The following is a 55,989-nucleotide window of genomic DNA, read 5'->3' as shown; positions in this document are numbered from 1 at the left end:
GTCCGTCGTGAAGCTTCGGCAACCCGGCGCCGTCGCCAGTGATCGCGGGCATTTCTGGCCGGTAACGTTCGTCGAGATCGAGAACGTCCGCGAGATCCTCGCGGCCGAAAAGGCGTTCAAGGAAGCGGCCGGCGATGTCGCGAAGCAGACAGAGCAGAAACAACGCCAGCAGAACGCCGAAGCGAAACGGTTGCCGGAATTCGACGGGATCGTCGATCTCGGTTTCACGAAGGACGGCAAACCGCGCTTCGAACTCGGCAATCTCGATTTTGCGCAGTCGCTCGAACATTATGGCAGCGCGGCAGAAGGCCAGCAGGCTGCGATCGAAGGTGGAGCGCCTGTCGATCGGGCCGGTCGCGGTATGGGAACGTCGCGCACCGGAGGGCTTGCGTTACTCGACACCATGCGCGCCACCAGCGAGGCTGACAAGGCGCAAACCACCACGGATCAGGTAACCCAGCGCGCATCCGGCGCCGGCAATGTGCTGGACGCGATCATGCTCACGATCGGATACCGTGTCGACGTGGGCGTCCAGCCGCGCAACGAGTCTCCCGGCCATCGATTTGTCTGGCGCAGCTTGATGAACCGGCTCGTCGCCTATGCCGATCCGAACGATGGATCCGATGGACCGATCGATCAAAAGCGACTCGAACGTGCGATCGCCGAACTCAAGTTCGGCAAGGAAGAACGCATCCGGCTGGACTCAGGGATGGTGCGCACGCCGAGTAAGATGATCGCCCTCGACAGGAACAGGGATCCGACCAAGGCCGAGGCGGTCGCAAACGAGGACATAATGGTGTGGACCGGCGATCCGCTAGGGCTGGAGTGCGGCGGTGCGGACGAGAGAACCAGCGAGATCGAGGTCGATCCGACCCGCGACCTGCCTCTTACCGTCGTCTACGATCTGCCGAAGGACCTCACTCCGAATGCGAAGGGGGATCGCGAATCCTACACGCCGCCACGGCTGGAATTCGGTCGCGGCTATCGCATCGGCCTGCGCTCCGTCTATCTCGGCGGCGTGACCCTGCCGCTCGAGCAGGCCGCGGCGCGCTACGAAAAGGCCAAGGACGGCACTCTCACCTTGCCGCCGCTCGGATCGAACGGCCATCGATTCCTGCGCGAGGAGGAGATTGATCCGCCGGTCCTGGCGCTATCCGAGCAGGTGTACAAGACATCCCGTCATCCAGATCAGCCTTGGGACACTGCCGAATGGGCGATCGTGCGCACCGGATCGGATCCGCGCTTGAAGCCTGAAAAAAGCACGGCGCGCGTCGTGGTCCCGCCGTCGGTGCCGATGGAATATGCGGTGCTGCACCGGATCAAGACCTGGCACCGGACGATCGGAAGCGAGAATGTTCATGGACTGCGGCTGGTTGACGGGCTGGTGAACGTCAATATCGATCCGTATTGGGGCGGCTTTCCGTCTCTGGATGAGACGCGCCGCGAGCTGCGCTATCAGCCGAGGCCCGAGCAACGCCAGAAGGAGCCGGAAAAGGTTTATGACGCCGTCTTCCAGGTGAAGGCGACCTCCGATGAAGAGCTCGTCCGGCGCAGGCAGCCCTACTACCCGGACCCAGCCGCACGCCAACTCGCCATCGAGGTGGTGACGCGGCGCCCCGACGCCGAGCGCAAGGAAAAGCCGCTGATCGTTGCGCTCGACGCGCCCGAACACGAGGTTCGTTACCCAGATTATGTGCCGGTGCTGATCGAGGTCATCGCAATCAAGGCCGATGCGAACCGCACGCGCATCGCAGAGTCCGACCCCGAGGCCGATGTCGGCGTGCTCCAGCCGGGTGGAAACTTCGTCAAGCAATCGTGGCGCAGCTGGCGGCAGTCATCCGGCACGGTGCGGGTGCGGCGGGTGAGGATCCACCTGCGCCCGGGGGAAGACTACGATGTGCGGATGTGGTGTCCGCCGCGCAGCCTTGATATCGCGCACTGGTTCCAGGCGGGTCATAACTTCGCTCACTATCAGCATATGCTCGGAACGATCCAGGGTAGGCTCTCGGCCGAAACCGACCTGGGCGCACGCGCGCTGCGGGCTATCGGTGTGCAGGACGCCCAGAAAGATGATTTGACGATCATTGGCGGTATGCTTGGCTTCATGGGCGATGCCGACGCCGCCGCCTTCGTCGAAGCGCTGGAGACGCGCCAGAAGGGCAAGCCGCTGCCGCCGCATGAGGGGGTCGTCGTTCCCGACGGGATGGACGCTCGTCTGTTTCGCTTGATCGCCGATCACATCGCCAGCAGGGGCCACGAGGTGGCGGTGCCCGGATTTGCGAAGCAGCGCAGGATGCGTGTGACACATGCGATCCAGCAGCCGAGCTTTGCGCCCTGCTTTGTCGGACTTGGGGCAATGTCGCCGGCCTGCATCACGTCGGAGGAGGGCGACAAATCGATCGCGATCGTCCGCAGGGAGTTCGACGAAACGTCAGGCGCAGGCACACCGCCTCCGGCAGTATCCGGCTCGCCAACCCCCGCCGGTGATGACAAGACCCGACCGGGCTGGCTGCTCAACCATCCGGATCCCACGACATGGGCGACGCTGCCGCATGGCGGTCACGACCCCGGCGCTGCCGATGCCGTATTCGGGGGCCGCGTCGCAATCGATCTCGACACGTCTTCCCAGCTCACCATGTGGGCGTGGATGGCGACCGTCGTCGATGACGTCAAGCGCAAGCGAGACCGTAACAAACCGCCTCCGCAGCCTTCACCGCCGCCCCAGGCGGGGATGCCGTCGCCCGATGAGCCGTTTAACATCTATGGCTTCCATGTCGACGGCAACGGCAAGGTGAGCTTCCCTAGGCAACGAATTGAGCTGCTGCGCACTCGCGATCTCTCCGATGAGATCCAAGCACAGAAGATTGACGATCTCGTGGAGAAGCCCGAAATCCTCGATCTTGGTTTTACGCCGGCTGGCGCCGTGCGAGAGTATGAGCGCCGCCACCGTTTCACCACCGCGCACGCGGCGAAGCTCGACTTGCAGCTCGAAGCCCGCTCGCGCTTTGAGCACATGCTGTTGCGGGAAACCGCGCCGAAGGAGCCGGCACTGAAGGCGGTCGATCCGATCACCCGGCTCGGTGCAAAGTCGGAGATCTGGCTCCCGGCGACCCGGGCGCCCGATCCGATCGACCGCAAGAGCCTGCTGCCTGCGTTCGTGTGGACGGAAAGATTCGATGGCACCGACATCGAACGTCGTACCAAGGTGCGCATCCGCTTGAAGCGGCCGTGGTTCTCCTCCGGCGAGGGCGAAATGCTTGCCATCGCCTTGTGGCCGCCGGAAATTGTCGATCCACTCCGCCGCGATGAGATCGCCCGCGACATCGCGCGCGACTTGGTGAAGAGCCAGGGTGGCGTCACTGCCTACAAGGAATACAAGAACTTCGAGGACAACGATCTGGGACAGGGCGGCCAGTTCATCACCCGCTGGGCCACTGATGCAATCCGGTACGGGCCGGTGCAAACCGGCTATTTCATGCCGCTTGAGGCGTTCCGCGACGTGCTTCCCGATGGTAATGCCGAACTCGTGGCGCGCGTGCAGATGCCGATTCCGCGTGGCGACAACGACGACGATGGCACGGCAGCGTTGCAGATTTCCTCGCCGGTGCTGCAGAACACGATGCTGGTGAGCCTCGTGGCCTATGAACCGTTGTTCGATATGGCCGACGAGAGCTGGTATGTCGATGCAGAGATCAGCCCGCTCGCGCTTGCCAATCCGTTCCTACGGCTCGGCCTGGTTCGTTATCAGAAGCACGCCCCGCCGGAGTGGCAGGTATCCGAACCGATCGTCGAGATGATCCAGTTGCTGCCGCGTCGGCATGTCGTCATTACGGCGGAGCCGCGTTCGGCCGGCAGTTATCCGATACGCGCGGACGTCTACGGTCCGGCCCATGACCTGGTGGCACTGGCGCCTGAAGATGAGAGCGATGCTGGCACCAAGGCCGACGCCATGCATCGGCCGGTGCTAAAGGCGCGCGTGCTGCGCCACCCGGAAGGTATCGATTTTGCTGGCGGCGCGCGCGACAGCATGGTGCCGGAGATCATTGCGACCGATTCCGACGACAATCTACTGAAATGGAGCAGCGCGGATAATCTCGCGAAATTCCAGCCGCGGCGCGGAGAAGAAGGGCTGCGGTGGAGCTTTAGATTTGTGCTCAAGGATGACCCGCGCAAGACGCCGCACTTCGTCTTCCTCGAAGAGGTCGAATGGATGCTACCGACCGATCCTGACGCCGAGGCGGTGCGGCAGGGACGCGATCCCGCCGACTCCATCGTGGCCGAGACCGGCCCGCGCTTCGCGCTCAAACTGCGTATCAAGGGTTAGGCGGCTGGACGTGTCACTTTCAACAACGGATTCAACAATGCCGGACCAGGAGAAAGCCGATGCCACGTCCTCTTAGCCGTCGGCAGGCACTGACCATCGGCGCAGGCGCGTTGTCTGCGATATCGGCTGCGAGGCCATTCTCTCCCGCCCTGGCGCAGCCAGGAGACGCGGCCGCCGTGATGGCGGATTTCACCGGCGGTGCGACACCGACCCCGGACACGCGCGTTGTGATCGAGTTGCCAAAGGACGTCGCGACCGGCAACGCGGTTGCGTTGACGGTTCGGGTTGAGAGCCCCATGACCGAGGCCTCGCACGTATCGGAATTGCTGATCGTCGCCAGGGACAATCGCAGCGCCAAGGTCGGCAGATATACCTTCTTTCTCCCTAACGGCATTCCGCAAGTGACTACCCGCATTCGCCTGGAAAGGGCTGCAACTCCGACCCCGGCCCAAACTGTTAGCGTGACCGCGGTCGCGAAGGTTCGGCAAGGTGGCGTCGAAAGCTTCCTGTCGAGCGACCGCCAGGCCAGCGTTACGGGCGGAGCATGCGAATGCTGATGCTGGCGAACCTTCACGAGCCCAATTCAGGGAATTGAGATCATGGCCGGACAGACGCGGTTCAGTTTGAATAAGCAGGAAGTCAAACGCGATGAGCTCGTCGAGGTAACGGCCCTCATGGTGCCGCAGTTCGAGAGCGTTACCGGTGCTGGAGGTTTCGAAATGCGGCGCAGGATGCCTAAGAAATTCGAGTGCAAAGTCGGTGGCCAAATGGCGTTTTCGACCGAGTTCGGCCCATCGTCAACGACAAGCGCCTACGTGCAATTCAAGATTAAGGTGAGGGAATCCACCGTGGTTATCGCGACATGGACGAATTTCGACGACAGCGCCGTTTTCGGCGGGAGCGCCGAAATCCGCGTGGTTTGAGACTCATCCGGCGAGGGCTAGCAACTGGAGAAAGGAATGCAAATGATGATTGGAAGAATTGGAGAGAGCCGTGATGATGTAGATGCGCAAGGCGTCAAAGAAACGAACGCGCTAAAATGGGTATTGGCCGCTAGCGCAAGCATGTTGCTCGTATTTTGCAACACAGTTGCGCTTTCTCAGGGCTTCAATCCCGTTAGGTGTCAACTCGCGGAAGGTGGGAAACGAATTCAGATTATTGGTTCGAACCCGTCGAACGCACCACTCACGTGCACCTCAGCGAAATGCGAAGCTCCGGCTCAGGGCGGATCAATCCGAGCGTGCGAAATCGAAACTACAGTGACTCTACAGCCAGGGGAGACAAACGTTGAGCTCGCAAATTGCTTCAATGACAACAATGCCGCACATACGCCTGTTTCGGAAAGTCATAGTTGCCATTGAGCGATCGTTCGGCACAGGAAGTTAGCGCAGGCCGTGAATTTATAGTTTCTGTCTTTCAATTCCGCTGCAACGAGGCTGTCATGTATGACCGTAATAAAGCCCTAGCCTATGCCCGCAAGTATTGGACTAAGTCATGCTCCGATGGATATGTCGGTATCGGGACTGCTCCTCACTATCGTAAGGTGCCGGGAGGAACCGTCTTCGTGCGCCCGCCCGATGATGAAGAGCAAGCCCGCCTGCCTGGCGGAACAGTAATCGGCGACCTCGACGATTGTGCCCACTTTCTCTCGTGTTGCCTCGGTCAGGAGCCTAACGAAGGCGGCGGCGGGCTGCCGATACAACGAGATTTCCCCGCGGCGATTTACGGAGTGATTAGCGCGCGTAGATTATTTAAGACATTGTCTGACGATGGCTTGATCGACGTCATTCTCGAAAAGGAAAGCCACGACAAATGTGCGGGGAAGCTCTCGCAACTCGCTGCGGGAGATTTGATCTTCTATTGGGATCCTGCGAAGGGAGCATACGGTCATTCCGCGCTATACCTTGCTGATGCGAAAAAAAGGATCGCGTGTCACACTTACTGCCGATGCGACCAAACCGACGAGGCGGGCCAGGAATGGGATAGCGTTGGCATCGACAACGTCAGCTACTCGCTTGTTCGCATACGTGACGCGGCTCCGCTCATCGTATGAAGTCCGAGTTCGGGCAATGCGGTTCGATCGAACCGGATGGGGCGGGCTGTATTCCGTCCGCGATTACAGCAGGCGTGCTTAATGGGCGCTAGTTAATGATCTCGATCGTTATTCAGTCACTGTCGAATTTATGCTCGTAGCGGCGAGAAGGCGGCGAAGGCATCGCAGACCTCAGACAACCTATGCTGCCGTTCTAAAGGCACTCATTCCGCGTATCATAGCGGAGTATCGGCCGATCTAACGAGGCAAGATTTTAACTCTCAATCAGAGGAGAATTAGATGTCCACTATTACCTTCGTCAAGAAGACGCCTGCGGGCCCGCTCGGTAATTTTAACTGGGAATACAAGTGCAAATGCGCCGATGGCACCAACAAGGCGAATGTCGTCGTAACTGCGGCTAACGAAAACGAGGCGAAGAGACTCGCACAACAAGAATGCGACGACACTTGCGGCGAAACCTAGAGCAAGAGTTAGGACGGGCTTACCTAGCGCGAGATAATAGAGTCGTCCGAAGCGTCTCAGCGAACACTCATGGCATCTCCCAACGATTAACGCATCGAGGGCAAGGTAAAATGACTTACGTTTGTAATGAACCTCATACGATCTACACCAACGGCGGAAATAAGACTAAAGATATAACAGTCAAAGTCGACGACCATTGTGGAGGGAAAACAACGATATCCGTGCATAATTCGGAAGGTGCTCCTATCTTCACGAAAACGTTGTCTTCTCCTGGCGACGTGGCTTTGACTGTCGAGCCCGGTAACGAGGTGCATGTGGCCTGCATAGGAGGCGATGTTTTGAACCCTCATAACGATTGCAGCGTCTCCTATATCGAGTCGCTCGATTAAACCTCACGCATATCCGACGGCAGACTAGACAATCGGTAGAGCGGCCGCATAGCGCGCATCGCGCCGGCGGCAGACATTCAAGTCCAGAGCTTCGGCCTTTCCGACCAAAGCAGAAATGCCGAGGAGATCGACACTACCAATAAAGCTTTGGAACGGGTCAATCGGCCGGCTAATGAGGACCCCTGCAATTATGGAGTCAGTGCTCGGACTTACAAGGGGTCATACCAAAGTATCAGCGGCTAGTTTCGGGAAGTCTGTTCTGACAAAAGAGCACTTAGCCGTCGATCTCGGATTGTAGCGGGCTGTCAACGTGTCAACCGTGTCAACCCAGTTTTTCAGCTTTGCCGCTGGAGAAACTCGGGGGCGCGTTTGTGCCGTGTGCGGCGGGGGGCCCCGGAAGGACCCGTAAGCTCGAGCCGGACGAATCGATCGGAGGGTGTCAGCTAATGATCCGGAAGCGGACGCTCAATACGGGTTCTGACTTAGTCTGCTCAGGGTCCAAAGGGCGACATTTACCTGCGAGATGGTTGAGCCAAGTCAAATTGCTCTTCGCCTCGTGCGACTACCTCATCTAGGAAGTTGGAGGGTCGGACCATGCTACCGTTTACTCCCGAGCAATTTCTATCCGTATTCGTGAACTACAACACTGCTATTTGGCCAGTACAGGTGGGGGCCCATCTGCTGGGTTGCTTGGCAATTGTCCTTTTGTTTTGGAAAGCGTCACACGCAGATCGCCCTTACCGCGAGCATCTTGGCAATCATGTGGCTCTGGACCGGGATCGCCTATCACGGGGTTTTCTTTTCGACCATCAACAAGGCGGCCCACCTCTTCGGCACGTTGTTCGCTATGCAAGGCGCTTATCTGCTGTATTCGGGTGTGTATCATGACCGCCTCCGTTTTGGCCTTGGATCCGGACCGACGGCTTGGGTCGGCGTGACGCTCGTTGCCTACGCGGCAATTCTCTATCCATTGATCGGCATGTCGACCGGGCACGTTTTCCCCGAGATGCCTGTGTTTGGTGTAACGCCATGCTCGGTGACCATTTTTACGTTTGGAATGCTTCTGTTGACCACACACCCAATATCTCGCGGGCTTCTGGTCATTCCATTCATCTGGTCCCTGATCGGCGGCGGCGCCGCAGTTTTACTGCACGTGCCTCAAGATTGGCTACTGTTGGTCAGTGGTTTCATCGCTGTCCAGCTCATCATCGTGCGAGACCGAGTGGTCCATCGCTTGGCGGGGAACGTCAGTACCTGACTTCATCTCCTTTGCTGAAGTGCACTCGCTAACGCCGCCCGGACATGTCCGAGTTGGGTCACATGCGGGCGTCGCGGCGATCTTCGCCCTCGGTCCGCTCGCACCCCGCAAGCCGACGTTAGCGCGTGCAAACAGGGAAGCAGCTAAGGGCCCATGAGCCTACGTCGCTCCAATCCAGCGCGACACTTGTCAGGCCTCTTAGCGACCGTAGGGGAAGCAGCGGTGGCGATCGAGTGTAACACCGAAATGCGCTCCCAGCGCAGCGATGGCCGCGTCCTGCTCAGGATAAGGATCGGCATTTGATGCGGCAACGATGATGATCCGGAACCTGCCGCGATCCTTGCCGCCCGGTGGCAGCATCGCTGTAGCCAGTGCATTGCCCTCCCTGTCGCGCAACGTGAGGAAAACCGGCATCTCTCGCCGTACATAGGCCTCGAGGCCGATGTCGCGCTCGATCGCGTTGGGCCGCTCGGGACGCCAGGACTGGACTGCCTTCTCCCGCTCGTTGCGGAAATATTTCTCGACTGTGTGGTTCATCAGGCGCGACTCATGCGCCGCTTCACCTTCCGTCTCGATACGGAACCAAGTCTTACCCTTCGGGGCGTCGCAAACATACTGCATTTCGCTTGTCCTGCGATCGTCGCGATTCTAGGACGTCTGGCCTGCGAAGCCAACATGCGATTCGCTCTCGTGTACAACGTTCCACGATCGTATAATTGGAAGTTCGGCTGCAACACCGCGCGACTATCCTGAGAGGCGATGGTAAAGCTCCGATCTGATGAACCTTCGCAAAGCGGTCCGATAGGTCCAGCCTAGCAAATCTGTTCACTGAAACTTCCGCTGTGGTCACAAGCTGCTAATTGCGTTCAGCGCTGCTTTGGTCCGGTTGACGCATCCGAGCAGACTTCCGAACACGTGTTCGGTGTGTTCGGTAAGTTCGGTCAGATTTGACGAAATCGGGCTAGCGGATTTATGGGGCGCGCTTGGGCCGTGCGGGGTGGGGGCCTCGGAAGGACCCTTTGATCGGTGTTCCTCCTGACGTAAAGATTTGAAATTGCCAGGACTGGTCCGCATAAGCGCTGTGCCAAAGCACGAACTCACTCGCCGAGCAATGTACGACCTAGTCTGGTCGCAGCCGATGACCAAAGTCGCTGAAGGATTTGGAATATCTGATGTTGCCTTGAAAAAGATCTGCGAAAAGCATCGCGTGCCGACGCCGGCGCGCGCTATTGGGCGAAGAAATCGGCAGACAAACAAGCCAGGCAGATTCCGTTCCACGGCACGGCCGATCCCCAACACGAGCACATCACCATCTTTGGCTCAGAACACAATTTGGCGCCCGAGGTTCGAGAGGTCCTGGAGCGGGAACGCCAGCGCCAAAAGGCCACCCCAAAGATGAAGCTGCCTCTAGACTCCGTTGCGCAGATGCCTCCGATCCAGGATGTTCATCCATCAGTCGCAGCAACCGCAAAGGCTTTGCGGAAAGCCAAACCTGACCGCGAGAATGTCGTAAGCGCCAGTGGGCTTGGCAATTGCGGAATCGAAGTAAGCATAGCAAGTGTTGAGCGTGTGATCACGATTCTTGATGCGCTCGCGCGTGGGCTAGAGGCACGTGGATTGACTATGGAGTTGCCCGGGGGGCACATGCGGGTCGCAGTCGCGCCGGACGACTTGACGTTTTCCCTGATTGAGCGGATCGAAAGGCGCGCTCACGTGCCGACGGTGGAGGAGCTCGCGCTGGAAGAGCGGCAGAAACGGAATCGGGAACGCAACAAACGCGCAAATCTCTGGACACCAAGCGTGCCTATCCCGAATTCGATTTTGTCAGATCCGGCGAACTGAGCCTTCAAATCGAGAACAAGTATGTCGGACTGCGCCGCAACTGGGCCGATGGACGCCGGCAACGACTCGAAAATCTCATCAACTCCATCGTCGGCGGGATCGTGGCCTATTTAGCTGGGATCAAAGCCAGGCGCGAAGAATTTGAACGCCGTGAGCGCCGATGGGAGCGGGAACGACGTCTTGCAGAACTGGCGCGAGCGCGCGAGGAGCGGGAGAAAGAGCGCGGCTCGTTTTTCAAGCGACTCGTTGCGATTTTAGCAGAGGTCAACGAGCTCAGACCGTTTGTCGCGAGGTTGCGCGGCGACTTGAGGAAGCATTCCTCCGGCGAACTGGCCCGAATGTTGGAGTGGGCCGAGGCGCGCTTATTGCGATTGGAGGACAAACTAACGGCTGAGGGGATCGGGGCGGCCCTTCGGGAGCGGGAACTGTTTCCGAGTCCTGATCCGCTGCGGACGCCGGCGGAGGACGAGGATTGACCACGACGTCACAAAACACCTCTTAATCGAAGATGCTGTAGGGGAGCAGAGGACCTTCGCCACCTGTGTGGCTATCGCTGCATTGCCTTTTCGCTAGTCTGCGAGGCCTTATCGATAGTTTCCGGCAAACCCTCGCAGAGTGCAACCTCTTGGAAACTCAGCCTCTCCCTTAAGAAATCCAACCCTTGAGACAATTGCGATAGTTTTTCTCGTAACGTAGAGAGAACTCAAGTTGGCCGACCGCGTCGGAAAGAAGCTTAGTTCTATATATATTAGACCGAAACCGTCACACCCTCGCCGGCATACCGCAAAGCCCTGTAAGTCAGATGCTTAGAGTATGCCGAGGGTTCTGCAAAACCCTCGGCATACTCTCGCATTTTGTCGACGGATTACACTGGAACCACGTCGTCGAGTGGATCAGAAGTCTTCACTTCGGCGCGTGGGCGATCGTCCCTGAGCTTGACGTTGATATAGAAACGCAGCCGCTTGGAGTCATCACGTTCAAAATGCCGTTTCATGTCGCGACCGAACTTCGTCTCGAACACCGGCGATTTTGAATTTGCGCGGCACCACTCCATAAATGCCTCATACATTGCCCGTGCCTGCACCTTGGAACCATCAACCCTTTCGAGGCAGTCCTCTGCAAATTGCATCACGATATCCATTTCCCTGCGATATTCTGCGGTTGCGGCGGCGACGCCCGGAGCGACGTAGAGCCCGTTCTGGAGGAAATCCACTGCTCCTTCGCACAGCCAATTGAGGATGCCGGAGGCATCCTTGAGCATTTCGCCGACCAGCTCCTCCGGATCCCGCATATCCTTTTCAGCGATCTGCACCGGCCATTTCAGCAGCAGCATCCGGCGCCAGATGCCGTTAGATGTATCGGAGATCTTCGGGAGGCCGTTGCCGCTCATGTGCGGCTTCGCTCGCGGCATAAAGTCGATAAAGCCCTTGAACAGCGTTCGAACGGGGATTTCCTCACTGCCGGTCAGCTTTTTGATCAATTCGGATTGCAGCGGTTTGCCTTCGGGCAGTTCCAATACACGTACCATCCGCTTGCCGAAGAGGCGGATGAGGTCCGGTGAGGCGCCGCCGGCGCTACGTTCGCCTTGTCCGATGATTGATTCAGTTGGCAACCCGACGGCAAAACTCTTCCCCAACAACCTCATGAGCATCTCGAGATAAACGCTCTTTCCGTTTGCGCCCTCGCCGTAATGGAACATGAACCGTTGCAACGGCACGCCCAAAATGCTGATGCCGGAGTATTGCTGCAAGGTGCGACGAGCCTCCGGATCCGGCATCATCTTCTCGATCCAGCTCTCAAAGAATGGAGCACGGGCGGACGCGTCGTAATTCACGGGAACAAGCGCCGTGATGTAATCGGACTTCCGGTGTCCTTTTCGGGCAATGATGCGGCAAACCATGCGGCTTGAATGCTCGTCCGGGCATTCAAGGTCATTTTCTTGAACAAACGTCAGCGTATGACTCAGCGTTGCAAGCGAGAGTGCGCTCGCATTAAACTCTTCTGCAGGTTTACGCCATCGCGGCGCACCGCACTCCAACATAGCTTTGAGGCGCGAGGCATTCTTAGAGATGACGCCAAACCTCTTATGAGCTACTTTTCGTGCCGCAAACGAACGTCGGGCGACTTTTCCCGACTTCACAGCTTCGCGCAGAGCCTTGGCTGATGTCTCATCGGGATCCGGCGTGCGGCTGAGTTCGGATGCAGCCTTTGCAGCCTCGTCGATAGCCTTCTGTTCGGCTTCGGAAGGCCTAAGGAAATCAGCCTCCAATTGGATAAAGTCTCCAACTGCTTGGGCCATCATCCACGCGTAAGCCTCCCCGTTATCGATGTCCCAATGTCGTCCCGACCAAGCCAACTTGTCGCCGCCGGCGATGCCAGCGGCTTGCATGATCAACAATTCGTCTGGAAAATAAGCTTCGACACGTTTGGCGTTGTCGGTGTCCGACTGATCAAGCATCGAACAGGCCGCGAGGGTCTCCTGATCGGGCACCTTCCAAATGGGGGGCGCCGGGGGACCCGGAGGCGCAGAGGCGTAGGCGCTGATATTAGTAGAACCGTCGCCCACGTTTGGCGGCACCGACATCAGCCACTCGGGTGGATCTTCAATCGGAGCGTCCTGAAAACATTCTTCGGCGGTCCAATCATTCGACAGATAGAAGTCCCCCTCGGTAGGGAAGGGTGGTTCATGACCAAAGTCGTGAATTGCATCGGATGTGATCCAGTCGGCGATTTGACGGCTCACCTCGTCGAGTTGGTGTTCGCTCATCTGTTTGGTTGAAGTAGACATAGTTCCCCTCGGTATTTTGATCGGTTCCAGCGAGGTTGAGCTCAGCGGGGACGTCGTTTTCACGGCGCGGGTCGCCCACCGTCGCGGCTTGCTGCCCTTGATTTTGATGTAGCAATTCGTCAGGCGGCAGCCGTATCGGAGGTGGACGCCCGGCGCCGGGAGTTCATCCACACATTCAGATCGAGCGCCAAATAGCGGACCGACCGGCCGATTTTAATGGCGGGTGGGCCGTCGCCCGAGACGAACAGTTTCGCCAGAGTGCTTTCGCCGAGTTTCAAATAGGCCGCCGCTTGCTTGCGGGTCAGCCAAGTATCCGGCGCCTTGCTCCAGCGCCGGACTGATCTTTGGATGTCATAATCGCTCCGTTTCAGAGACATCAGGATCCGTCCCGAATATTCGGAGCGTATAGCTGAGGGAAATCGCTGCGGAGGGACACTAAGCTCTAATGTCCCGGGACACTAAGCATTCGCCAATGTCCTAAGTCGGTCGTAGTAGCGCCAAACCTGCTTCTTAACGGCTTCGAACTCGCGAACCTCCGTATCGCCCTCGTCGTGCCATCGTTCTAGGAGCAGTTCGGCGATATCGGCATCCGAGAGTCCGCGCTTGTCTTTAGCTAAGCTCAATCCATTGTGGGTCATTTTGGCGAGCGATGCTTCAACCTTAAGCGTAAGTTTCCGTTTCGCGCGTGTTTTCGGTGCTGTCTTTGATAGCGGCTCGCGGATTGTTTGGATCGTCCAACGCTTTAAAATCTCATCGCGCCGGAACATGACGTCTCTCGCAACCCGGTAGAAGCCAAACGCGCCCTCCGGATACTTAGCGTCTGGGACCTTCGTATTCGATGGCTCACTGTGATCCAGCAATGCTTCAGCGCGGAAGGCATCCTGTGAATGAATCAAAACTACAGGCCATTGTGAGCGGCTCCAGAACGGAACGAAATTCATGCTGCTCCAGAACGATTCATGCATAGGTCCCATCGGCGCAGCATCGACGGAAGCATGTGCAATGATTTCGCCCTCCAAAAGCGCAAGTTCGAGTTCTCGGAGTCCGCCAAAATAGGCGTAATCGTCAAATTCGGGCGGTTCCCAGAAATAGTCCTTTGGCAATGAAGCGCGTTCTGCCGAAGCTACCCAAATGATCGCGTCGTCAATTGACCACCAGGGAGCAGCAAAGTCAGGCATTGGAGAATTCAGGATCATGAGAACGTTGGTCGAGTGAAACTATGTCGGCGACCGTTTGGCTATCTCCCATCGCAGCAACCAACTGGGCACCGATGTGGTTTGACGCTCGCCGTAGTGGGTCGTTGTCTAAATGGGCGTAGCGGGCTGTTGTGGCCGGCTGAGAATGTCCCAGCAATTTCCCGATAATTGGGAGCCCAAAACCAGCGCCGGCACCATAGCTCGCATGGGTGTGACGAAGGTCATGAATTCTCACCCCCGCCAAGCCTGACCGCCTACTCACAAGCTGCCAGGGCTTGTTGAGATCGTGGCGTGGCTGACCGGCGATATCGCTGGCGATCACGTAATCATCAACCCGCGGCAGTTTTTCAAGAATAGCGATGGCCGGAGCGTTGAGGATAATCGCCTTCTGCCCTGTCTTGCTGTCCGGCAACAGGAGCAGCCCGCGTTGAAGGTCGATATACTCCCATTTGAGTTCAAGAATCTCCCGAAGCCGAGCGCCGGTGAGAATCAGAAGCCGCAGGGCGGCGGCGACATGCGGTCCGATTTTCGTACGGCCATTTTTCGGGATGTGCTTCGCGTTGGGTTGGTCTTTGTCCACAGACCAGGGAATGCCCACCGTTTCAGCTTCACGAATGCCATCCCCCAGGCGGCCGAGTTCCGCAGCGCTCAGGAACCGTTCGCGGCGCTGCTCGCGGAAGGCTTGGACGTGACTGGCGGGATTGTGCCCCTTGGCGACGAGGCCGCAGACGGCAGCGTACCGAAAGACGGATCCGACGAACTCGACGACCCGATTCGCGGTCATCGGCGTCTCCTTGCCGATCTTCCGGTGCATCTTCGAAACGTCGGCGCTGTCGAGCGCATCCAGCTTGCGGGTGCCGAGGAGTGGACCGGCGTGCTTACGCAGATAGATGCGGTAGTTGACGACCGTGCGCGGCTTCAGTTTCGTCTCGGCCTCCTCGCTGGTCGCAGCAATTGCGATCTCCACCCACCGCCAATTGAGTGCACCGCATAGCCCGCCGGTGACCGCGCCTCAGGAAGAATCCATCGATCGAACCTTAATGTTTCGCTGCCTTATCAGCTGGATAGCTTTTTTTGAAACGGTGCAACAACATTTCCTGACGTCATGTGCAATGTTGTGTAATCGTTTCTCTTATGTTGAACCTAGAGGAACCCAAGCTCATGACCCGCGAAGCCACAATTGGAAGGCATCTTGCCGCTCTGCGCGAACAGGCCGGCCTCAAACAAAATGAACTTGCGAAACGGCTGGAATGGAGCGCGGCGGTCCTATCCCGCGTGGAGGCGGGAGAGCGACCGCTCACTGACGACGAGCTAAGCATCGTTCTCAATGGCATTGGCACCAAAGAAGCCGAGCAGCTGAAGGAAGTGCTCGATCGACAATGGCATCTTTTGCCAGAGCCGCCGTTGGGTGATCCTGACTCGGATCTCTTGTGGACTGCGGAACAAACCGCGCAACGAATTCATGCTCTCGCCGAACAACCCGACGTAAAGCAAATCTTCGAACGCAGGCTCGTTCGATACGAAGGCGAGATAGCGAGTGCCGCGCAAAACGTCCTGAACAAGCGCTATCGAGCGGCGTTCATCGGTACGATCGCGGTGGGAAAGTCAACGGCCATTTGCCGTGCCGAAGGACTGGAGCTGCCAAGCGCGAAAGGAATGCCGAAAGCGGTGCTCGAAACAGGCGCCGGCGGCATTACGATTTGCGAAGTTTATTTACGCAAGGGCCCCGGCTATGGGCTCATTGTTGAGCCGTCTAGCGAAGAAGAAATTCGCCGGCATGTAGCGGATTTTGCCAACTTCCTTCTGAACCCGGCTCAACCGGGCGACAGCGACGATGATGAAGGTGGCCCTACTCCCGGAATATCGCGGGAAGTCGAGCGCGCCCTTCGCAATATGACCAAGCTGAGGCGCAAGCGCGCGGAGCGCAAGCCGGAGGGAACCGTGATCCCCGGCATCGATTACGCTCGCGAGCTGGCGGCGATGATTCCAGACGTAAAGGCGCTCACCGTCGAATTGCTGGCACGGATGGAAATGCATAAGCGCGATCGGCGCGACATGTGGCATTCGGCCGACTTGGGGAAGGCTCCGCTCGAGTGGCTCCAAGAGCAATTCGAGAATGTGAATAACGGCCGCCATGATGAATTCACTTTGCCGAAGCGAATTGAGCTTGTCGTGCCAACGCCGGTTCTCGGGGATGATTCAATTTCAGTTACGTTGGTCGATACGCAGGGCATCGACGACATCGCCGCACGCGCGGATCTGGAGCAACATTTTGACGACACGCACACGGTCGTAATCCTCTGTTCCGTTTTCAATGAAGCGCCGGCGACGCCGGTGAGGAACTTGCTCGCGCGCGCAAAAGAGGGTGGGGTGCGAACCCTAGAATCTCATGCGGCAATCCTAGTTCTTCCGAGGCCCGGTGAAGCGTTGAACATGAAGGATAACGGCTATCCGGCTCAGAGCGCGGAAGAGGGTTGTGATCTGAAAGCGGAAGAAGTGAGCCTAAAACTGCACCCGCTCGGATTGACCAAACTGCCGCTTGCCTTTTTCAATGCAGCGGACGATGCGCCTGAGGTCCTTCGTTCGTTCATTATGTCTCGCATATCGTCGGTTCGGAATTCTCACCGCGATGCTTTGAAGGAAATTATCGAGGGCGCAAACAATTTGCTTGTCAATTACGAGAAAGAGCAAGCCGAAGAGACGATGCGGGAAGCGGCTCGCAGGTTGACCGTATGGCTCGATAAAAACGCAGCGATATCACGATCCGCCGCGACTGGACGAGTGCATGAGAGCCTCGTGGCGGCAACCGGCACGGCACATTGGAAAACCGTTTACGCCAGTGTCGCGCGCCGTGGCGAATGGCCGAACTTGAATTATGCGCATCAACTTAGTCATGGTGCACGGCGTGTTGCGACCCAACTTATTGGACCGAAATTGCTCGCGTTCAAAACGATTGCCGATAATGTTTTGGAGGACGATGATCTCGGGGATGCTCACGGCCTCGCTCGCCAGACCGTTCGCGTGTTGGAAGATAGTTTTGATGCCATCGTGCGAACGGCTCAGCTAGTTGGCGAGAGCGTTCACACTGATGAGCTAAGCCAGGACTTCGATTTCTGGAAGAGCTGTAGCAACGTTTCCGGAAGAGGCTATCGGAATAAAATCAACCAAGAAAATCGTCGGTGGTTCGAGACTGATCATTCTGGCGAAGCCGAGACGCGCCTCGCCGAAACAGTAGAGCAAAAATGGAACGAGGCGATCGCTTCCGTCCGTGAATTACTTCCGCAATGAACCTAGCTCCTACCGCAAGCGCGGCGCGCTTGCGGCCAGCTTGGAGCGAGGCTGCGCGGCCGGTTCAAATCCTATCCCCGCAACCAAGTTCGGACCTTACCGGTCCCGATCCGAAAATGGCCCGCTTCACGCGGGCCATTTTTGTTTTGGCCGCGCTCCGGTGGAAACGTCGGTCGCACCTTGCGCAAGAGTGGGGGAACGGCTCACTCCGGATAGCTCAGGATCATCTTCAGCAACTTCGGAAACCGCGCGTTGATGTCCTCCTCGCGCAGGACATTGCGGTGCTGGACGCCTTGCTTTGACGTCCGGATCAGACCGGCCTCGCGCAGGATGCGAAAATGGTTCGACAGGGTCGACTTCGCCATGTCAGGGCAGGGCGCCGCCTCGGTGCACGACATGCAATCACTCTGTGCGGCCAGGCTTTTGACGATCCGCAGCCGCATAGGGTCCGCGAGCGCTCCCAGCACCCCAGTCAGTGAAATCTCGCTCCGCGATGGGTGAACGAACTGCACCATGCACAAAATATAGCACCTCCCTTGAACTCATTCAATAGTTCACTAGTATTGAACTATTGAATATCGGCGTCGCGCCGGATGATGGAGAATGTGATGACCAAGAGACTCGAAGGAAAAGTTGCGCTCGTGACCGGCGCATCCAAAGGCATCGGTGCCGAAATCGCCGCGCGGCTCGCAGCCGAGGGTGCGGCGGTCGCCGTCAACTACAGCGCCAGCAAACAGGCCGCCGACAGCGTGGTCGCCGCCATTGTCGCTAAGGGTGGCAAAGCCGTCGCGGTCCACGGCAATCTGGCCGATGCCAAGGACGTGAAAAGTGTAGTCGCGGAAACCGTGAAGGCGCTCGGTGCGATCGACATCCTCGTCAACAACGCGGGCGTTTACGAGTTCGCGCCGCTCGAGGCCATCACGCCGGAGCATTTCCACAAGCAGTTCGATCTCAATGTGCTGGGCCTCCTCCTGGTCTCAGGAGAGGCGGCGCGGCACTTCAACGCCAATGGCGGAAGCATCATCAACATCAGCTCCGCGGCGTCGACTCTCGCGCCGCCGAACGGCGCCGTCTACTCCGCCACCAAAGCATCGGTGGATGCGATCTCCGCCGTGCTGGCCAAGGAACTGGCGCCGCGCAAGATCCGCGTCAACGCCGTCAATCCCGGCATGATCGTCACCGAGGGGGTCGTGTCCGCCGGCCTGCACGAGGGCGACATGCGAAAATGGATCGAATCCACCACTCCGCTTGGCCGAGTCGGCAAGGTCGAGGAGATCGCTGCCGCGGTGGCCTTCTTCGCTTCGGACGACGCATCTTACGTCACGGGCGAGACGCTTCACGTCGCCGGCGGCCTTCGCTGAATTTGTTGGTTTACAGAAGGAAATGGCACGCCTTGCGCGCGCCATTTTTTGTTTTGGGGCGTCCTCGATCATGCATGTCCTGCTTTGGCTGAGCTTGGGTTCGTTCGGACCATGCCGAAGCGCGTCCCGTCGCCGTCGGTGGAGCTGCCAAGCGTAAGCGCGATCGGGCCAGAGCATGCCGTCCGGGAAGGAACCCAGGATGGCGCCGGGCGTCAACACAGACCACCGCCCCGTCCGGTGCTCACTTGTTGGCTTGCCGTCGTTCGGAAGGAGAGGGCCAATGCAGTTCGAGGATTTCGAGGCCGCCGATATTCGGGCGGACGAAGCACGGATCTTCATCCGTCGCGCCGGTTCGGGGCCGGCCGTTCTCCTGTTGCACGGCTTTCCGCAGACGCATCTGATGTGGCGAGACGTTGCGCCGTTGCTTGCGCAAGACTTCACGGTGGTCTGCGCCGATCTTCGCGGCTATGGCCGCAGCGATTGTCCTCCCTCCAGTCCGGACCATGCGCCATATGCAAAACGAGCAATGGCAAACGACATGGTGTCCGTCATGACGAAACTCGGCTTCGACCGTTTCTCGGTCGCGGGCCATGATCGCGGCGGCCGTGTCGCCTATCGGCTCGCGCTTGATCACCGCGAACGCGTGCAGCGGCTTGCCGTCCTGGACGTCGTTCCTATTGCCGACGCCTGGGAGCGCGCCGACAAGAACCTGGCGGTCGGCTATTGGCCGTGGTCGTTGCTTGCGCAGCCTGAACCTCTTCCCGAGCGGTTATTGTCGGCAGCCCCCGACGCCATCATCGACAATGCGCTGCATGGCTGGGGGTCTTCGGCCGGCAGCTTCAGTCCGGCGGTGCGAGCAGCCTATATCGACGCGTTGAGCGATGAGGCGCATGTTCACGCGATCTACGAGGAATATCGTGCGGCCGCGACACTCGATCACTGGCACGATGTGGCGGACCGTCGTTCCGGCCGCCGAATTGACTGCCCTGTGCGCGTGCTCTGGAGCGGTCGCGGCCCCCTCAACGCGTGGTATGCGAGCGAGGGCGGGCCCTTGGGGCTCTGGCGGACCTGGGCCGATAACGTGGACGGAAAGCCGCTTGATGGCGGACACTTCTTTCCGGAGGAGCTTCCGCAGCAGACTGCGTACGAGCTGAACCGGTTTTTCGGAGGCGGTAGCTAGGACCAGCGGCTTGGCCGTACTGCTTCCTTCGACAGCGCGGTCTTGGCGAGCGCTGCCCGTTGGGGCGAGCGGCGATCGAAGCCAACAAATACGTCCGCGCTAGCGCGGACGTATTGCGTTCTTGCGTACTACAGAATGCGTCAGGATCTGTGCGGGCAGACCATCGTCAGATTGAGCAGCGTCGGCTTGTCCGAACCCTTCTTGTACTCCCACTCCAGCCGGATCTCGTGCCGGTGCGCGAAAGCGTCGCTGGCTTCGTGGGTGATGATCTTCGTCTTCATCGGGATCGGCGGTTCGGAGTTGAAGCATTTCCGGACGCAGGCATCGAGCAGATCGCATCGCGTCAGCGGAATGACGCCCGGCTCATCCCTGGACAGGGGGACTGTGTTCGGCTGGGTGCTGAGGTCGACGCGGGCTCGGCCCTTTTCCTTGTGCCAGTACTTGGCGCTGCCCTGCGGCCAGTTCGATGCCGGGTTCAGAATCAAATGGTACTGGCCGTATTCCAAGGTCGGCAGGTCGATGTCCTCGGACTCCTTGAGCTTCGCGACGCTCTTCTTCATGTTCGCCAAAGGATAGTAATTGCTATTCATCAAGTCTCGAAATGCCTTGCCGCTATATACCAGTCCGGCCATCGCCTCTTTCCTTCATATGTCTGTTGGTCAAAATCTCTGGTGCGGTGGCCGAAAATACGCGTCACGCTACGGCCGATCACGCTGTTTGTTGTGCGCACTCAACGCTACCACTCAGGAATGTATTTCGTCCAGAGAGCCTCCATCCCGTAACGTCGCCTATGTCGCAAGCCCAATTGCCATGCACTTTCCTATAGGTATTGTTGGGTCGAACGCCTCGCGGGGGTTGGGGTGAGGCTGCCGAGGCAGTGGTTGAAGGCGCTGGAATGCATTGCTTCGCTTGTCAGTCGGCGATTGGTCCGGGCGACCGCTGGTGCTCCAAATGCGGAGCGGCGGTGCGCCAGCCCGTCGACCCCGACAGCGAACGACGCTTTGTGACGATTCTGCGTGCCGACGTCGTCGATTCCACAGGTCTTGTTGCCGAACTGGAGCCGGAGGCGGCGGTGTCGCGCCTCGAGCCTGCTCTTGCGGCGATGAGAGGCGCGGTGCGCCAGTTCGGCGGCATCGTCAGCAAGGAGTTGGGTGACGGGTTGGCCGCCGTCTTCGGCGCCCCGATCGCCGACGACAACCACGCGCCCTTAGCCTGCCACGCGGCCATCGAGCTGGTCCGGCGTGTTGGCAGTCTGGGCGATCCAGGACTTCAAGTCCGGGTCGGCCTGCACTCGGGTCATGTGGTGGCCTACATGGTCGCGAGCGAATTTTCCAAGGTCTACGAGATCGGCGGCGCAGCCCAGCACCTCGCGGCTCGGCTGGAGACGGCAGCCGAGGCGAACCAGATCTATGTCTCCGAAGCCTGCCAGGAGCTGGCGGACGGACACGTCCGCTTTGAATTCCTTGGCCGCAAGGCGCTCCGTGGTTTCGGCGAGCCCCTGCCTGTCTACCGGGTGATGGGTGCGAGTGATCTGTCGAGCTGGCGGGTCCGACGTGCGCGGAGCGTTTCCAGATTCGTCGACCGCACGACGGAGCGGGCGTTGTTGTGGCGCGCTGCGGATAGGGTTGCTGCCGGCCGGCAGACGGTTCTGCTGATGGGTGACGCCGGCATTGGCAAGTCTCGGCTTGCGCATGAATTCGCGCAGGACCTCCGGGCTGGCGGCTGGCGGCTGATCGATGTCGAGTGCAGCCCAAATCTCCAGGGTGCGCCGTACAGCGCGCTCAAGCGCCTGTTGCTCTCGATCCTCGATACGTCAGCAAGAGATCAGACCAAGACGGATGATCCCAGAGACGAATTGCCGGTGGTGCAACAGCGGGCTCTCGACGCGATCCTGGATTTGCCGGTTTCCGATCCGCAATGGGATGAATTGGAGCCTCACGCGCGCGGTCGTGCGATTTCAGACGCAAGCTGTGCGATCATCGAGAGCGTCGCCCGTCGTCAGCGTACGATCCTTTTGATTGAGGACCTGCACTGGATGGATCGGGCCAGCGATGCGGTCGTCGCGACCCTTTCGGGGCTGCAATGCCCTGATTTGCTTGTGCTGCTGACGACGCGGCCCAATGGAATGCCGGTGTGGATCGCGAGCTGCCGCGCGGAAATCGTGGCGATGCGGCCTCTCGATGACAATTCGGGGCTGGCCATGCTCGCGGACATGCTTGGTCCCGCCACGACCAACGAAGACCTGAAGAATCGGATCATCTCTCATACGGCCAACGTTCCGCTGTTCATTGAGGAGGTCTGCCGCAGTTTGAAGGACAGCGGCATGCTTCTTGGCCAGTGGGGCGACCTTTCCCTTGCGCGTCCTGTGGACGAACTCGGCATCCCCAGCAGCATTCAGGGTGTGATCGCGGCGCGGCTGGATCGTGTGTCACGACAGGAACGATCGCTTCTCCAGATCGCCGCGGCGCTTGGACCCCGGGCCGACCAGGCCACACTGCGAAGAGTAGCGGCCGTGCCGGAAGACGTCCTGCAGGATTGCCTCACCGCGCTCGACCGGGCCGAGTTGCTCGTCAGGATCGACAGTGAGTTGGAGGATTCGCTCGAGTTCCGGCACGAGATGGTCAGGCAGGTGACCTACGATTCGATGGTCGAGAAGGTGCGGGAAAGCATCCATGCCAGCATTCTGGCGGCTCTCGAGACCGACGAGGCGTGGACCGACGGTCCGGATACGCTCTGCTATCACGCGACCCGAGCGAAGGATTGGCGGAAGGCTTTTCAGCATGGCAGGAGCGCGGCTCGAAAATGTCTGGTGCGCTCGGCCTTTGCCGAAGCGGTCGATTATTTCGAGATCGCGATGGGTTCTCTCGACAAGATCCCGGTGACGCACGCGCGCGAAACGGACGCCATCGACCTGCGGATGGAGGCGCGATTGGCCTTTGCCGGGTCGGGGCGTGTCGCCGAAGCCCTGGATTTGGGGAGCGAGGCCGAACGGCGAGCCGATGCGATTGGCGATATTGAACGCAAGGTCGCGGCCATGACCATGAGAGCGGGTGCCCAGAATTTCTATGGAACGCCGGTTGAAGCTGTCACGATCGGGGAAGATGTGGTGCATCTGGCGGAAAGCTCGGGAAATCCCGCTTGGCGTAATCTCGCGCAATACAGTCTCGGGCAGGCCTATTTTCTTTCCGGCCGCTACGATCGCGCCGAGAAGATGCTGGCCACCGCCCGCGTCCACCTTGCGGGTCTGACCGCGAGTGCTCCGATCGGCACGACCCCACGATCTTTGCTCCTGCTTTGCTGCATGATGAACAGCGTCACTCACACGGTGATGGGCCAGATCGATGCCGCCGAGCAGCTCCAGCAGCAAGCCGCAGCGATCGCGGAGGAGACCGGCCGCCCCTACGACCGCGTCGCCGCGGCCTATAGCGGCGGCTGGCTGATGCTCGGCCGCGGCGAGCCGGCGGCGGCCGCGGCCATTCTCGAGAATGGTTTTGTCCTGGCGCAGAAGCACGGCATCCGGCTGTTCGTGCCGGTGCTCGCCTGCCATCTCGGCATGGCCTATCTGGAGCAGGGGCTGTTTGACCGGGCGCGCGGCATGCTGACGGAAGCGCGTGAGGAAGCGAAGGCGGTCGGCTATACCTCGGCGGTGCTTCGCAGCTCGATCTACCTGGCGCTCGCCACCCACCGTCTCGGCGACGTCCAGGCCGCGCAGAACATGCTGCGCGAAGCGCGCAACACCGCGCGGCAACAGGGGTTCTCCGGCCTGGAGGCGGAGGCGCTGTTCGGCGAGGCCGTGGTGACGCCGCCGTCGGATCCGGAGGCCAGGGCGGCGATCCTGAGCGCCCTGCGCGCGACCATCGCGATCGCCGCCGAGAGCGGCGCGCTGCCGCTGCGCCACAAGGCCGAGGCGATGCTCAACGAGATGCAGGCGACGGGTGACGAGCTCAGCTGACGGCAGCGGCGGCCGGGCCGCTATCGGGGCCGAAATCTGCCCGACGCGTCAAATAAATTAAGCAGGCGCCGCAAGGAGTTAGCTACTGTGCATGGGGTTGTTTTCGCCCTTTATCTTGAAGGGCCCTTCATGGTGCAGCGCGGAGGACGGCACGCTTGTGCCGCCCGCTCCGATGACTATGCCCTTGCGCGCGCAGCAAGGTCGGCTACCGTCGGCCCTGGCCACACGGCCAGGCGACTTTTGATTTCAATTTTTTAGCATCCGATTTTGCGGCGCCGCGACGGCGCGACGCCCACCGAACGAGGCGGGGCCATGATCACACGGGACCAGTCAGCGCTGCTCGCGCCGGTCGAGCGGGATTTGCGACTCGATCTCTTCCGCGGCATCGGTCTGTGGATGATCTTCCTCGACCACATTCCGCACGACGTCGTGGCTTGGCTGACCTTGCGCAATTACGGCTTCAGCGACGCCGCCGAATTCTTCGTCTTCATCTCCGGTTATCTGGTCGGCTGGATCTACGGGCCGATCGTCGCTGGCGGCTGGTTTCTCGCCGCGCTGAAGCGGCTGTGGCGGCGCGCGGTCGAGATGTACGTCGCCCACATCATGCTGTTCCTGCTGTTCACGGCGCAGATCGCCCGCACCGCGCGCCGCTTCGACAATCCGATGTACGAGCACGAGTTCAACGTGTTCAATTTCCTGTCGCATCCGGACGAGCTGATCGGGCAGGCGATCCTCCTGAAGTACAAGCCGGTCAATCTCGACGTGCTGCCGCTCTACATCACGCTCGTTTTCGCCTCGCCTTTCATCGTGTGGTGCCTGGTGCGCCGGCCGAACCTGACGCTCGCCGCATCCGTGGTGCTCTACGTGCTGGCGCGCTGGTTCGACTGGAACGTCGCCTCCTATCCGCCCGGCACGCACTGGTACTTCAACCCGTTCTGCTGGCAGCTGATGTTCGTGTTCGCAGCCTGGTGCGGCATCGGCCAGATCGACAAGATCGCGAGATGGGTGTGGTCCAGGGCGGCGATGGCGCTGGCCGCGGCCTGGCTCGCCTTCGCGCTGCTGATCGTGATGACCTGGCACGTCCCCGCGCTCGATGCCCTGACCCCGAAATGGATGATCAAGGCGATCTACCCGATCGACAAGACCGACCTCGACATGCTGCGCTTCACGCATTTCCTGGCGCTGGCGATCTGGGTGACTCACCTCATCTCGCGCAAATGGCGGACCCTGCACGGGGCCTGGCTGCGCCCTGTGATCCTCTGCGGCCAGCATTCGCTGCCGATCTTCTGCCTTGGCGTCTTCCTGTCGTTCTCGGCGCACTGGATCCTGACGCAATACACCAAGGGCGTCTGGGAGCAGCTCGCGGTCTCCGTCGTCGGCATCGTCATCATGATCGCAGCCGCCTGGCTGCTCGACCGGACCGAACGGGTGCCGAACCTGTTCGTGAAGGTGACGGAGATCGAGGAGGCCGACACCGTCCTGGAAAGCGCGCCTGCGGACAGGTCTGCCGTGGCGCCCGCGGGTCGTTGAGTATCGCCGGCCTGCATTTTCGCGGAGAGATCCAACGGAGGGGTTTATGTCCAGACTTGTGTTGACGATCGCCGGCACACTCCTGCTCCTGATCTCGGGTGCATCGGCGCAAGCGCCCTCGCCGGAGGCGATGAGCGCGGCGCGCAAGCTCGTGGTCACCTTGAAGATCGCGGATCAGTATCGCGCGCTGTTGCCGCAGCTCCTGCTCAAGCTGAGGCCCTGGGTCGCGCAGGACAGGCCGGAGATCGAGCGCGATTATGACGCGGTGACGGCACCCGGCTCCGAGATCTACACCCCGGCCCTCACCTCAATGATCGACCAGGTCGCCGCTCTCTATGCGCAGAGCTTCAGCATTGACGAGCTGCGCCAGATCGAGGCTTTCTATGTCCAGCCAGCCGGGAAGAAGCTTCTGGAGAAGTCGGATGCGCTGGCGCAGGCCAGCGCGCAGATCGGTCAGGACGTCGGTCAGAAGACGGCCGACGAGTTGAAGCAGCGCCTCATCGAGGCGCTGCGACAGAAGGGGCACAAGCTCTGAGCCTGTACCGACAGCGCTAGCGAACCTACGCCTTGTCCGTCCTGTTGGCTCACTTCACAAGAGGGCAGCCGCCGTCCTTCAGGGGCCGGAAGGCCTGGTCGGCAGGGACTTCGGCGAGCAGCTTGTAATAGTCCCACGGGCCTTTGGACTCCTCGGGCTTCTTCACCTGGAACAGATACATGCTGTGCACCATGCGGCCGTCTTCGCGTAAGCTGCCGTTGTCGGTGAAGGCATCCTTCACCGGCAGCTCGCGCATCTTGGCCATCACGGTCTTGGTGTCCTTTGTGCCAGCGGCCTGCACCGCCTTCAGGTAGTGCAGCGTCGCGCTGTAGGTCGCCGCCTGGTTCATCGTCGGCATGCGCTTGACGCGCTCCATGAAACGCTTGCCGAAAGCGCGGGTCTTCTCGTTGAGGTCCCAGTAATAGGCCTCGGTGATGATCAGTCCCTGCGCGAGCTTCAGCCCTAAGCTGTGCACGTCGGAGATGAACATCACGATCGCAGCCAGGTTCTGGCCGCCGGCGACGATGCCGAACTCACCGGCCTGCTTGATCGCATTGATGGTGTCGCCACCGCCGTTCGCCAGCCCGATGATCTTGGACTTCGAGGCCTGGGCCTGCAGCAGGAATGAGGAGAAGTCCGCGGTGTTGAGCGGATGCTTGACGCTGCCGAGCACCTTTCCGCCGGCCGCCTTCACCACGTCGGAGGTGTCGCGCTCGACTGAATGACCGAACACGTAGTCCGCCGTGAGGAAGAACCAGCTATCGCCGCCGTTCTTGACGATGGCGCTGCCGACCGTGTGCGCGTTGGCGTAGGTGTCGTAGGTCCAGTGCGCGGTGTAGGGCGAGCAGGACTTTCCGGTAATGTCGGAGCTTGCCGCATCCGTCACGATCATGATCTTCTCATACTGCTTCGACAGCTCCATCACTGCAAGCGCAGTGGCCGAGGTCGGCAGGTCGATGATCATGTCGACGCCCTCGGTCTCCCACCACTTTCGCGCGATGGTGGAGGCGACATCGGGCTTGTTCAGCACGTCGGCGCTGACCATGTCGATCGGCTTGCCGAACATCTGCCCGCCGAAATCCTCGATCGCCATTTTGGTGGCCTCGACATTCCCCTGGCCTCCGATGTCGGAATAGACCGAGGAGAAGTCGGAGAGCACGCCGATCTTGAGCGGCGCCTGCTGGGCGAGAGACGGGCTGATCACAAACGCAGTCAATCCGGCCGCTAGGGCGGCACGCATAATCCGGCACATGGCATTTCCCCAAACTCTATCGTTGGCGCACGAGGCTAGATTTGCCTCCCTCAAGCGTCAACTCTTGCGTAACGGCGCCGCGCTCGCTGGCTGATTTGACGCGGCCGGTTGCCCCGACTACGCTTTTGCAAAGAACAAGACGCGCGTGAATGCAATGGCCTGACCTGTGCTCAGGGCGGCACTCACGCAATGAGAAAATTCAGGGGAACGGAAATGACCGGCGACACCGCAGCGACCATCTCGAAGGCCCGCGAGCATTCCATCGGCGACCTCCTGCGCCGTGCGGCGGGTCGCGATCCGGGCAAGCTCGGGGTGAGCTGCGGCAATGTGAGCTGGACTTTTGCCGAGATGGACGCGATCTGCAATCGGCTCGGCCGTGGCCTGGTTGGCCTCGGCGTGAAAAAGGGGGACCGCCTCGCCGTGCTCTCGCGCAATTCGCATGCCTTTGCGGCGCTCCGGTTCGCGGTGGCCCGGATCGGTGCGGTGCTGGTGCCGATCAACTTCATGCTCAATCCGGACGAGATCAATTTCATCCTGAAGAGCTCCGGCGCAAAGCTGCTCGCGGCCGGCCCTGATTTCGTCGAGCCCGCGCGCGCGGCCAGCGCCAGGGATTGCGCGGTCGAGAAGATGATCTGGCTGCCGGGTGAGGATCCCGCCACCGCGCCCGCTAGCCTCACCACCTTCGACGATCTCCTCAGCTCCGACGGCTCGTATCTCGATGCGTCCGTCGACAGCCGCGATCTCGCGCAGATCGTCTATACCAGCGGCACGGAGTCGCTGCCCAAAGGCGCGATGCTGACCCATGACGCGGTGATGTGGCAGTATGTCAGCTGCATCATCGACGGCGGCATGAGCGTGGACGACAAATTCCTGCACGCGCTTCCGCTCTATCACTGCGCGCAGCTCGACGTGTTCCTGGGGCCGCAAATCTATCTCGGCGCCTCCGGTGTGATCACGGGCAAGCCTGCGGCCGACAATATTCTGACATTGATCCAGGCGCACAGGATCACATCGTTCTTTGCGCCGCCGACGATCTGGATCGCGATGCTGCGCTCGCCCAATTTCGACAAGACGGATTTGTCGACCTTGCAGAAGGGCTATTACGGCGCCTCGATCATGCCGGTGGAGGTGCTGCTCGAGCTCCAGCGCCGCCTGCCCAGCGTGAAGTTCTGGAATTTCTACGGCCAGACCGAGATCGCGCCGCTCGCGACCGTGCTGGGTCCTGCGGACCAACTGCGCAAGGCCGGCTCGGCGGGCAAGCCCGTGCTCAATGTCGAGACCCGCGTGGTCAACACTTCGATGGAGGATGTGAAGGTCGGCGAAGTCGGCGAGATCGTGCACCGCTCGCCGCATCTGCTCTCCGGCTATTACAACGATCCGGTCAAGACGGCGGCGGCGTTCTCCGGCGGCTGGTTTCACTCCGGCGATCTCGCCACCGTCGATGACGAGGGCCACATCACCGTGGTCGATCGCGTCAAGGACATGATCAAGACCGGTGGCGAGAACGTCGCGAGCCGCGAGGTCGAGGAGATGGTCTACCGCATCCCTGCCGTGTCGGAGGTTGCTGTGGTAGGCCTGCCCGATCCGCGCTGGATCGAGGCAGTGACTGCGATCGTCGTGGTCAAGAGCGGGGAGAAGCTCGACGAGGAGTCCGTCATCAAGCATTGCGCCGGCCAGATGGCGCATTTCAAGGTGCCCAAGCGCGTCATCTTCGTCGATGCCCTGCCCAAGAACCCGAGCGGCAAGCTGCTCAAGCGCGAGCTACGCCAGCGCTTCGTCGGCGGCGAGACGCTCGACAAGGCGATCCAGAAGAATTTTGGCACGTGAAGCTCGCGCCTCAATACTTCTTCACGTGGGCGCCGAACGCGAACCACAGCGCCATGGACGCGAGGCCGAAACCGCCGAGCAGCAGGAATGTCGGGCCGTAGCCGATCCATTGCGCGATCCAGCCGCCAAGCGCGGGGCTGAGGCTCGCGCCGACACCCTGCACGGTGATCACGGCACCCTGGCCGAGATTGATGCGGCCGGTGCCGTTGAGCGAGCGCGCGACCATGCCGGGGACGGCAACCGTCTGGAGTCCGGTGCCCAGGCCGTCGAGCACCTGCATCGGTACGACGCCCCACCATCCCGTGACGAAGAAGGCGAGCACGCCGCGGATGGGCAGGAACATGAAGGAGACAAGAATGATGGGCCAGTAGTTGCGCTTGCTCGCCGCCTTCATTGCGATCAGCGACGTGATGACCATGACGCCTTGTGCGATCACCACGATGGTCGCGACGAAGCTCGGGCCGTTGGCCGGGCCCTCGGCGACCGCCGCCAGGCCATAGAGCGGAACGATGGCGGCATTGCCGAGATGAAACAGCGCGAGCGCCAGTGCCAGCACCAGCAGCGCGCGGTGCTTGAGCAGCATCGTAAACGCGTCCGGCGCGCTGTCGGGATCGTCCTCCTTGCTGCCGCGCGCGGCGCGATCGTCGATCGCCTTGGCCGGGATCATCATCACACAGGCGATCGCGATGGCGCCGAACACCGCCGCCAGCACGAACACCGAGACATAGCCGAACTTGTAACCGAGATAGCCCGACAGCGCGGCGCCGACCATGTTGCCGGCGTGGTTGAAGGCCTGGTTGCGGCCGTTGAGCGCGTTGAAGCCCTTCTGCTTGGCGATGCCGAGCGTGATGCCGGTGACCGCCGGCACGATCGCGGCGCTCGCCAGCGATTGTGCGATCTGCGAGAACGTCACCGCCCAGAAATTTTGCGAGATCAGGATGATCGCGGAGGCGAGCACCACGCAGATGCCGGGAATCACCACCCACATGCGCTTGTTGCGGCTGGCGTCGATGAAGCCGCCGATCGGCGTGGTGATCAGCATGCCCGCGACATTGCCGATCGTCATCGCGGTACCGATCAACCCGCTCGCCCAGCCGCGCTCCTGGAGGAAGACGCCGACGAAAGGGCCGATGCCCGACTGCATGTCGGCCATGAAGAAGTTGAGAGCGAACAGGGGCCAGATACGAGACGAGGAGGGGGACCGCGATGTCATCGATACCAAAACGTCGTCTCAGCCGGAATACGGCGGGTGGGACATAATCCTTTCAGCCAATCGTTCTGGCGCGGACGAGGCATTAACGAGTGCTGATCGGGTTGGTTCCAGCCCTTGCCCGGAGGCGGGCCTTGCAGTTACGGCCAGCAATTCCTTATTGACGTTGGATTGTCTCTGTTGGGAGTACGGCATGCCTCTCTGGACCTGCGAAACCTGCGGCGCGCAATTCCCGGATGGCGAAAATCCGCCCGCGGCCTGTCAGATTTGCGAGGACGAGCGGCAATACGTCGGTTGGAAGGGCCAGACTTTCCTCACGCGCGAGGCGCTCTCGGAACGTCACTGCCTGGCCTGGCGCGACGATCTCGGCTTGACCGGCATCGCGCTCGAGCCAAGTTTTGCGATCGGCCAGCGGGCGCTGCTGGTGCCGCTCGCGGACGGCTGGCTGATGTGGGACTGCGTACCGCTGGCGACGCCGGAGGCGATCGCGCATATGCGGTCGCTCGGCGGGTTGAAGGCGATCGCGATCTCGCATCCGCATTACTGTGGCGCGCTCGCCGACTGGAGCGAGGCGTTCGGCGGGGTGCCGGTCTATTTGCACGCCGATGATCGCCAATGGGTGACGCGTCCGCATGCGTCGATCGTGCACTGGACCGGCGAAAACCATCGCATCTCCGACGATGTGCTGCTCCTGCGCACCGGTGGTCACTTCGCCGGCGCCACCATGCTGCACCATGCGAGGGGTGCGGACGGCAGGGGCGCGCTGCTCACCGGCGATATCGCGCAGGTCACGATGGATCGCCGCTTCGTCAGCTTCATGTACTCATATCCGAACTACATGCCACTCAATGCCGCCGCAGTGCGACGGATTGCGGCTGCCGTCGAGCCGCTGGCCTTCGATCGCATCTACGGCGCCTGGTGGGACCGCAACATCGCCGCAGGCGCCAAGGCCGCCTTCGCGGCCTCTGTCGCGCGCTACCTGGCCGCCATCGCCTGAGCCGGCTCGCGACGGGATTTATCTTGCTGATCCACAATAAATGGACTATAAGTACAGTTATTAAGCGTTACGCGACGATGCGTCTGCGGGACCGGCATGATCGATGCATCGCTGTTTCCGCGGCGCGCTCGCCGCGTGAGCGGGAGTTCGGTCCATGACGGCAGGGCGCGACTACGAGATCTTCGAGGCCGGCGACGTCACGCTCCGGTCCGGGGACGTCGTCCCTTCGCTCAAGCTCGCCTACAAGACCTACGGCACGCTCGGTCCGGACAAGGACAATGTCATTCTCTATCCGACCTCGTTCAGCGCGCAGCACACCGACACCGAGTGGCTGATCGGCCCCGACGGCGTGCTCGACCCCACGCGCTACTTCATCGTGATTCCGAACCTGTTCGGCAACGGCCTGTCGTCCTCGCCGTCGAATACCGCCGCGCCGTTCCCGATCGTGAGCTATCACGATGCCATCGCGGTCCAGCATCGGCTGCTCACCGAGCGGTTCGGCATCTCGAAGCTAGCCTTGGTCTATGGCTGGTCGATGGGCGGCATGCAGGCCTATCACTGGGCGGCGCTGCATCCCGATATGGTCGAACGGGCGGCCGTCGTCTGCGGCAGTGCCCGTTGCGCGCCCTATAATTACGTCTTCCTGGAAAGTGTGAAGGCCGCGCTGACCGCCGATCCCGCCTTCCGTGACGGCCGCTTCGCCGAGAAGCCCGTCGCAGGCTATCGCGCCATGGGGCGAGTCTACGCGGGTTGGGCGATGTCGCACGGTTTCTATCGCGACGAGATCTGGCGCGAAGCAGGCTTCACCTCGTTGGACGACTATCTCGTCCGTGCATGGGACGCGGCGTTTGCCCGGCGCGATGCCAACGATCTCCTGGCGCAGATCGAGATCTGGCAGAACGGCGATATCAGTCGCTGCGCCACATTCAACGGCGATTTCGATCGCGCGCTCGGTGCGATCACGGCCCACATGCTGCTGATGCCCGGTGCGACCGACCGCTATTTCGACGTCCGCGACAACGAGGACGAACTCGGCCGGCTGGTCAATGCGCGCTCTGCGGTGCTGCATCCGATCCCGTCGCTGCACGGCCATCGCGCCGGCAACCCCATCAACAATCCGCGCGATCGGGCCTTCATCAAGGCCGAGATCGCGGAGCTTCTCGGCAAGTAGGGCAGGCATCCGATCATGAGCGACGCAAACCTTTCAGACTCCGGCCATCGGCTGAAGCCGTTGGCGCCGGCGATGCTGCGTGAACTGTCGGTGCGGTCCGACCTCAGGGGCGCCGTGCAGAGCCTCGGCCATTACGGCATGGTCGTACTGGTCGGCGCGCTGATCTGGCGGGTCTCGACGAGCTGGGGTATCCTTTGGGCGTTGCCGCTGATGGCGGTGCAGGGCTATCTCGTCGCCTTCCTGTTCATGGCCGTGCACGAGACCGCGCACAAGACCGCGTTCAAAAGTCGCGGTCTCAACCTCGTGGTCGGCTATCTCTCGGGCTTCATCATCGGCTTGCCCTACGAATATTATTGCCTGTTTCACTGGGACCATCACCGCTACACCCAAGACCCCGAGAGGGACCCGGAGCTCGTCGTCGGCGTGAAGCCGAAATCCGACACGCAGCTCGCGCTCGCCTATAGCGGCGTGCTTCAGGTCGCCGGCCGCCTGTGGCTGATGCTCGGCCATGCCGTCACCGGCAAGGTCGTCGTGCCATGGATCCCCGAGAACAGGCGCGCCATCATCGTCACCGAGGCGCGCGCCTATGTCGCGCTCTATGCGCTGCTGCTCGTGCTGTCGTTGTGGTTCTCGTCGGCGCTGCTGCTCTGGGTCTGGATCGTGCCGTTGATCATTGGGCAGTTCTTCCTGCGTCCCTATCTCTACGCCGAGCACACCGGCTGCGAGCGTACCCGCAGCGCATTCCAGAACACCCGCACCACCTACACCGGCGCGATCGTCAAATGGATCGCGTGGAACATGCCCTACCATGTCGAGCATCACGCCTATCCCTCGATCCCGTTCCACGCACTGCCGAAGCTGAACGGGATCGTCGACGGCGAAATCGTCCATCGTGGCCGCGGCTACATCCGGACGACGCGCGAGACCTGGGCCTGGTTTCGGCGACATAGACAGGCCGGTTAGCGGAAGAAAAATCGACGCGCAAAGCCCCGATCGCGGTGCGATCGGGGCTTTGTCGTGAATGCGGGATATCAGTAGATCCCGTATGCGCAGACGTTCACGACGCGGACGCGCAGGCCGTGGCGGGTTTGGACGACGCGCTCCTGATAGCAATTGTTGACGCCGCTCTTGACGTAGACCCCGCCAAAGCCCCAGCCGTGACCCCAGTGATGGTGGAAGCCGTGGGCCGACGCGGCGGTGGGGGCGAGAGCGGCAACGCCGAGCGAGCCGGCGGCGATCAGACCAAGTGCAAGCTTACGAAACATTTTCATTCTCCAGTTTGGCGTAAGGGCCGTTGTTGTGTCCCTGCATCTCGGTCGAGCCGAAACGCGAATGCGTTCATGCAGCGCGGGGAGAATCGTGTTTCAGGAGTGTTTCGTCGGTCGCGGCGCGTCGCGCCGCCGTCCTGTTTTCCGCGCCGCGCGATAGCGCACAGCCATCGCCTCTGTCAGCTCGGCCATCTTCTCGCGCAGGTCGGCCGGCTCCAGCACTTCGGCCTCGGGCCCGAGCCGCAACAATTCGGCGGCGGCATGCCATGACGTCTTTCCGGTCGGCACTCTGGCAATGCGCCAGCCGTCCGAATCCGCGGTCTCTTCGAGCTGCGTACGCGCCCTGACGTAAGGCTGGCTCAGTGCATCGAGCAGTTTCACGCCGAAGGGCGACAGCCGAACGATCGCGACATTGGGATGCATCTCGGCCTCAAGACGCAGCGTTGCATCCCGCCAATAGCCGGCGAGATCGAAACCGGCGGGCCGCTCACACCGATCGTCGAGCGCGGTGCAGTCGAGCACGCGCGCGACGCGATAGGTCCGCACGCTGCCGTCGACCAGACCTGCGAGATACCAGCTGCCCCCTTTCAGCACGAGACCGAGCGGCGCGACGCGACGCTGCTTCTCGGCGCGCCAGCTCTGGTAGCGGATCTTGATCAGTGTCCCGCGCAGGGTCGCGGCGGCGATCGTGCGCAGATGCTTCGGTTCTTCCGCCTCGCCGAACCAGCCTGGCGCGTCGAGGTGAAAGCGCTCCTGCATCCGTCCGGCGTCTTCGCGCAAATTGGCGGGCAGCGCGGCCATCAGCTTGTTCTGTGCGGCGATCATCGCCGCATCCAGCCCGAACGCCGCCGCCGGGCCCGGCAATCCCCCCAGAAACAGCGCTTCCGCCTCGCTCTGCGACAGACCGTTCAGCCGCACGCGATAGCCGTCGAGCAGGCGATAGCCGCCCTCCGCCCCGCGGTCGGCATAGACGGGGACGCCGGACGCCGCGAGCGCGTCGATGTCGCGGTAGATCGTGCGCACCGAGACTTCGCAGGCCTGCGCGAGCTCGGGCGCGGTGACCTGCCCCTTGGCTTGGAGGGTGGTGAGGATCGACAGCATCCGGCTCGCGCGCATGATTCATTAAACCATACCTGACACAGGATGTCAGGTATGGTCCGCTACAACGCCATCGCCAGCCGGCAGATGGAGACCGCCATGACTGATCCGAACCGCATCACGCTGTATTATTCGCCGCAAACCCGGGCCACCGGCACGCGGGTGCTGCTGGAGGAACTGGGAGCGCCTTATGATCTTCGTGTCCTCAACATGAAGGCCGGCGAGCAGCGCCAGCCGGCCTATCTCGCCATCAACCCGCTCGGCAAGGTGCCGGCGATCCACCACCGCAACGCGCTGGTGACCGAGCAGGTCGCGATCACCATCTATCTAGCCGATTTGTTTCCGCAGGCGGGGCTGACACCCGCGCTGAACGATCCGCTGCGCGGCCCGTATCTGCGCTGGATCGCCTATTACGGCGCCTCGTTCGAGCCGGCCCTGATCGACAAGTTCATGCAGCGCGAGCCGGCACCGATCACGCAATCGCCGTATGCCGACTATGACATCATGCTCGGCGCGCTCGAGGCGCAGCTGTCGAAGGGCCCGTATCTGCTCGGCGAGCGCATGACGGGCGCCGACGTGCTGTGGGGCGTCGCGTTCAGCTGGACCATGATGTTCGGCATTGTGCCGAAAAAGGACGTGTTCGTCCGCTATGCCGAACGCATGACCTCGCGGCCCGCGTTCCAGCGCATCAACGCAGCGGACGCTGAGATGGCGGCGCTGCATGCTGCGGCGGCTGGCGGTTGAATGAACCGGGGTTGCAGATGACGAAGCCGGTGCACACGACCAACTGCTTCAACACCTTCATCCAGGTTGCTGAAGATTGTCCTGCGCGTACCGGCGAAGAGCCGCCGCTGCGCGCGGGAAAGCCGACGGTGGCGTGCCTGCAATACGGGATGATCGCCAAGGCGCCTTACAAATACACGTCCGACGACGTGATCTTCGCGACCTCTGCGTCGGGACGCGAACTCGCCGTGAAGGCGACGAAAACGGAGAAGCAGGCGGCCCGCGAAGCGTTCTTCTCCCGAGGGCAGGCGTGCATGAGGGCGTCGAGCCTGGGCAAGCGCTTCGGCTGGGGCGTTCATGCCGATAGCAAGGGCCGGATCGCGATCTATCCCATCGAGAGCAAACACTACAAGGCGCTTGCCCGCGATCCCAGGCTCACGCAGGTGCGCGCGATGCGGTCGAAGCGGGCTTGATCAGAATTTCGGCGGTCGCTTCTCCGCGAACGCCTTGATGCCTTCCTTGATCTCGTCGCCGCGCATGCTGTCGCGGTGGCGCTGATCGGCGGCTTGCGCGTCCAATTCGCCGCGGGCGAATTCGTTGATGGCGCGCTTCATGCCGCGCATCGCCTGCGGCGCGTTGCCGGCGAGGACCGCAGCGAGCCTGTCGACCTCCTCGTCCAGAAACTCCAACGCCACCATGTCGGTGAGATAGCCTATCCGCAGCATCTCCGGCGCGCTGATCTTTTGCGCGGTCAGGAACAGTTTTTTTGCATTGTCGACGCCGAGCCGCGTCACGTAACGCTTGATGCCGCTGCTGTAGTAATGCAGCCCGAGCCGTGCCGCGGGCATGAACATCTCGGCGGTATCGACGCCGATGCGGAAGTCGCAGGCAAGCGCGAGGTCGGTCGCGCCGCCATAGACGCCGCCGTTGAGCCGGCAGATCGTGGGGACGCCGAGATCCTCCAGCCGGTTGACGACCACCTCGAACGCCGATCCCGCGCTCTGCTGCTCGTTCGCACTGACCGCGCGCTCGGCAACGGAATTGAGGTCGTAGCCCGCGGAGAAGGCGCGCCCCGTGCCGGTCAGCACCAGCACGCGGATAGCAGGATCGGCCTCGACCCGGTCGAACAGTTTGACCAGTTCGCCGAGATCCTCGGCCTGGAGCCGGTTGAGATGTTTGGGCCGGTTGAGGCGGATGGTGGCGCGTGCGCCAACGAGTTCGAGCACCGGGCCAGTGGCTGCGTCGGCTGTGTCCGACATTCTTGTCTCCATTTATTTGCTTGTCGCCATTTTATTTGTTTTCGAGCGTGCGCCGCTTCGCCTCGGCATCGATGGTCTCGGCGAGATCGGGATGCCGCGCCATCAGCACGCGGAAGTCGACGAGGTCGAGCACAAGAAGCCGCGACACCTTGGTGGTCGAGACGTTGGCGCCGCGCAAATTGTTGCCGAGCAAGGCCATCTCGCCGAAGAAGGCGCCATCGCCGAGCCGCACCTTCTTGCCGGGCAGGTCGACCTCGACCTCGCCGGCGGCGATGAAATACATGCAGTCGCCCTGCGCACCCTTGCGGATGATCATGGTGCGCGCCGGCAGCTCCATGGTGCGCAGCATGTGGGTGACGTCGGCGATGGCGGCCGGTCCAAGCGCTGCAAAGAACGGCACCTTGCTGACGGATTCCCAGGTCTTGAGGAAATTGTCGCGCCGGGTCTCCGCGGCAAAGCCGGTCGCCAAAATACCGGTCCAGAGGCCGAACACACCGAGGCCGGAGATCATCACCAGCGCCGCCACCATGCGGCCCAGCGGCGTCACCGGCACCACGTCGCCATAGCCCGTCGTCGTCAGGGTTGCGACGGCCCACCACAGCGCGGCCGGCACGCTGCCGAACGTCTGCGGCTGCACGTCCCGCTCCAGGAAATATTCGGCAACCGAGGCCAGGAAGACCACCATCAGGAAGATCACGAGCACGCTGACCAGCGGCCCCGATTCCAGCACCAGCACGCGGCGGAGCTGCCGCAGGCCGGGAATGCCCGGCACCACCTTCAGCACCCAGAGCACGCTGAGCAGCCACGCCGTCCTGGGCTCGATCCCGAGAATCAGCGCGGCCGGCACGGCCAACGCACCGACCGCGTCGACCAGCCCGGCGGAGGAGGACATGTAGAGTGCAAGGCGCCCCTGTCGCGTCATATGGCGCAGCCGGACCACCCATTCGTATACGAAGTACACGAGACAGGTCCAAAGCAGGGCGTCGACCCAGCGATGTGCCGTCTCATAGGCCGGGTTGACCGTCAGGAGCACCATGGCAAGCACGCCGACGGCGACGGCCACATAGGCCGCCCTGGTCATGTTGCGGCCGGCCGTGGCGGCCGCGAACTGGGCCAGAGCGGAGATCAGCGGCTTGGACATGCGGGCAGGCGGCTCAGTTTCGTCTTTGCGGTCCCCGGCTGGAACCTCGCTGCCAAAGTGCCTGCCCGGCTCGAGGCCGTCAACGACGGTCCGCCGGACCACGCGCCGCTACTTGAAATGCGGCGGTTCGTCGTAGCCGCGACGGCTGCTGAAGAACAGCAGCACCATCAAGCCGATGCCGACAAGAACGGAAAAACCGGCCCCCAACGCCAGCGCCACGTAGCCTTCCGTCGGGATCGGCTCGCCCTCGACCGCCATCGCGGAATAAACGAAATAGCCAACCGCGGCCAACATTCCCAGCAGGAAGATGATGAGGAGTGCACGCATGGCGCGGTCTCCGGTTGATCCGAGAACAAACGGTTGTGGACAGGGACGGTTCCCGGCCTAGGCCCCCGGTCGCTCGAAGACGTGCCGGCAAGGCGTCGCCGTAGGTCCTCAAATTGATGGGTCAGGCACTCTGAGCTGTCTTCACCACCACGACATTGCTCTCGTCGTGCTGGGAAGGGGCCACATCCTGAGCGGCCTTCTCGCCCGCGCCCGCATGGCGCTTGAGATAGTCGCGGCGCATGCCGATCTCGTCGCGGACGAATTCGTAGCCGAGCTTGAAGGTGTCGAGCCCGTCGGTACTGATCGTGCCGTCTCTGAGGCCGATGACGGCGCCGCGTAAAATGCCTTCCAGCTCGTCCTGGAGACATTCGAGCTGGTCGAGCGAATGCGCATGTTCGATCCGCTCGCCGATGTCGAGGATGGCGGTGGCCAGCTCGCTTGCCTTCTCCGGCGCGATCCGGGTGATCTTGGCGTAGATCGCGGCGAAGATCGAGCCGATGACGCTGAGCGCGGCAGCGCCGAGATACATCAGGTCGCTGTACTTATCCATGAACGACTTGGTGTCGTCGTTGATGTAGTCGGCCGCCCCTTGATGCGCCATCACGAAGGCGTCCTTCTCGACGGAGGCGGGCTCGATCCTAGTGGCAAAGCCGCTGTCGAGCCCGAGCGCGGACTTGTTCTCGTAGACGGTGCGCGCGAGCTCCCCGGCCGCCGTCGGCGACATCCTGGATTGGGCGACCAGCAACCATTCGAGCCCGATCGTGTCGAGATCGTCGCCGGGAATTTCCGGCGATGCAGACAGCGTGCCCGCCGTCAGCGTCTCGCTGGAAATGCCGGGGATCTTGCGCGCCAGCGCTTTCGCCTCGTCGATCGCGTTCAGCGTGAAGCCGCCGCGCCTGGCGACCTGCTCATACGCCTTGTCCCGCACCGCCCGCGAGGCGTGGACGATGGCGACGACTGCGCCAAAGCCGCTCGCCGGCGCGAACAGCTTGTCGAGCGTAGCGCCCTGTGGCGCCATCCGGATCCTCCCCGCGTCCGCACCCTCCGGAACGTCGAGGATACCGCGGACGAAGACGAGCGCGGAGTCGTTGTCGGCGACGACGGCGACCTTCTTCTTCTTCAGCTCGGCGAGCGACTTGATCTTCTTGTTTCCGGGCCCGAGCAGCAGCACGATATCGTGCTCGAGGATCGCGAGCGTGCGTGCCCGCAGCGGCACCTTGGCGTCGGTGCGCAGCACCGCGAGGTCGGCCTGCTTGCGATCGAACTGGGCGATCGCCTTGGCGTTGTCGGCGTTGTTGACGATCTTGATCCGGAAGCGCGAGGCGTTGTTCTTCAGGACGGCGGCGAGCTTGGCTGCGAACAGCGCCTCGTCGCTGTTGGCGGCGCCGACGGCAAAGGTCAGCGTCTCCGAATTGTGCACCAGCATGCGGCCGCCCCAGACGGTGGCAAGCGACAACAGCAGGGTCAGCACGACGTAGAGGAAGACCTGCTGCTGATTGGTCTTGATCACCTTGGGTCGCCGGGGCGGTGGCTCGATCGGCGATGAGGTCGGGCCCTCAGTACTCATGGCAGCACTCTGGCCTTATGCTTCCGGTGGCGGGCGGCTTGCGGATGTGATCGCTGCGGTCGCCCTGTAATTCGTAAACGTCTGAAAAAAGAACGATATTCTCTACTGACGATGGTAGCGCGCAGGCCGCGGAATGCAAATTCCGAGCCGAAGGTAACCTTACTCAACTCGGCCCCGGCGATTGGTCATCCTATCACCAGTTAGCCACAGTTGGCGATTTTCCGGTTCCCCCCGGCTGCATTCCGCCGCGGGAGGTGTCATAAATCGCAAGTCCCGGCGATTTGACCGGTCCAGGAAGAGATTGCGCTGAACGCTCCAATTCTTCTTGTCACGTCAACGAGGGCGCCTTGTCGTTTCCACCCCTGTCATCGGCGGTTCCGGTCGAAGCCCTCATTGGTTGGATGTTGCTGCTGACGTTCAAGCACATCATCGCCGATTTCGTCCTCCAGACCGCCTGGATGGCGCACGGCAAGGACCAGAAGCACGGCTGGGCCCTGCCGCTCCTGGTGCACTGCCTGGTTCACCTTGCGGTTGCGCTGCCGCTGATCCTGATCGTGGCGCCGAAATTCTGGTTTGTGGCGCTGATCGACTTCGTCATCCACATCACGATCGACCGCGCCAAGGGCCTCGTCTCAGCCAATTTCGGTGTCGATCTTGCGCATCCCTGGTTCTGGACCCTGATCGGTGTCGACCAGGCCCTGCACCATCTGACTGGCTTCGGCCTCTCCATCTTCATGGCGGCGAACTGACCGCTGGCGGCCTCGGCGCGTAGGTGGTCGTCCATCGGCATCCACAAGAGGTCGTCATGCCCGGGCTTGTCCCGGGCATCCACGTTCTTCGCGCCTCTCGGCTTTCCGTGGATGGCCGGGACAAGCCCGGCCATGACGCGTGGAGGCGTTCGCGCCTGACTCATCGGCTCAGATAGCGCGGCTGGATCCCCGCCCAGCCCATTGATTCGCGGCCCACGCGCAAGGACCCCCGGGTGACTACCGGGCAGCGTGGTTAACCTTTCATTAGAGAATTGCACTGCATCTTCCCAGACGAGGGAGAACTGCAATGTTTTCAAGCCGCGATACCTTTGAAGGCGATTCCTGCCCGGTCCGCGACGAACTCCTTGGCGAGATGTACCGCGCCAGCGAGAGTGGCCTGCCGAGGCTGGTTGAAAGTGTTTCCCCTGACGCGCGCGCCAGGCTGGCGCTGTTCTGCTATCGGCGCAGCCATCTGCACTCGCTGGCGGTCGCGATCGCTGGCAGCTGTAACGAGCGCGACCTGATCGAGAACGGCGGCCGTGTCGGTTCGACGCTCTACGCGCTTGCGCGCGAAGGCGCGGCGAAATCCTCGCCGTCGCTGTCGGGTGGCCGCAAGCCGATCACGCTGTCGACCAAGCCGCTCTCGGTGCTCGCGCCGCTGGACGACGAGATCGACGACGAGATCGGCGAAGCCGTCCCGGCCTAAAGCACGATCGATCGCGCTCTAGCTCTCTATTGGCGTATGATCTCGGCGGAAAACCGCTGCACACTTTTCCGGATCATGCGCCGGCGGCCTCTATCACCGGCAGCCCGAATTTCCGTCGCGCCATCGCGCATTCGGCATCGCCCGGCATGCAGGTGCGGCACACGTCCGGCCGCACTGCATAGATGCCGCACGCGGTCGCTTTTCCAATGTTCCCCTGCAACGCCGAACAGCGATCGCCTTCGCAGCGCATGCCGGATTGACGGTCGTTGACGAGCGCTTCGGGAATCGCGGCAAGCTCCTCGTCGCTCTCGATCGAGAAGCGCGGCCAGTTCGCCGAATAGCCGCAGCAGGCGCCGCAACTCTGGCAACAGCTCGACAGGTCGATCGGGGCGTTCTCATCCATCGTCACGTGTCCTTTGGCGGGCCCCAGACCAGGCTCTGGCGCCATTTCGCGCGCAGCACGTCGCGCCTTTCAGGATATCTCTCGTCGGGATAGCTCGCGTCGACCACGCGGTCGGTGCGGAAGCTGCGGAAGTCGCCGCGCAGCTCGCACCAGGCCGCGAGCAGGCGCACGGCTTCGAGATAGCCGATCGAAATCGGCCAGATCATGCGCTCGCTGGCGCGGCCCTGCTCGTCGCGATAGCGCAGCATGATCTTCTTGCCTTCGTGGATCTGGGTGCGCGTGCGAGCCATGTCCAGGCGGTCCGGCTCCCTGTTCCAGCTCGGTCGGGCCCGGCTTGCCGGCTCCAGCACGAACGGACGCAGGCGCTCAGGGACAGTGTCGGCGATCTTGGCCATCAGATCTTCAGCCGCACGCGCCAGCGCGGGATCGGCATGGCCGGCGACCCATTGCGCGCCCAGCACCGCCGCCTCGATTTCGTCGGGTGTCAGCATCAAAGGCGGCAGGTCAAAACCCTTTTCCAGGATATAGCCCATGCCGGCTTCACCACGGATCGGCACGCGCTGGCCGATCAGCGTGGCGATGTCGCGATAGATCGTGCGCTTCGAGGTCTCGAGCTCGGCCGCGATGGCGTCCGCCGTCAGCGGCTTACGCGTGCGCCTCAGCACCTGGATGATTTGAAACAGCCGGTCGGCGCGTCTCATGACGGATCTCTTGTCAGTGGTTTTTCAGAAGGCGGCGCGCGGCTGCTGACAGGATGTTGGCAGCAGGAGAGTTCTATACCGGGACAACACGTCGACTGAAGAGGATTTGTCCATGATCATTCCAACTCATTTCGGCCCGGCCGCTGCGCTGTGGCGGACCCCGCCTTTACAGGTCCAGCCTTTGCGAGTCCCGACTTTGCAAGCCCGAGCTTGGTACGCATGGGCGTTCGGCCGCCTCGTATCCCTTGATCTCATGGTCCTCGACCTCCGCCTTGCGCTCGCGACCATGGTGGCTCGCTTCCTGGTCCAGGCCGCGGACGCGCTGGTCCGTCATGTCATGGCCCGCGCCTGGCGGGGGGCCCGTTTCGCAGAAGATATCACGGCTGCTGCCACCATGGTGGCAGCAGCCCGCGGTTAAGTTCCCTCAACTCTTTCGGTCGTTTCAGGAGAGCCTTCATGATCACGCTTTACGGCTTTGGCGCCGGCTTCGGCCTGCCGGAAATCAGCCCCTTCGTCACCAAGACGGAGGTGCAGCTCAAGATGGCGGGATTGCCCTACCGGAAGGAGCGGGCGATGCCACCCGCATCACCCAAGGGGCAGCTGCCCTTCATCGACGATAGCGGCGAGGCGGTCGCCGATTCCACTTTCATCCGCGCCCATATCGAGCGCCGCTACGGCTTCGATTTCGACGCCGGTCTGTCGCTCGTCGAGCGCGCGCAGGCCTGGGCATTCGAGCGCATGATCGAGCATCACGTTTATTTTGCGCTGGTCGGGGCGCGCTGGGTCGATCCGGTCAACTTCGCCAAGGGGCCTGCGCATTTCTTCGACGGCGCGCCGGAGCACAATCGCGAGAAGTTGCGCGAGGATGCGCAATTCCGTGTCGCCGAGAACTACCTGCTCTCCGGACTCGGCCGCCACGCGCCCGATGACGACGTCGATCTCGCCGTGCGCTCGCTGTTTGCGCTCTCGGTGCAGCTCGGCGACAAGTCCTATCTGATGGGCAACAAGCCCTGCGGCGTCGATGCCACCGCCTTCGGTGCACTCGCCGGGATCCTGACGCCGTTCTTCGAATCCGCACTGCGCCGTCGCGCCGAAGGATTTCCGAACCTCACCGCTTATGTCGACCGGATGATGGACAGTTACTATCCGGAGTTCGCCTGGACCCCGCTGCGGCAGGCGGCTTGAGGCCTGGAATGAGACTCATCTAGCGCCCCGAGAAAGGTGTGTCCCCTTTCCCACAAGGGAGGAGGGAACTCAGAGAGCGGTGCTGTTGTTCAAACGCGATCCGGCATTACGCTCGCTGCAAACAAAAAGAGCCGGCCCATCGGGCCGGCTCTCGTCGTCTCAATCCTGCCGCTGCGTCTATTTCACCAGCGTGTACTTGCCGTTCTTCACCGTGAGCAGGATGCGCGAGCGCTCGTCGAGGCCGTAGCGATCCTTTTCGGTGAAATTGTAGACGCCTTGGCTCGCCGCAAGCTCCTTCTCCGACAGCAGCGCCTGGCGAATCGCCTCGCGGAATTCCGGCGTGCCTGGCTTCGCCGTCTTGAGTGCCGCCGGGATGATGCGCTTGAGAATCTCGAAGGCGTCGTAAGAGTGACCGGCGAACTGGCTGCGGCTGTTCGGGCCGTACTTGGCTTCATAGGCCGAGTTGAGCGCGAGGCCCGGCTTCTTGGTGGCGGCTTCGTCCGGCTGGTCCTCGGGATCCATGACGGGACCAGAGGCCATCAGCACGCCTTCCGCAGCTTTGCCGGCGATGCGGATGAAGTCCATACTGGCGGCGCCATGGGTCTGGTAGATCAGGCCCTGATAGCCACGCTCGCGTAGCTCGGTCTGCGGCAGCGCGGCCGCGGTGCCGGAAGCGCCGACCAGAATGGCATCGGGATTCGCCGCCACGAGCTTCAGCACCTGTCCGGTCACCGACGTGTCGGGGCGAGCGAAGCGCTCCTCGTCGGCGATGGTTATGCCCATCGGCACGGCCTGCGCCTTCAAATCGTTGAACCAGAGGTCGCCATAGGAGTCGGAATAGCCGATATAACCGACGGTCTTCACACCCTTCGACTTCATGTGGTCGTACAGCACCTTGCCCACGATCGGGATCGGCTGCGGCATCGCCACCGACCACTTCATGCGCTCCGGCGTAATCGGGAACGGCGCCAGGCCGAAATGCGGAATGCCGGCTTCGTTGGCGACGTTGGACACCGCGATGGTCGGCGGCGTCAGCGCCGAGCCCATGATGATGTCGGCCTTGGATTCGGTCACGAAGCGGCGGGCGTTGGTGGTCGCGGTGGTCGGATCGCCGCCGTCGTCGAGTACGATCACCTTCAGCGGCACGCCGCCGATCTCCTTCGGCACGAACTCCAGCGCATTGCGCTCGGGAATGCCCAGCGCTGCGCCCGGGCCGGTCGTGGTGGTGGTGATGCCGATGGTGACCTCGGCGGTCTGAGCCAGCGCGGGCACGGCCGGCAGCGCAAGCGCAGCCGCGGTGACGGCGGCGGTCAGGTAAAAGCGTTTCATCTATTCCTCCCTTTATGTGTTTCTTTGAAAGCAGAAATCGGGGGGTAATTCAGCCCCCTCTTTTGGTGATGTGGCGATTTAGCTCCGGGCCTCGCTCCCCGTGAATTTGGCTACCATTTCCGCAGGAAACGGTGCCGATTTCAGTTTGTCGGGGTTAACGGGGTCGCGCCCGACCAGGACACGGGTCTCGAAACCCTCGATCGCCAGCGCCTCGCCCTTGAAGACGCTGTGCTTCACCTCGAAACTCGAGCGCTTGATGCTCTCGATCTTGGTTTCGATGGTGATCCAGTCGCCATAAGTCGAGGGGATGTAGAACTTGGCGCGTGTATCGACCATGGGAATGCCCACCAGGCCGTATTTCTTGACCAGGTCCTGCTTGGAGAAGCCGGCGACTTCGAACAGGGTCGACGTCGAATCGTCGAACATCGCGAAATAACGCGGGTAATAGACGATGTTGGCGGGGTCGCAGTCACCCCACTGGATCTGGACGTCGCGCCGGTTCACGAACATATGCCGCGCCCTATTTCGGCGCCATGCGCAGCGAGCCGTCGAGGCGCACCACTTCGCCGTTGAGGTAGGAATTCTCGACCATGTGCAGGGCGAGCGCCGCGAACTCCTCGGCGTGGCCGAGCCGGCGCGGGAACGGGATTGCGGCGGCGAGTGAGTCCTGGGCTTCCTGCGGCAGGTTGGCGAGCAGCGGCGTGAGGAACAGGCCGGGCGCGATCGTCAGCACGCGGACGCCGAACTGCGCCAGCTCGCGCGCGATCGGCAGCGTCATGCCGACGATGCCGCCTTTTGAGGCCGAATAGGCCGATTGCCCGATCTGGCCGTCATAAGCGGCAACGGACGCCGTGTTGATGATGACGCCGCGCTCGCCGGTTGCCTGCGGCTCGAGCTTGGACATCTCGTTCGCGGCAAGGCGAAGCATGTTGAAGGTGCCGATCAGGTTGACCTTGATCACCTTGTCGAAATCCGCGAGCGCCATCGGGCCGTCACGGCCGACGACGCGCTTGGCAACGCCGATGCCGGCGCAATTGACCAGCACGCGCGCGGGTCCATGGGCCTTGGTTGCCTGAGCGATCGCAGCCTCAGCGGAAGCCGCATCGGAAACATCGCAGGTCACCGCGACGCCCTTGATCTCCGCGGCCACGGTTTCCGCGAGCTTGGCATTGAGGTCGCACACCGCGACCCTGGCGCCCTGCGCCGCCAGCTTACGCGCGGTCGCCGCGCCCAGTCCCGATGCGCCGCCGGTGACGATGACTGCCTGATCCTTCAACAACATGGCGTTCTCCTGGTGCGATGTTTTCTTAGCCGACCGATATCACACGGTCCGATGGATTGGCAGCGTAGAGCTCCTCGATCAGCAGGCTGCGATGCTCGAGCACCGCGCGCTGGTTGATCGAGCCCTTGTCGGTGACTTCGCCCTTGTCGATCGAGAGCGGCGTGTCCATGAGGATCGCGCGCGTGATCCGCGTCGAGGATCCCGTGGCCGCGCTGAGAAAGCGGGTCAGCCGTTCGCGAAATGCCTCGCGCACCAGCCGGTCGCGGGTCGCGACGACGAGATCGTCGGTCGGCAGCGTCGGGTTGATCAGCCGGCAGCCGTCGAGATCGAGCACGACGAGCGCGGAGATCTCGTCTCGGTTGATGCCGGCGATGACGACGTCGCGCACCAGCGGCGCGCAGGCCGCGACGAAGCGCGCGCGCAATGGGCCGACGCTGACCCAAGTGCCGCTGCCGAGCTTGAAATCCTCACCGATGCGGCCGTCGAAATCGAAGCCGGCATTGAGATCATCGGGATCGACGGGCTTAAGGGCATCGCCGAGCTTGTAGAAGCCTTCTTCGTCGAACGAATTTGCGGTGATGTCGGGCTGGCGCCAGTAGCCGGGCATCACGTTCGGCCCCTTGCAACGAACTTCCATCTTGCCGTTGTTCGGCACCAGCTTGGCGTCATTGCCGGATACGGGAAGCCCGACATGGCCGGAGCGGCTGGTGCGCGGGTTGACCGACATGAAGAACGGCGCGGTCTCGGTTGCACCGAGGCCGGTCAGCATCGGTACGCGGTAGCCTTTTTCCTTCACCGCCAGCTCGTCGAGGCTGTTCCAGACGAACGGCGACAGCGCCGCGCCCGAGAAGAACATCGCGTGCAGCCGGTCGAAGAATTTTGCGCGGAGGCCCTGGTCGTCGCGCAGATAAGGCAGCAGCGACTCGTAGCCCTTGGGGACGTTGAAATAGACCGTCGGCGAAATCTCCTGGAGATTGCGCACGGTTTCCTCGATGCCTCCAGGCACCGGCTTGCCGGCATCGAGATACATCGAGCCGCCATTGTAGAGCGTCAGCCCGATATTGTGGTTGCCGCCAAAAGTGTGATTCCAGGGCAGCCAGTCGATGATGACGGGCGGCTCGTCCCTGAGGAAGGCGAGTGTCTCGCGCAGCATCAGCTGGTTGGCGCAGATCATGCGCTGGGTGTTGATGACCGCCTTGGGGTTGCCGGTCGAGCCCGAGGTCAGCAGGAATTTCGCGATGGTGTCGGGGCCGATCTTGCCGTGGACCTCGTCCAGATCGCCGCGGATCGGGGTTGCAATGAGGTCGGCGAGCAAGGTGACGTCGCGGCCCGGCACGTGGCCGTAGGACGCGGCGATCTCGGTGCCGAGCGAGACGTTGGCCGCGAGCGCGTCGGCGAACTTGTCGGCGTCCTCGGCGAAGACAAGGCCGGGCGTCAGCAGCTTCATCAGGTAGGAGAGCTTGCCGTAATCCTTCGATACCAGCGAATAGGCCGGCGACACCGGGCAGAACGGAATGCCGGCATAGAACGCGCCGAACGCGAGCAATGCGTGGTCGATCGAATTGCCGGAGAGGATGACGACCGGCCGCTCCGCCGACAGCCCGCGCGCAATGAGCCCTGAGGCGATGTGCCGGCTCGCGGCGAGCAGCTCGGCGTAGCTGATCTTGCGCCAGCCGCGGCCACCTTCGCGCTCGGCCATGAAGACGCGATCGGGCGTCGCGCTCGCCCAGTGATGCAGGCGGTCGGTGATGCGGGCCGGATAATCGCCGAGCGGCTGTTTGGGCCGCAGATAAATCGTGCCGTCGTCGCGCCGCTCGATATTGACGACGGGATCGCCGAACGAAATGGGCCGCAGCGGGGAAGTGCTCGCGCCGCGCTCCATGCTGGAAGAGGACGGCTGCGCGCTCATGATTTCGGCTTCACCTTTGCGGTCTTGTGTTCGAGGAACTCGCGGATCCTGCGTTTTGCCTCTTTGTCGCTCTGCGCCACCGTCGCCATCAGCGATTCCATCAACAGGCCGGTCTGCGGATTGGCCTCCGCGATCATCGGCAGCGCCTGGAGCACGGCGAAGTTGGTCAGCGGCGCGTTGGAGGCGACCTTGGTCGCAAGCTCCATCGCCTTGCCGAGCCCGTTGCCGGCTTCCGTGACATATTGCGCAAAGCCGTAGGAGGTGCCTTCGGTCGCGGAATAGACGCGGCCGGTCAGCATCATGTCCATCATCCTGGCGACGCCGATCAGGCGCGGCAGGCGCACCGAACCGCCGCCACCGACGAAGATGCCGCGCTGCCCCTCCGGCAGCGCGAAATAGGTCGAGGGTTCGGCGACACGGATATGCGCCGCGCAGGCGAGCTCCAGCCCGCCTCCGATCACGGCGCCCCTGAGCGCGGCGATCACAGGCACGCGGCTGTACTGGATGCGGTCGAACACCCGGTGCCACATCTGGGAATGGAGAAGGCCGCCACTGGCATCATGGTCGGTCAGTTCGGAGAGGTCGAGACCGCTGGAAAAATGGTCGCCGATGCCGTGGATGACGACGGCGCCGATATCCTCGGGCAGGGCCGCAAAACACTCGCCGATCTCCAGGATGATGCCGTCGTTGAGCGCATTGCGCTTGGCCGGCCGATTGAGGCCGACGGTCAAAACCCGGTCCGCCCGCTCGATCTTCAAAAGCCCGGAGGCGCCCGCGTCAGCGGTCTCGGCGTTTCCCTGTGTCATTTGCGTCCTTGTCAGAATAGTTATGTTGTATAACGAATTCAGGGGGAGTCAACAAGGGAAGTCCCGCCGTTGCGCTTCGAAGCCTCCTTCGAAACGGGAAAACGTCAGCCAATTGGGCGCCGCATTCGGCGCAATACGTGAAGCGCCTCAGGCTGCGTCGGTCATCAGCTTCTTCGCGGCCTGAGCAAGCAGGCCCGATCGCGTGTAGCCGTGGGCCTCGGCGTATTTGTCAATTTGCTCCAGGACATCACCCGGCAAGGTGACATTGACGCGCACGACCTTCGGCAGATCGTCCTTCATCGAGACCAGAATGGCGACGCCCGAGCGGTTCTCGGGCTTGGACATGATATCTTCGAGTGAGGAAGGCTCTGGGATCGGTTCGCCGTCCTCCGCCATCCCCTCGAGGTGAAGCGCCAGCGCTTCCTCGGCCATGTCGCGTGCCTCGTCGAGCGTGGTTCCTGCGGTCACGAGGCCGGGCAGATCGGGAAACGACACGCCGAAATCGCTGTCGGCATCCTTATGGATAAGACCAATGTAGTGGCGCATGGCGCTTACCTCAGCTTCAGGCCGGATTGCTTTTCAATACTCTTCAGTGTTCCGAGAGGCACGTCCCGCTTCGGATGAGGGACCGTGACCTGGCCCTGCTTCGCGGGGGTGCTTGAACTGGACGTGGCTGCCCTTCTAGCCACTTGGACCCAGCCATCTCTTTGAAGGACCGAGATAATTTCCCGGTCATTCATGATGTGTATTTATACACATTTGCCCGTGCTCGTCAATGAACTCACATCACCTGATGCACGTCGATCACGACGCGGTCCGCATGCCGGGCTGCTGAACCGACAAAAATGTGCTGCATCAGCCAGCGGTATTTCTCATGCCCGGTCTCGAACTTCGGCACGGTGCGGAAATAGATCAGTTTGGGATCCACCGGCTCGCCGCGCTTGAGCTTTTGCAACAGCTCGACCGGGCCGAAGCGCATGCCCTTGTTCTCGACATAGACGGTGGCGCCGTCATCGGTTTGGAACGCGTACTTCGCTTCGAGATCAATCAGCTCATTCGGGCGGATGGTCTGGAAGTCCGCGCCGAACGGCAGCACCTTGCCGGTGATCGCACCCGTCACCTCGCCGCCGACGATCGGGATGATGCGGCGAATGCCGATACCGGTCTCGCCGGCGGTGACGACGTCGCCGATGCGTGCGGTGACGGTAAAGACGTATCTGGTTTCCAGCGACGGCGTGGTCATCGCTTCACCTCCTCAATGCGCCATCATCCGCGTCGGCAGCCATGTCGCCAGCAGCGGGAAGGCGATCAGGATCACCAGGCGCACCAGGTCTGTCGCCACGAACGGGATCACGCCCTTGAAGATGGTGGAGAAGGAGACGTCCTTCACCACGCTCTTGATGACAAAGACGTTCATGCCCACCGGCGGATGGATCAGGCCGAGTTCGACCGTCATGACGATGATGACGCCGAACCAGATCGGGTCGAAACCGAGATGCATGATCACGGGGAAGATGATCGGCACGGTGAGGATGATCATCGCCATGGCGTCCATCAGGCAGCCGAGCACGAGATACATCACCATGATCAGCGCCAGCACGCCGTAGGGGCCGAGACCGAGGCCGGTGAGGAATTCCGTCACCTTTTGCGGGGTCTGCGTCACCGTGAGGAAATAGCCGAAGATCAAGGCGCCGATCAGCACGGTGAACACGGCGGCGGCCGTGCGCGTCGCCTGGAGCAGCGACGCCAGAATCTTCTCGCGGTCGAGCCGGCCGGTCGCCACGCCGATGATGAAGGCGCCGGCGGCGCCGACGCCGCCCGCTTCGGTCGGCGTGAAGCGCGGCAAATAGGGCAGGCCGTAAAGGCCGCCGATCACGAACACGAACAGCAGCACCGGCGCCCAGATGTCCTTCAGGCCGGCGAAGCGCTCGCGCCACGGCAGCTCCTTGCCCTTGGGCAGGAAGTCGGGCCGGAAATAACCGATCAGGAAGATCGTGATCATGTACATGGTCATCGCCAGGATGCCCGGGATGATGCCGGCGATGAACAGCTTGCCGATGTCCTGCTCGGTGATGATGCCGTAGACGGCGAGCACGGTGGAGGGCGGCAGCATCGCACCCAGCGTGCCGCCGGCCGCGATCACGCCGGTGGCAAACGACTGCGGATAGCCGAAGCGGCGCATCTCGGGGTAAGCGACCGCGGAGAAGGTCGCGGCGGTCGCGACCGAGGAGCCGCAGATCGCGGCAAAGCCGCCGCAGGCGCCGACGGTGGCGATGCCGAGTCCGCCGCGCAAATGGCCGACAAAGCCGTTGGCGGCGCGGAACAGTTCGCGGCTCATGCCGGAATTGCTGACGAAGGAGCCCATCAGCAAAAACATCGGAATGACGCCGAAGGTGTAGTCGGTCACCGTGCGCATCGAGGTCTGGCCGACCAGCTTCAGCGCCGGCGTGGCGCCAACGAGATAGGAGAAGCCGGAGACGCCGACGAGGCCCATGGCCATGCCGACGGGCACGCGCAGCAGCATCAACGCGAACAGGGAAACGAAGCCGATAACGGCGACGGCATCGGTGCTCATGATTACTCCGTCGCCTTCAGCTTGGGGTCGTGCATCTCTTCGGGATGGAAGATCAACCGGTAGGTGCGGATCGCGATCAGCAGCACGGCGGAGACGTCGCCGATCCAGGCGATCGCGAAGAACGGCCAGGTCGGCATGTGCATGTCGAAGGTTTGGACGTTGTCGTTGTAGGTGCCGCGGACCTTGTCGAACAGCGTCCAGGTCTGCACCGTCACGACGAACAGCAGCACCAGGGTCGCGAACACGTCGATCCAGCGCTGGTAGCGCGGCCCGACATTGCCCCAGACGAGGTCGACGGTGATGTGGGTGCCGCGATAGGAGGTCGCGGCGATGCCCCAGAAGATGAGGATGCCGAGCAGCATGCGGCCGATGTCGAAACTATCGGGGATCGAATAGTTCAGCGTGTTGCGCAGCAACACCGACAGGAAGATGTCGAGCGCGACGATGCCGACGAAGGCCGCTGCGATCCATTCGATCGAATCGATAACGCGATCCATCCAGCTGCGCTTCATCGGACCTTCCTAAGAGACGTCATCCTCACGCGGGAGAGAGGGAGAGGACGCGCGCTGCGCTCCTCACGTGTCGACCCGCTGCAGAACAACGGCGGCGAGATGATCCCGCCGCCGCATGTGTTTCGACGAAGAGCTACTCCGCCAGCGCGTTGTACTTCTTCAGCGATGCCTTCAGCTCGCTAAGCGCCGCGTCCGGATCCGCGCCGGTCTTCTTCGCGCCGTCGGACCAGGTCTTCACCAGCGGCTCGGCGGCCTTCTTCCAGGCGGCGGTCTGCTCGGGCGTCAGCTTGTAGACCTCGTGACCGGTTTCCGCCTTGACCTTGTCGATGCCGGCATCCTCGAACTTGCCCCAGTGCTCGCCGACCACGCCCGCCATCTCGACCGTGCAATTCTTGTCGATTGCGGCCTTCTGCTTGTCGGACATCGCATTGTACTTGTCCTTGTTCATGACGAACACGAAGGTCGTGGTGTAGAGCGGCGCCTCCATGTCGTATTTGGTCACCTTGTCGATGCCGAACAGCACCAGCGAGCCCCAGGGGAAGGTGACGCCATCGGCGACGCCGCGCTCGATGATGTCGCGCACTTCGGGCGCGGAGGATTGCACATTGGTGCCGCCGAGCGAGGTAACGAAATTCGCCATGGTGGCGTGGGCGGGGCGGATCTTCAGGCCCTTCACGTCCTCCGGCATCACGATCTTCTTGGTGCGGGAGTGGAAGGAGGAGGGCGAGTGGACGAAGGCGAGGCAGTATTTGACGTCCTTCATCTCCTTCTCGGCGTATTTGCGATACCAGGCGTCGAGCCCCATCGAGCCGCCCTTGGCATCCGAGATCAGGAATGGCAATTCGCCAGCGCCGATGATCGGGAAACGGCCGGGCTGGTAGCCGGGATTGACATAGGTGACGTCGGCGATGCCGTCGCGCGCCATGTCGTAATGGTCGAACGCCTTGCCCATCTGCTGGGCCGGAAACACCTTGCCCTTGATGGTGCCGCCGGAATCCTTCTCGACCGCAGCAGCCCAGTCCTCCAGCGATTTCTGTAGTGGATGCGAGGCCGGCACCCAGTGCGAGATCTTCAAATCGAAGGTCTTGTCCTGCGCGAACGCAGGGCTCACGCTTGCTGCCAGCAGCAACGCCAGACAGGCTTTCCTCATCACGCGTCTCTCCCTCTTTTGACGGCGGGCTTCGATGGCCCGGTCTCGTTAATTAACATGTTATCTAGTTGGCCGGCGCGTTCAAGCCGGAACTGGCGCGACGTGCCGCCGCGCACTCCCTTTTGCCCAACCGTTATATGATATAATTATCGTGCGCGGACGGCCGCGACAAGCGAGCCACGCCGAAAGCCTACAGGATCGGGAGGAGCAAGTATTGCGGACAAAAGTCGCAATCATCGGGGCGGGGCCGGCAGGATTGTTGCTTGGGCAACTGCTGCATCATTATGGCATCGACAATGTCATTCTGGAGCGGCAGAGCCCGGACTATGTGCTCGGCCGCATCCGTGCCGGACTGCTGGAGGAGGGAACAGTTGCGCTGCTCGACCAGATCGGCGCCGGCGCACGGGCGCATGCCGAAGGGCTGGTGCATGAAGGGATCGAACTCACCTTCTCCGGGCGCCGCCACCGCATCGACATGAAGGCTGCGACCGGCAAGACGGTCATGATCTACGGCCAGACCGAGGTCACGCTCGATCTGATGAATGCGCGCACGGCCGCCGGCCTCACCTCGGTCTACGAGGCCAAGGACGTGCAGCCGCAGGATTTCGACGGCGGTCACCCGCGCGTAACCTACGTGAAAGATGGCGTCACCCACACCATCGATTGCGATTTCATCGCCGGTTGCGACGGGTTTCACGGCGTCAGCCGCGCCAGCGTTCCGGCTTCGGCCATCGAGGAGTTCGAGCGCATCTATCCGTTCGGCTGGCTGGGCATCCTCTCCGAGACGCCGCCGGTCAGCCACGAGCTGATCTATTCCAACCACGCCCGTGGCTTTGCGCTCTGCACCATGCGTTCGACCAGGCGCAGCCGTTACTATGTGCAGTGCGCGCTCGACGACCACGTCGACCAATGGCCGGACGACCGTTTCTGGGACGAGCTCAAGCGCCGGCTCGACCAGGACGCCGCCGACAGCCTGGTCACGGGCCCCTCGATCGAGAAGAGCATTGCGCCGCTGCGCAGCTTCGTCGCCGAGCCGATGCGCTTCGGCAGGATGTTCCTGTGCGGTGACGCCGCCCATATCGTGCCGCCGACCGGCGCCAAGGGGCTGAACCTGGCCGCGAGCGACGCGCATTATCTGTCGAGTGCGTTTCGCGAGTTCTACGACGAAAAATCCAGCGCCGGCATTGATGCCTATTCGGCGAAGGCGCTGGCGCGGGTCTGGAAGGCCGTGCGCTTCTCCTGGTGGATGACCTCGATGCTGCACAAATTCCCCGACACCGGCACCATCGGCGCGCGCATCCAGCTCGCCGAGCTCGACTATGTCACGCAGTCGCAGGCCGCGATGACCTCGCTGTCGGAGAATTACGTGGGGCTGCCGTTTTAGGGCGCGCCGTCATGCCCCGCGAAAGCGGGGCATCCAGTACGCCGCGGCCTCTCCGTATCACGTCACCGTCTCTGGAATACTGGATCACCCGCTTTCGCGGGTGATGACAGGGATAGCGGGGCGACGGCGCCACTCCTTTCAAACACCCGCGCAAATTCCGTTTAAAACTTTGTAGGTGGTGCATCTGTCCCGTCTGCCGCGTTCAATGGCGGGAGCCACCAACGCGAGACGGACATGACCAGCACCGACATTCCCGCCGGCTTCGAGCCGCACTTTCGCAAAGCCCCGCTCACCGATCCCTGGGAGCCGCTTTACTCCAGGAAGACCGACAACGGCGTCACCGTGGGATTGCGGCTGGCGAAACCGCACACCAACGCGCGCGGGCTGATCCATGGCGGCCTGATCGCGGCGCTGGCCGATGCCGCCATGGGCTACAGCTGCGCGCAGGCGACGGGCTGGACGACCTCGTTGGTCACGATCTCGCTGTCGGTCGACTATGTCGGCGCCGGCGAGATCGGCCAATGGCTCGCGGTCGAGGGTGAGGCGATCAAGACCGGCAGCACGATCTGTTTCGCGCAGTGCCTCGCGAAGGCCGACGGCGCCGTGATCGCCCGCGCCAGCGGCACCTTTCGCGTCGTGCCGAAGAAGGGGTGAGGGCGTCACCCGAATTTCCACTCCGCGGTCTCCACCACGAGATCGACGAAGGCGCGCACCTTGGCGGAGAGCAGGCGCGAGGTCGGGTAGACGATGTGGATCGGCAACGCCGGCTGCTCGTATTTCGCCAACACGATTCTGAGCCGCCCGCGCCGCAGGCCCTCGGCAGCCTGATAGGCCAGCACCCGGGTCACGCCGCCGCCCGCCTCGGCATATTGCAGGGCGGCGTCGGCGCTGTTGCTGGCGAAGCATGGATTCGGCGCCACCTCGATGTCGCGGCCGTCCTGCACGAAGCGCCAGTTCGCGGATGGACCGAAGGCGATGGTCTGGTGCCCGAGCAATGCCTCCGGCGTCTTCGGCTCGCCATGGCGCTTGAGATAGCCAGGTGTCGCCACCACGATCCGCCGCATCTCGCCGACCTGGCGCGCGACGAGAGAGGAGTCGGCGAGATGGCCGATCCGCACCGCGACGTCGACGGCATCTTCCACGAGATTGACCAGATTGTCCGACAGCCGCAATTCGCAGGCGACCTCGGGATAGCGCTTGAGGTAGGCGATCATGACAGGCCCGACATGGAGCCGGCCGAAGCCGACCGGCGCCGACACCACCAGCCGCCCGCTCGGCCGGTTGCGCTCCTCCCGTGCAG

The 55,989-nt window shown here is 62.1% G+C and carries 55 protein-coding genes (2 of these 55 cut by a window edge); 26 read left to right on the top strand and 29 right to left on the bottom strand.

Annotation, left to right across the window (positions count from 1 at the left end; all coding sequences use genetic code 11):
- The 6 genes from AC0L3B_RS12890 to AC0L3B_RS12865 form a co-directional block, all read left to right on the top strand.
- Positions 1-4,324, top strand: partial view of a hypothetical protein gene (locus AC0L3B_RS12890; RefSeq protein WP_473380476.1) — the 3' portion only. It extends 1,673 nt beyond the left edge of the window; only the last 4,324 of its 5,997 coding nucleotides appear in the window; its start codon lies beyond the left edge, outside the window; its stop codon occupies positions 4,322-4,324.
- Between the two features lie 179 nt (positions 4,325-4,503).
- Positions 4,504-4,881 carry a thiosulfate oxidation carrier protein SoxY gene (locus AC0L3B_RS12885; protein WP_473380475.1) on the top strand — a complete coding sequence of 126 codons (378 nt, stop codon included), beginning with the start codon at positions 4,504-4,506 and terminating at the stop codon, positions 4,879-4,881.
- Between the two features lie 42 nt (positions 4,882-4,923).
- Entirely contained in the window at positions 4,924-5,247 is a 324-nt protein-coding gene (locus AC0L3B_RS12880; RefSeq protein WP_473380474.1) for a hypothetical protein, read from the top strand.
- A gap of 518 nt (positions 5,248-5,765) precedes the next feature.
- Positions 5,766-6,377, top strand: a complete 612-nt coding sequence (locus AC0L3B_RS12875; RefSeq protein WP_473380473.1) for an amidase domain-containing protein — start codon at positions 5,766-5,768, stop codon at positions 6,375-6,377.
- A gap of 279 nt (positions 6,378-6,656) precedes the next feature.
- Positions 6,657-6,839 carry a hypothetical protein gene (locus tag AC0L3B_RS12870; protein WP_473380472.1) on the top strand — a complete coding sequence of 61 codons (183 nt, stop codon included), beginning with the start codon at positions 6,657-6,659 and terminating at the stop codon, positions 6,837-6,839.
- 1,149 nt (positions 6,840-7,988) lie between these two features.
- Positions 7,989-8,486, top strand: a complete 498-nt coding sequence (locus tag AC0L3B_RS12865) for a DUF6064 family protein (RefSeq protein ID WP_473380471.1) — start codon at positions 7,989-7,991, stop codon at positions 8,484-8,486.
- Positions 8,487-8,684: 198 nt separating this feature from the next.
- Here the strand turns inward: AC0L3B_RS12865 and AC0L3B_RS12860 are convergent, their stop codons facing one another.
- Positions 8,685-9,023, bottom strand: a complete 339-nt coding sequence (locus AC0L3B_RS12860) for a hypothetical protein (RefSeq protein WP_473380470.1) — start codon at positions 9,021-9,023, stop codon at positions 8,685-8,687.
- A gap of 858 nt (positions 9,024-9,881) precedes the next feature.
- Here AC0L3B_RS12860 and AC0L3B_RS12855 point away from each other — a divergent pair.
- Positions 9,882-10,328 (top strand): hypothetical protein, encoded by a 447-nt coding sequence (locus tag AC0L3B_RS12855; RefSeq protein ID WP_473380469.1) that lies wholly within the window; start codon positions 9,882-9,884, stop codon positions 10,326-10,328.
- A 101-nt stretch (positions 10,329-10,429) separates the two neighbouring features.
- A complete protein-coding gene (locus AC0L3B_RS12850) occupies positions 10,430-10,804 on the top strand; it encodes a hypothetical protein (protein ID WP_473380468.1) in 375 nt (124 codons plus the stop codon).
- A gap of 389 nt (positions 10,805-11,193) precedes the next feature.
- Here AC0L3B_RS12850 and AC0L3B_RS12845 read toward each other — a convergent pair whose 3' ends face one another.
- The 4 genes from AC0L3B_RS12845 to AC0L3B_RS12830 form a co-directional block, all read right to left on the bottom strand.
- On the bottom strand, positions 11,194-13,116 hold the full coding sequence (locus tag AC0L3B_RS12845; protein ID WP_473380467.1) for a DNA primase family protein: 1,923 nt from the start codon (positions 13,114-13,116) through the stop codon (positions 11,194-11,196).
- 119 nt (positions 13,117-13,235) lie between these two features.
- The gene (locus AC0L3B_RS12840) at positions 13,236-13,493 is read right to left on the bottom strand and encodes a helix-turn-helix transcriptional regulator (protein WP_473380466.1); all 258 of its coding nucleotides are present in this window, start codon (positions 13,491-13,493) and stop codon (positions 13,236-13,238) included.
- Positions 13,494-13,574: 81 nt separating this feature from the next.
- Positions 13,575-14,294 (bottom strand): hypothetical protein, encoded by a 720-nt coding sequence (locus tag AC0L3B_RS12835; protein WP_473380465.1) that lies wholly within the window; start codon positions 14,292-14,294, stop codon positions 13,575-13,577.
- The gene (locus AC0L3B_RS12830) at positions 14,287-15,279 is read right to left on the bottom strand and encodes a tyrosine-type recombinase/integrase (RefSeq protein ID WP_473380464.1); all 993 of its coding nucleotides are present in this window, start codon (positions 15,277-15,279) and stop codon (positions 14,287-14,289) included. Before AC0L3B_RS12830 ends, AC0L3B_RS12835 begins: the two co-directional genes overlap by 8 nt.
- A 194-nt stretch (positions 15,280-15,473) precedes the next feature.
- On the opposite strand from AC0L3B_RS12830, the gene AC0L3B_RS12825 reads away from it, so the two are divergent.
- Entirely contained in the window at positions 15,474-17,600 is a 2,127-nt protein-coding gene (locus AC0L3B_RS12825) for a helix-turn-helix domain-containing protein (protein ID WP_473380463.1), read from the top strand.
- Positions 17,601-17,803: 203 nt separating this feature from the next.
- On the opposite strand, the gene AC0L3B_RS12820 is transcribed toward AC0L3B_RS12825, so the two are convergent.
- Positions 17,804-18,115 carry an ArsR/SmtB family transcription factor gene (locus AC0L3B_RS12820; RefSeq protein WP_473380462.1) on the bottom strand — a complete coding sequence of 104 codons (312 nt, stop codon included), beginning with the start codon at positions 18,113-18,115 and terminating at the stop codon, positions 17,804-17,806.
- A gap of 93 nt (positions 18,116-18,208) precedes the next feature.
- Here AC0L3B_RS12820 and AC0L3B_RS12815 point away from each other — a divergent pair, with 93 nt between their 5' ends.
- Both AC0L3B_RS12815 and AC0L3B_RS12810 read left to right on the top strand, forming a co-directional pair.
- Positions 18,209-18,961 carry an SDR family NAD(P)-dependent oxidoreductase gene (locus AC0L3B_RS12815; protein WP_473380461.1) on the top strand — a complete coding sequence of 251 codons (753 nt, stop codon included), beginning with the start codon at positions 18,209-18,211 and terminating at the stop codon, positions 18,959-18,961.
- 280 nt (positions 18,962-19,241) lie between these two features.
- Positions 19,242-20,141: an alpha/beta fold hydrolase gene (locus AC0L3B_RS12810; RefSeq protein ID WP_473380494.1), complete on the top strand. Its 900-nt coding sequence runs from the start codon at positions 19,242-19,244 to the stop codon at positions 20,139-20,141.
- A gap of 140 nt (positions 20,142-20,281) precedes the next feature.
- Here the strand turns inward: AC0L3B_RS12810 and AC0L3B_RS12805 are convergent, their stop codons facing one another.
- Positions 20,282-20,773: a hypothetical protein gene (locus AC0L3B_RS12805; protein ID WP_377828384.1), complete on the bottom strand. Its 492-nt coding sequence runs from the start codon at positions 20,771-20,773 to the stop codon at positions 20,282-20,284.
- Positions 20,774-21,036: 263 nt separating this feature from the next.
- Here AC0L3B_RS12805 and AC0L3B_RS12800 point away from each other — a divergent pair, with 263 nt between their 5' ends.
- The 3 genes from AC0L3B_RS12800 (at position 21,037) to AC0L3B_RS12790 (ending at position 26,158) form a co-directional block, all read left to right on the top strand.
- On the top strand, positions 21,037-24,093 hold the full coding sequence (locus AC0L3B_RS12800) for an ATP-binding protein (protein WP_026233809.1): 3,057 nt from the start codon (positions 21,037-21,039) through the stop codon (positions 24,091-24,093).
- Positions 24,094-24,405: 312 nt separating this feature from the next.
- A complete protein-coding gene (locus AC0L3B_RS12795) occupies positions 24,406-25,623 on the top strand; it encodes an OpgC domain-containing protein (RefSeq protein WP_026233810.1) in 1,218 nt (405 codons plus the stop codon).
- A gap of 46 nt (positions 25,624-25,669) precedes the next feature.
- Positions 25,670-26,158, top strand: coding sequence for a DUF2059 domain-containing protein (locus AC0L3B_RS12790; RefSeq protein ID WP_026233811.1), 489 nt, complete (start codon positions 25,670-25,672; stop codon positions 26,156-26,158).
- A 49-nt stretch (positions 26,159-26,207) separates the two neighbouring features.
- On the opposite strand, the gene AC0L3B_RS12785 is transcribed toward AC0L3B_RS12790, so the two are convergent.
- Positions 26,208-27,398 (bottom strand): ABC transporter substrate-binding protein, encoded by a 1,191-nt coding sequence (locus AC0L3B_RS12785; RefSeq protein WP_018459442.1) that lies wholly within the window; start codon positions 27,396-27,398, stop codon positions 26,208-26,210.
- Between the two features lie 225 nt (positions 27,399-27,623).
- On the opposite strand from AC0L3B_RS12785, the gene AC0L3B_RS12780 reads away from it, so the two are divergent.
- A complete protein-coding gene (locus AC0L3B_RS12780) occupies positions 27,624-29,237 on the top strand; it encodes an acyl-CoA synthetase (RefSeq protein ID WP_018459443.1) in 1,614 nt (537 codons plus the stop codon).
- 10 nt (positions 29,238-29,247) lie between these two features.
- Here AC0L3B_RS12780 and AC0L3B_RS12775 read toward each other — a convergent pair whose 3' ends face one another.
- Positions 29,248-30,450 carry an MFS transporter gene (locus AC0L3B_RS12775; RefSeq protein WP_473380460.1) on the bottom strand — a complete coding sequence of 401 codons (1,203 nt, stop codon included), beginning with the start codon at positions 30,448-30,450 and terminating at the stop codon, positions 29,248-29,250.
- A 190-nt stretch (positions 30,451-30,640) separates the two neighbouring features.
- On the opposite strand from AC0L3B_RS12775, the gene AC0L3B_RS12770 reads away from it, so the two are divergent.
- The 3 genes from AC0L3B_RS12770 to AC0L3B_RS12760 all read left to right on the top strand — a co-directional run bounded on the left by AC0L3B_RS12770 (position 30,641) and on the right by AC0L3B_RS12760 (position 33,578).
- Positions 30,641-31,444: an MBL fold metallo-hydrolase gene (locus AC0L3B_RS12770; RefSeq protein ID WP_473380459.1), complete on the top strand. Its 804-nt coding sequence runs from the start codon at positions 30,641-30,643 to the stop codon at positions 31,442-31,444.
- Positions 31,445-31,598: 154 nt separating this feature from the next.
- A complete protein-coding gene (locus AC0L3B_RS12765; protein WP_473380458.1) occupies positions 31,599-32,615 on the top strand; it encodes an alpha/beta fold hydrolase in 1,017 nt (338 codons plus the stop codon).
- 15 nt (positions 32,616-32,630) lie between these two features.
- Positions 32,631-33,578 carry a fatty acid desaturase gene (locus AC0L3B_RS12760; RefSeq protein WP_473380457.1) on the top strand — a complete coding sequence of 316 codons (948 nt, stop codon included), beginning with the start codon at positions 32,631-32,633 and terminating at the stop codon, positions 33,576-33,578.
- 68 nt (positions 33,579-33,646) lie between these two features.
- Here the strand turns inward: AC0L3B_RS12760 and AC0L3B_RS12755 are convergent, their stop codons facing one another.
- Together AC0L3B_RS12755 and AC0L3B_RS12750 are read right to left on the bottom strand one after the other, a co-directional pair.
- On the bottom strand, positions 33,647-33,880 hold the full coding sequence (locus AC0L3B_RS12755) for a hypothetical protein (RefSeq protein WP_473380456.1): 234 nt from the start codon (positions 33,878-33,880) through the stop codon (positions 33,647-33,649).
- Positions 33,881-33,979: 99 nt separating this feature from the next.
- A complete protein-coding gene (locus AC0L3B_RS12750; RefSeq protein WP_473380455.1) occupies positions 33,980-34,999 on the bottom strand; it encodes a helix-turn-helix transcriptional regulator in 1,020 nt (339 codons plus the stop codon).
- A gap of 81 nt (positions 35,000-35,080) precedes the next feature.
- Between AC0L3B_RS12750 and AC0L3B_RS12745 the strand changes: the two genes are divergently transcribed.
- Both AC0L3B_RS12745 and AC0L3B_RS12740 read left to right on the top strand, forming a co-directional pair.
- Complete coding sequence (locus tag AC0L3B_RS12745; protein ID WP_473380493.1) at positions 35,081-35,725, top strand: glutathione S-transferase family protein; 645 nt, start codon at positions 35,081-35,083, stop codon at positions 35,723-35,725.
- Positions 35,726-35,742: 17 nt separating this feature from the next.
- Positions 35,743-36,177, top strand: a complete 435-nt coding sequence (locus AC0L3B_RS12740) for a DUF6157 family protein (RefSeq protein ID WP_018459450.1) — start codon at positions 35,743-35,745, stop codon at positions 36,175-36,177.
- Here AC0L3B_RS12740 and AC0L3B_RS12735 read toward each other — a convergent pair whose 3' ends face one another.
- The 4 genes from AC0L3B_RS12735 to AC0L3B_RS12720 form a co-directional block, all read right to left on the bottom strand.
- On the bottom strand, positions 36,178-36,963 hold the full coding sequence (locus tag AC0L3B_RS12735) for an enoyl-CoA hydratase/isomerase family protein (RefSeq protein WP_473380454.1): 786 nt from the start codon (positions 36,961-36,963) through the stop codon (positions 36,178-36,180).
- Positions 36,964-36,994: 31 nt separating this feature from the next.
- A complete protein-coding gene (locus AC0L3B_RS12730) occupies positions 36,995-38,104 on the bottom strand; it encodes a cyclic nucleotide-gated ion channel (RefSeq protein ID WP_026233815.1) in 1,110 nt (369 codons plus the stop codon).
- Positions 38,105-38,212: 108 nt separating this feature from the next.
- Complete coding sequence (locus tag AC0L3B_RS12725) at positions 38,213-38,431, bottom strand: hypothetical protein (protein WP_018459453.1); 219 nt, start codon at positions 38,429-38,431, stop codon at positions 38,213-38,215.
- Positions 38,432-38,552: 121 nt separating this feature from the next.
- Entirely contained in the window at positions 38,553-39,998 is a 1,446-nt protein-coding gene (locus AC0L3B_RS12720) for a TAXI family TRAP transporter solute-binding subunit (protein WP_473380453.1), read from the bottom strand.
- A gap of 401 nt (positions 39,999-40,399) precedes the next feature.
- On the opposite strand from AC0L3B_RS12720, the gene AC0L3B_RS12715 reads away from it, so the two are divergent.
- A complete protein-coding gene (locus tag AC0L3B_RS12715; RefSeq protein WP_018458457.1) occupies positions 40,400-40,747 on the top strand; it encodes a DUF3307 domain-containing protein in 348 nt (115 codons plus the stop codon).
- Between the two features lie 307 nt (positions 40,748-41,054).
- A complete protein-coding gene (locus tag AC0L3B_RS12710) occupies positions 41,055-41,453 on the top strand; it encodes a hypothetical protein (RefSeq protein ID WP_018458458.1) in 399 nt (132 codons plus the stop codon).
- A 73-nt stretch (positions 41,454-41,526) separates the two neighbouring features.
- Here the strand turns inward: AC0L3B_RS12710 and AC0L3B_RS12705 are convergent, their stop codons facing one another.
- Together AC0L3B_RS12705 and AC0L3B_RS12700 are read right to left on the bottom strand one after the other, a co-directional pair.
- A complete protein-coding gene (locus AC0L3B_RS12705) occupies positions 41,527-41,856 on the bottom strand; it encodes a YkgJ family cysteine cluster protein (RefSeq protein ID WP_018458459.1) in 330 nt (109 codons plus the stop codon).
- Between the two features lie 2 nt (positions 41,857-41,858).
- Positions 41,859-42,557 (bottom strand): helix-turn-helix transcriptional regulator, encoded by a 699-nt coding sequence (locus AC0L3B_RS12700; protein ID WP_007599649.1) that lies wholly within the window; start codon positions 42,555-42,557, stop codon positions 41,859-41,861.
- A gap of 112 nt (positions 42,558-42,669) precedes the next feature.
- Between AC0L3B_RS12700 and AC0L3B_RS12695 the strand changes: the two genes are divergently transcribed.
- A complete protein-coding gene (locus AC0L3B_RS12695) occupies positions 42,670-42,975 on the top strand; it encodes a hypothetical protein (RefSeq protein WP_085351693.1) in 306 nt (101 codons plus the stop codon).
- Between the two features lie 38 nt (positions 42,976-43,013).
- Positions 43,014-43,742 carry a glutathione S-transferase family protein gene (locus AC0L3B_RS12690; RefSeq protein WP_085351694.1) on the top strand — a complete coding sequence of 243 codons (729 nt, stop codon included), beginning with the start codon at positions 43,014-43,016 and terminating at the stop codon, positions 43,740-43,742.
- A gap of 177 nt (positions 43,743-43,919) precedes the next feature.
- Here the strand turns inward: AC0L3B_RS12690 and AC0L3B_RS12685 are convergent, their stop codons facing one another.
- From AC0L3B_RS12685 to AC0L3B_RS12635, 11 genes are all read right to left on the bottom strand, one after another.
- The gene (locus tag AC0L3B_RS12685) at positions 43,920-45,071 is read right to left on the bottom strand and encodes an ABC transporter substrate-binding protein (protein ID WP_204513256.1); all 1,152 of its coding nucleotides are present in this window, start codon (positions 45,069-45,071) and stop codon (positions 43,920-43,922) included.
- A 78-nt stretch (positions 45,072-45,149) separates the two neighbouring features.
- Positions 45,150-45,581 carry an acyl-CoA thioesterase gene (locus AC0L3B_RS12680; RefSeq protein WP_018458463.1) on the bottom strand — a complete coding sequence of 144 codons (432 nt, stop codon included), beginning with the start codon at positions 45,579-45,581 and terminating at the stop codon, positions 45,150-45,152.
- Between the two features lie 10 nt (positions 45,582-45,591).
- A complete protein-coding gene (locus AC0L3B_RS12675) occupies positions 45,592-46,353 on the bottom strand; it encodes an SDR family NAD(P)-dependent oxidoreductase (protein WP_085351697.1) in 762 nt (253 codons plus the stop codon).
- 25 nt (positions 46,354-46,378) lie between these two features.
- The gene (locus AC0L3B_RS12670; protein WP_473380452.1) at positions 46,379-48,262 is read right to left on the bottom strand and encodes a feruloyl-CoA synthase; all 1,884 of its coding nucleotides are present in this window, start codon (positions 48,260-48,262) and stop codon (positions 46,379-46,381) included.
- Positions 48,259-49,068 (bottom strand): crotonase/enoyl-CoA hydratase family protein, encoded by an 810-nt coding sequence (locus tag AC0L3B_RS12665; protein WP_085361644.1) that lies wholly within the window; start codon positions 49,066-49,068, stop codon positions 48,259-48,261. Before AC0L3B_RS12665 ends, AC0L3B_RS12670 begins: the two co-directional genes overlap by 4 nt.
- A gap of 147 nt (positions 49,069-49,215) precedes the next feature.
- Entirely contained in the window at positions 49,216-49,614 is a 399-nt protein-coding gene (locus tag AC0L3B_RS12660; protein ID WP_085351700.1) for a type II toxin-antitoxin system HicB family antitoxin, read from the bottom strand.
- 5 nt (positions 49,615-49,619) lie between these two features.
- Positions 49,620-49,808, bottom strand: coding sequence for a type II toxin-antitoxin system HicA family toxin (locus AC0L3B_RS12655; protein ID WP_473380451.1), 189 nt, complete (start codon positions 49,806-49,808; stop codon positions 49,620-49,622).
- A 41-nt stretch (positions 49,809-49,849) separates the two neighbouring features.
- Entirely contained in the window at positions 49,850-50,311 is a 462-nt protein-coding gene (locus AC0L3B_RS12650; RefSeq protein ID WP_085361643.1) for a DUF3237 domain-containing protein, read from the bottom strand.
- 12 nt (positions 50,312-50,323) lie between these two features.
- Positions 50,324-51,643, bottom strand: a complete 1,320-nt coding sequence (locus AC0L3B_RS12645; protein WP_018458468.1) for a TRAP transporter large permease — start codon at positions 51,641-51,643, stop codon at positions 50,324-50,326.
- A gap of 2 nt (positions 51,644-51,645) precedes the next feature.
- Positions 51,646-52,155, bottom strand: a complete 510-nt coding sequence (locus AC0L3B_RS12640) for a TRAP transporter small permease (protein WP_007605289.1) — start codon at positions 52,153-52,155, stop codon at positions 51,646-51,648.
- A gap of 133 nt (positions 52,156-52,288) precedes the next feature.
- Positions 52,289-53,305 (bottom strand): TRAP transporter substrate-binding protein, encoded by a 1,017-nt coding sequence (locus AC0L3B_RS12635; RefSeq protein ID WP_085361641.1) that lies wholly within the window; start codon positions 53,303-53,305, stop codon positions 52,289-52,291.
- A 214-nt stretch (positions 53,306-53,519) separates the two neighbouring features.
- Here AC0L3B_RS12635 and pobA point away from each other — a divergent pair, with 214 nt between their 5' ends.
- A complete protein-coding gene (pobA, locus tag AC0L3B_RS12630) occupies positions 53,520-54,689 on the top strand; it encodes a 4-hydroxybenzoate 3-monooxygenase (RefSeq protein ID WP_026233588.1) in 1,170 nt (389 codons plus the stop codon).
- 234 nt (positions 54,690-54,923) lie between these two features.
- The gene (locus tag AC0L3B_RS12625) at positions 54,924-55,343 is read left to right on the top strand and encodes a PaaI family thioesterase (RefSeq protein ID WP_018458472.1); all 420 of its coding nucleotides are present in this window, start codon (positions 54,924-54,926) and stop codon (positions 55,341-55,343) included.
- Between the two features lie 5 nt (positions 55,344-55,348).
- On the opposite strand, the gene AC0L3B_RS12620 is transcribed toward AC0L3B_RS12625, so the two are convergent.
- Positions 55,349-55,989, bottom strand: the 3' portion of a protein-coding gene (locus AC0L3B_RS12620; protein WP_473380450.1) for a LysR family transcriptional regulator. It continues 244 nt past the right edge of the window; the window shows 641 of its 885 coding nt (coding positions 245-885); its start codon lies off the right edge, out of view; its stop codon occupies positions 55,349-55,351.

It is taken from the genome of Bradyrhizobium sp. Kon56, assembly GCF_055807635.1.
The sequence above is the reverse complement of the archived record's forward strand: the minus strand, read 5'-3'. Positions and strand labels throughout refer to the sequence as shown.

Bases quoted from the DNA above. Each gene is read 5' to 3' on its own strand.
- AC0L3B_RS12885 (WP_473380475.1), top strand. From the start codon at position 4,504: ATGGCGGATTTCACCGGCGGTGCGACACCGACCCCGGACACGCGCGTT.
- AC0L3B_RS12880 (WP_473380474.1), top strand. From the start codon at position 4,924: ATGGCCGGACAGACGCGGTTCAGTTTGAATAAGCAGGAAGTCAAACGC.
- AC0L3B_RS12875 (WP_473380473.1), top strand. From the start codon at position 5,766: ATGTATGACCGTAATAAAGCCCTAGCCTATGCCCGCAAGTATTGGACT.
- AC0L3B_RS12870 (WP_473380472.1), top strand. From the start codon at position 6,657: ATGTCCACTATTACCTTCGTCAAGAAGACGCCTGCGGGCCCGCTCGGT.
- AC0L3B_RS12865 (WP_473380471.1), top strand. From the start codon at position 7,989: ATGTGGCTCTGGACCGGGATCGCCTATCACGGGGTTTTCTTTTCGACC.
- AC0L3B_RS12860 (WP_473380470.1), bottom strand. From the start codon at position 9,023: ATGAACCACACAGTCGAGAAATATTTCCGCAACGAGCGGGAGAAGGCA.
- AC0L3B_RS12855 (WP_473380469.1), top strand. From the start codon at position 9,882: ATGAAGCTGCCTCTAGACTCCGTTGCGCAGATGCCTCCGATCCAGGAT.
- AC0L3B_RS12845 (WP_473380467.1), bottom strand. From the start codon at position 13,116: ATGTCTACTTCAACCAAACAGATGAGCGAACACCAACTCGACGAGGTG.
- AC0L3B_RS12840 (WP_473380466.1), bottom strand. From the start codon at position 13,493: ATGTCTCTGAAACGGAGCGATTATGACATCCAAAGATCAGTCCGGCGC.
- AC0L3B_RS12835 (WP_473380465.1), bottom strand. From the start codon at position 14,294: ATGCCTGACTTTGCTGCTCCCTGGTGGTCAATTGACGACGCGATCATT.
- AC0L3B_RS12825 (WP_473380463.1), top strand. From the start codon at position 15,474: ATGACCCGCGAAGCCACAATTGGAAGGCATCTTGCCGCTCTGCGCGAA.
- AC0L3B_RS12820 (WP_473380462.1), bottom strand. From the start codon at position 18,115: ATGGTGCAGTTCGTTCACCCATCGCGGAGCGAGATTTCACTGACTGGG.
- AC0L3B_RS12815 (WP_473380461.1), top strand. From the start codon at position 18,209: ATGACCAAGAGACTCGAAGGAAAAGTTGCGCTCGTGACCGGCGCATCC.
- AC0L3B_RS12810 (WP_473380494.1), top strand. From the start codon at position 19,242: ATGCAGTTCGAGGATTTCGAGGCCGCCGATATTCGGGCGGACGAAGCA.
- AC0L3B_RS12805 (WP_377828384.1), bottom strand. From the start codon at position 20,773: ATGGCCGGACTGGTATATAGCGGCAAGGCATTTCGAGACTTGATGAAT.
- AC0L3B_RS12800 (WP_026233809.1), top strand. From the start codon at position 21,037: ATGCATTGCTTCGCTTGTCAGTCGGCGATTGGTCCGGGCGACCGCTGG.
- AC0L3B_RS12795 (WP_026233810.1), top strand. From the start codon at position 24,406: ATGATCACACGGGACCAGTCAGCGCTGCTCGCGCCGGTCGAGCGGGAT.
- AC0L3B_RS12790 (WP_026233811.1), top strand. From the start codon at position 25,670: ATGTCCAGACTTGTGTTGACGATCGCCGGCACACTCCTGCTCCTGATC.
- AC0L3B_RS12785 (WP_018459442.1), bottom strand. From the start codon at position 27,398: ATGCGTGCCGCCCTAGCGGCCGGATTGACTGCGTTTGTGATCAGCCCG.
- AC0L3B_RS12780 (WP_018459443.1), top strand. From the start codon at position 27,624: ATGACCGGCGACACCGCAGCGACCATCTCGAAGGCCCGCGAGCATTCC.
- AC0L3B_RS12775 (WP_473380460.1), bottom strand. From the start codon at position 30,450: ATGACATCGCGGTCCCCCTCCTCGTCTCGTATCTGGCCCCTGTTCGCT.
- AC0L3B_RS12770 (WP_473380459.1), top strand. From the start codon at position 30,641: ATGCCTCTCTGGACCTGCGAAACCTGCGGCGCGCAATTCCCGGATGGC.
- AC0L3B_RS12765 (WP_473380458.1), top strand. From the start codon at position 31,599: ATGACGGCAGGGCGCGACTACGAGATCTTCGAGGCCGGCGACGTCACG.
- AC0L3B_RS12760 (WP_473380457.1), top strand. From the start codon at position 32,631: ATGAGCGACGCAAACCTTTCAGACTCCGGCCATCGGCTGAAGCCGTTG.
- AC0L3B_RS12755 (WP_473380456.1), bottom strand. From the start codon at position 33,880: ATGTTTCGTAAGCTTGCACTTGGTCTGATCGCCGCCGGCTCGCTCGGC.
- AC0L3B_RS12750 (WP_473380455.1), bottom strand. From the start codon at position 34,999: ATGCGCGCGAGCCGGATGCTGTCGATCCTCACCACCCTCCAAGCCAAG.
- AC0L3B_RS12745 (WP_473380493.1), top strand. From the start codon at position 35,081: ATGACTGATCCGAACCGCATCACGCTGTATTATTCGCCGCAAACCCGG.
- AC0L3B_RS12740 (WP_018459450.1), top strand. From the start codon at position 35,743: ATGACGAAGCCGGTGCACACGACCAACTGCTTCAACACCTTCATCCAG.
- AC0L3B_RS12735 (WP_473380454.1), bottom strand. From the start codon at position 36,963: ATGTCGGACACAGCCGACGCAGCCACTGGCCCGGTGCTCGAACTCGTT.
- AC0L3B_RS12730 (WP_026233815.1), bottom strand. From the start codon at position 38,104: ATGTCCAAGCCGCTGATCTCCGCTCTGGCCCAGTTCGCGGCCGCCACG.
- AC0L3B_RS12725 (WP_018459453.1), bottom strand. From the start codon at position 38,431: ATGCGTGCACTCCTCATCATCTTCCTGCTGGGAATGTTGGCCGCGGTT.
- AC0L3B_RS12720 (WP_473380453.1), bottom strand. From the start codon at position 39,998: ATGAGTACTGAGGGCCCGACCTCATCGCCGATCGAGCCACCGCCCCGG.
- AC0L3B_RS12715 (WP_018458457.1), top strand. From the start codon at position 40,400: ATGTTGCTGCTGACGTTCAAGCACATCATCGCCGATTTCGTCCTCCAG.
- AC0L3B_RS12710 (WP_018458458.1), top strand. From the start codon at position 41,055: ATGTTTTCAAGCCGCGATACCTTTGAAGGCGATTCCTGCCCGGTCCGC.
- AC0L3B_RS12705 (WP_018458459.1), bottom strand. From the start codon at position 41,856: ATGGATGAGAACGCCCCGATCGACCTGTCGAGCTGTTGCCAGAGTTGC.
- AC0L3B_RS12700 (WP_007599649.1), bottom strand. From the start codon at position 42,557: ATGAGACGCGCCGACCGGCTGTTTCAAATCATCCAGGTGCTGAGGCGC.
- AC0L3B_RS12695 (WP_085351693.1), top strand. From the start codon at position 42,670: ATGATCATTCCAACTCATTTCGGCCCGGCCGCTGCGCTGTGGCGGACC.
- AC0L3B_RS12690 (WP_085351694.1), top strand. From the start codon at position 43,014: ATGATCACGCTTTACGGCTTTGGCGCCGGCTTCGGCCTGCCGGAAATC.
- AC0L3B_RS12685 (WP_204513256.1), bottom strand. From the start codon at position 45,071: ATGAAACGCTTTTACCTGACCGCCGCCGTCACCGCGGCTGCGCTTGCG.
- AC0L3B_RS12680 (WP_018458463.1), bottom strand. From the start codon at position 45,581: ATGTTCGTGAACCGGCGCGACGTCCAGATCCAGTGGGGTGACTGCGAC.
- AC0L3B_RS12675 (WP_085351697.1), bottom strand. From the start codon at position 46,353: ATGTTGTTGAAGGATCAGGCAGTCATCGTCACCGGCGGCGCATCGGGA.
- AC0L3B_RS12670 (WP_473380452.1), bottom strand. From the start codon at position 48,262: ATGAGCGCGCAGCCGTCCTCTTCCAGCATGGAGCGCGGCGCGAGCACT.
- AC0L3B_RS12665 (WP_085361644.1), bottom strand. From the start codon at position 49,068: ATGACACAGGGAAACGCCGAGACCGCTGACGCGGGCGCCTCCGGGCTT.
- AC0L3B_RS12660 (WP_085351700.1), bottom strand. From the start codon at position 49,614: ATGCGCCACTACATTGGTCTTATCCATAAGGATGCCGACAGCGATTTC.
- AC0L3B_RS12655 (WP_473380451.1), bottom strand. From the start codon at position 49,808: ATGAATGACCGGGAAATTATCTCGGTCCTTCAAAGAGATGGCTGGGTC.
- AC0L3B_RS12650 (WP_085361643.1), bottom strand. From the start codon at position 50,311: ATGACCACGCCGTCGCTGGAAACCAGATACGTCTTTACCGTCACCGCA.
- AC0L3B_RS12645 (WP_018458468.1), bottom strand. From the start codon at position 51,643: ATGAGCACCGATGCCGTCGCCGTTATCGGCTTCGTTTCCCTGTTCGCG.
- AC0L3B_RS12640 (WP_007605289.1), bottom strand. From the start codon at position 52,155: ATGAAGCGCAGCTGGATGGATCGCGTTATCGATTCGATCGAATGGATC.
- AC0L3B_RS12635 (WP_085361641.1), bottom strand. From the start codon at position 53,305: ATGAGGAAAGCCTGTCTGGCGTTGCTGCTGGCAGCAAGCGTGAGCCCT.
- AC0L3B_RS12625 (WP_018458472.1), top strand. From the start codon at position 54,924: ATGACCAGCACCGACATTCCCGCCGGCTTCGAGCCGCACTTTCGCAAA.